The 57,671-nt window shown below is 71.8% G+C and carries 51 protein-coding genes and 1 tRNA gene (1 of these 52 running past the window's edge); 9 read left to right on the top strand and 43 right to left on the bottom strand.

Translation table 11 applies throughout. From position 1 onward, the window contains the following. Positions 1–45 precede the first annotated feature (45 nt). From gatB to gatC, 6 genes are read right to left on the bottom strand one after another with little or no spacing between them, the layout of a single operon-like run. Positions 46–1,527 carry an Asp-tRNA(Asn)/Glu-tRNA(Gln) amidotransferase subunit GatB gene (gatB, locus tag Q0444_RS04880; RefSeq protein WP_299021829.1) on the bottom strand — a complete coding sequence of 494 codons (1,482 nt, stop codon included), beginning with the start codon at positions 1,525–1,527 and terminating at the stop codon, positions 46–48. Between the two features lie 10 nt (positions 1,528–1,537). Next, complete coding sequence (locus Q0444_RS04885) at positions 1,538–2,572, bottom strand: ATP-dependent 6-phosphofructokinase (protein ID WP_299021831.1); 1,035 nt, start codon at positions 2,570–2,572, stop codon at positions 1,538–1,540. A gap of 45 nt (positions 2,573–2,617) precedes the next feature. Then, on the bottom strand, positions 2,618–3,160 hold the full coding sequence (locus Q0444_RS04890; protein ID WP_299021833.1) for an MFS transporter: 543 nt from the start codon (positions 3,158–3,160) through the stop codon (positions 2,618–2,620). Further along, positions 3,148–4,002: an MFS transporter gene (locus tag Q0444_RS04895; RefSeq protein ID WP_299021835.1), complete on the bottom strand. Its 855-nt coding sequence runs from the start codon at positions 4,000–4,002 to the stop codon at positions 3,148–3,150. Before Q0444_RS04895 ends, Q0444_RS04890 begins: the two co-directional genes overlap by 13 nt. Further along, positions 3,999–5,453: an Asp-tRNA(Asn)/Glu-tRNA(Gln) amidotransferase subunit GatA gene (gatA, locus tag Q0444_RS04900; RefSeq protein ID WP_299021837.1), complete on the bottom strand. Its 1,455-nt coding sequence runs from the start codon at positions 5,451–5,453 to the stop codon at positions 3,999–4,001. Before gatA ends, Q0444_RS04895 begins: the two co-directional genes overlap by 4 nt. Further along, complete coding sequence (gene gatC, locus Q0444_RS04905) at positions 5,450–5,749, bottom strand: Asp-tRNA(Asn)/Glu-tRNA(Gln) amidotransferase subunit GatC (protein ID WP_299021842.1); 300 nt, start codon at positions 5,747–5,749, stop codon at positions 5,450–5,452. Before gatC ends, gatA begins: the two co-directional genes overlap by 4 nt. 77 nt (positions 5,750–5,826) lie before the next feature. Here gatC and Q0444_RS04910 point away from each other — a divergent pair, with 77 nt between their 5' ends. After that, the gene (locus tag Q0444_RS04910) at positions 5,827–6,477 is read left to right on the top strand and encodes an amino acid-binding protein (RefSeq protein WP_299021845.1); all 651 of its coding nucleotides are present in this window, start codon (positions 5,827–5,829) and stop codon (positions 6,475–6,477) included. A 225-nt stretch (positions 6,478–6,702) separates the two neighbouring features. Here the strand turns inward: Q0444_RS04910 and ligA are convergent, their stop codons facing one another. Next, on the bottom strand, positions 6,703–8,883 hold the full coding sequence (ligA, locus tag Q0444_RS04915; RefSeq protein WP_299021847.1) for an NAD-dependent DNA ligase LigA: 2,181 nt from the start codon (positions 8,881–8,883) through the stop codon (positions 6,703–6,705). Between the two features lie 59 nt (positions 8,884–8,942). On the opposite strand from ligA, the gene Q0444_RS04920 reads away from it, so the two are divergent. After that, positions 8,943–9,638 carry an exonuclease domain-containing protein gene (locus tag Q0444_RS04920; RefSeq protein ID WP_291080608.1) on the top strand — a complete coding sequence of 232 codons (696 nt, stop codon included), beginning with the start codon at positions 8,943–8,945 and terminating at the stop codon, positions 9,636–9,638. A 10-nt stretch (positions 9,639–9,648) separates the two neighbouring features. On the opposite strand, the gene Q0444_RS04925 is transcribed toward Q0444_RS04920, so the two are convergent. From Q0444_RS04925 to Q0444_RS04950, 6 genes are all read right to left on the bottom strand, one after another. Further along, positions 9,649–10,692, bottom strand: coding sequence for a cobalamin-independent methionine synthase (locus tag Q0444_RS04925; protein WP_299021851.1), 1,044 nt, complete (start codon positions 10,690–10,692; stop codon positions 9,649–9,651). A 35-nt stretch (positions 10,693–10,727) separates the two neighbouring features. Continuing rightward, positions 10,728–11,858 carry a tRNA 2-thiouridine(34) synthase MnmA gene (mnmA, locus tag Q0444_RS04930; protein WP_291080604.1) on the bottom strand — a complete coding sequence of 377 codons (1,131 nt, stop codon included), beginning with the start codon at positions 11,856–11,858 and terminating at the stop codon, positions 10,728–10,730. Next, positions 11,855–13,051 (bottom strand): cysteine desulfurase family protein, encoded by a 1,197-nt coding sequence (locus Q0444_RS04935; RefSeq protein WP_291080602.1) that lies wholly within the window; start codon positions 13,049–13,051, stop codon positions 11,855–11,857. Before Q0444_RS04935 ends, mnmA begins: the two co-directional genes overlap by 4 nt. Positions 13,052–13,134: 83 nt before the next feature. Continuing rightward, entirely contained in the window at positions 13,135–14,085 is a 951-nt protein-coding gene (locus Q0444_RS04940) for an electron transfer flavoprotein subunit alpha/FixB family protein (protein WP_291080600.1), read from the bottom strand. Positions 14,086–14,136: 51 nt separating this feature from the next. Continuing rightward, positions 14,137–14,922, bottom strand: coding sequence for an electron transfer flavoprotein subunit beta/FixA family protein (locus tag Q0444_RS04945; protein ID WP_291080598.1), 786 nt, complete (start codon positions 14,920–14,922; stop codon positions 14,137–14,139). A gap of 122 nt (positions 14,923–15,044) precedes the next feature. Then, on the bottom strand, positions 15,045–16,676 hold the full coding sequence (locus tag Q0444_RS04950; RefSeq protein ID WP_299021856.1) for an AMP-binding protein: 1,632 nt from the start codon (positions 16,674–16,676) through the stop codon (positions 15,045–15,047). A 170-nt stretch (positions 16,677–16,846) separates the two neighbouring features. Here Q0444_RS04950 and Q0444_RS04955 point away from each other — a divergent pair, with 170 nt between their 5' ends. After that, positions 16,847–18,244, top strand: coding sequence for a PQQ-binding-like beta-propeller repeat protein (locus Q0444_RS04955; protein ID WP_299021859.1), 1,398 nt, complete (start codon positions 16,847–16,849; stop codon positions 18,242–18,244). On the opposite strand, the gene Q0444_RS04960 is transcribed toward Q0444_RS04955, so the two are convergent. The 3 genes from Q0444_RS04960 to Q0444_RS04970 are packed head-to-tail and all read right to left on the bottom strand — an operon-like array spanning position 18,229 to position 21,029. Continuing rightward, positions 18,229–19,449 (bottom strand): THUMP-like domain-containing protein, encoded by a 1,221-nt coding sequence (locus Q0444_RS04960; RefSeq protein WP_299021862.1) that lies wholly within the window; start codon positions 19,447–19,449, stop codon positions 18,229–18,231. The genes Q0444_RS04955 and Q0444_RS04960 overlap by 16 nt on opposite strands. A gap of 9 nt (positions 19,450–19,458) precedes the next feature. Beyond that, positions 19,459–20,208: an NUDIX hydrolase gene (locus Q0444_RS04965; protein ID WP_291080592.1), complete on the bottom strand. Its 750-nt coding sequence runs from the start codon at positions 20,206–20,208 to the stop codon at positions 19,459–19,461. Further along, the gene (locus tag Q0444_RS04970; RefSeq protein WP_291080618.1) at positions 20,205–21,029 is read right to left on the bottom strand and encodes an ABC transporter ATP-binding protein; all 825 of its coding nucleotides are present in this window, start codon (positions 21,027–21,029) and stop codon (positions 20,205–20,207) included. The genes Q0444_RS04965 and Q0444_RS04970 overlap by 4 nt, the downstream gene beginning before the upstream one ends. A 169-nt stretch (positions 21,030–21,198) precedes the next feature. On the opposite strand from Q0444_RS04970, the gene Q0444_RS04975 reads away from it, so the two are divergent. Then, positions 21,199–23,217, top strand: a complete 2,019-nt coding sequence (locus tag Q0444_RS04975; RefSeq protein ID WP_291080590.1) for a maltotransferase domain-containing protein — start codon at positions 21,199–21,201, stop codon at positions 23,215–23,217. A gap of 11 nt (positions 23,218–23,228) precedes the next feature. Further along, positions 23,229–25,562, top strand: coding sequence for a 1,4-alpha-glucan branching protein GlgB (gene glgB / locus Q0444_RS04980; RefSeq protein ID WP_291080588.1), 2,334 nt, complete (start codon positions 23,229–23,231; stop codon positions 25,560–25,562). A gap of 7 nt (positions 25,563–25,569) precedes the next feature. Here glgB and Q0444_RS04985 read toward each other — a convergent pair whose 3' ends face one another. Together Q0444_RS04985 and Q0444_RS04990 are read right to left on the bottom strand one after the other, a co-directional pair. Beyond that, positions 25,570–26,499 carry a tetratricopeptide repeat protein gene (locus Q0444_RS04985; RefSeq protein WP_291080586.1) on the bottom strand — a complete coding sequence of 310 codons (930 nt, stop codon included), beginning with the start codon at positions 26,497–26,499 and terminating at the stop codon, positions 25,570–25,572. A gap of 35 nt (positions 26,500–26,534) precedes the next feature. Next, complete coding sequence (locus tag Q0444_RS04990) at positions 26,535–27,734, bottom strand: acetyl-CoA C-acetyltransferase (protein ID WP_291080584.1); 1,200 nt, start codon at positions 27,732–27,734, stop codon at positions 26,535–26,537. A gap of 76 nt (positions 27,735–27,810) precedes the next feature. On the opposite strand from Q0444_RS04990, the gene mce reads away from it, so the two are divergent. Then, positions 27,811–28,281 carry a methylmalonyl-CoA epimerase gene (gene mce, locus Q0444_RS04995; RefSeq protein WP_291080582.1) on the top strand — a complete coding sequence of 157 codons (471 nt, stop codon included), beginning with the start codon at positions 27,811–27,813 and terminating at the stop codon, positions 28,279–28,281. A gap of 35 nt (positions 28,282–28,316) precedes the next feature. Then, on the top strand, positions 28,317–29,228 hold the full coding sequence (locus tag Q0444_RS05000; RefSeq protein ID WP_291080580.1) for a hypothetical protein: 912 nt from the start codon (positions 28,317–28,319) through the stop codon (positions 29,226–29,228). Here Q0444_RS05000 and Q0444_RS05005 read toward each other — a convergent pair. The 17 genes from Q0444_RS05005 to rho form a co-directional block, all read right to left on the bottom strand. Next, positions 29,209–29,511: an ATP/GTP-binding protein gene (locus tag Q0444_RS05005; RefSeq protein WP_291080616.1), complete on the bottom strand. Its 303-nt coding sequence runs from the start codon at positions 29,509–29,511 to the stop codon at positions 29,209–29,211. The genes Q0444_RS05000 and Q0444_RS05005 overlap by 20 nt on opposite strands. Before the next feature lie 14 nt (positions 29,512–29,525). Continuing rightward, positions 29,526–30,206 (bottom strand): endonuclease NucS, encoded by a 681-nt coding sequence (gene nucS, locus Q0444_RS05010; protein ID WP_291080578.1) that lies wholly within the window; start codon positions 30,204–30,206, stop codon positions 29,526–29,528. Positions 30,207–30,245: 39 nt separating this feature from the next. Then, entirely contained in the window at positions 30,246–30,695 is a 450-nt protein-coding gene (locus tag Q0444_RS05015; RefSeq protein WP_291080576.1) for a DUF2550 family protein, read from the bottom strand. 57 nt (positions 30,696–30,752) lie between these two features. After that, positions 30,753–31,124, bottom strand: a complete 372-nt coding sequence (locus tag Q0444_RS05020; protein ID WP_291080574.1) for a F0F1 ATP synthase subunit epsilon — start codon at positions 31,122–31,124, stop codon at positions 30,753–30,755. Positions 31,125–31,133: 9 nt separating this feature from the next. Then, positions 31,134–32,582 carry a F0F1 ATP synthase subunit beta gene (atpD, locus tag Q0444_RS05025; protein ID WP_291080572.1) on the bottom strand — a complete coding sequence of 483 codons (1,449 nt, stop codon included), beginning with the start codon at positions 32,580–32,582 and terminating at the stop codon, positions 31,134–31,136. 3 nt (positions 32,583–32,585) lie between these two features. Next, positions 32,586–33,572 (bottom strand): F0F1 ATP synthase subunit gamma, encoded by a 987-nt coding sequence (locus tag Q0444_RS05030; protein WP_291080570.1) that lies wholly within the window; start codon positions 33,570–33,572, stop codon positions 32,586–32,588. Between the two features lie 54 nt (positions 33,573–33,626). Next, complete coding sequence (gene atpA, locus Q0444_RS05035) at positions 33,627–35,267, bottom strand: F0F1 ATP synthase subunit alpha (RefSeq protein WP_291080569.1); 1,641 nt, start codon at positions 35,265–35,267, stop codon at positions 33,627–33,629. Between the two features lie 101 nt (positions 35,268–35,368). Continuing rightward, positions 35,369–36,187, bottom strand: coding sequence for a F0F1 ATP synthase subunit delta (locus Q0444_RS05040; protein ID WP_291080566.1), 819 nt, complete (start codon positions 36,185–36,187; stop codon positions 35,369–35,371). Positions 36,188–36,201: 14 nt separating this feature from the next. Continuing rightward, entirely contained in the window at positions 36,202–36,774 is a 573-nt protein-coding gene (locus tag Q0444_RS05045) for a F0F1 ATP synthase subunit B (RefSeq protein ID WP_291080564.1), read from the bottom strand. Between the two features lie 26 nt (positions 36,775–36,800). Continuing rightward, the gene (locus Q0444_RS05050) at positions 36,801–37,049 is read right to left on the bottom strand and encodes an ATP synthase F0 subunit C (RefSeq protein WP_291080562.1); all 249 of its coding nucleotides are present in this window, start codon (positions 37,047–37,049) and stop codon (positions 36,801–36,803) included. A 99-nt stretch (positions 37,050–37,148) separates the two neighbouring features. After that, on the bottom strand, positions 37,149–37,928 hold the full coding sequence (atpB, locus tag Q0444_RS05055) for a F0F1 ATP synthase subunit A (RefSeq protein ID WP_291080614.1): 780 nt from the start codon (positions 37,926–37,928) through the stop codon (positions 37,149–37,151). Between the two features lie 242 nt (positions 37,929–38,170). Continuing rightward, positions 38,171–38,611: a hypothetical protein gene (locus tag Q0444_RS05060; protein ID WP_291080560.1), complete on the bottom strand. Its 441-nt coding sequence runs from the start codon at positions 38,609–38,611 to the stop codon at positions 38,171–38,173. Positions 38,612–38,621: 10 nt separating this feature from the next. Continuing rightward, the gene (locus Q0444_RS05065; protein WP_299021875.1) at positions 38,622–39,782 is read right to left on the bottom strand and encodes a glycosyltransferase family 4 protein; all 1,161 of its coding nucleotides are present in this window, start codon (positions 39,780–39,782) and stop codon (positions 38,622–38,624) included. A 3-nt stretch (positions 39,783–39,785) separates the two neighbouring features. After that, positions 39,786–40,439, bottom strand: a complete 654-nt coding sequence (locus Q0444_RS05070; RefSeq protein ID WP_291080557.1) for an L-threonylcarbamoyladenylate synthase — start codon at positions 40,437–40,439, stop codon at positions 39,786–39,788. Continuing rightward, positions 40,436–41,377, bottom strand: coding sequence for a peptide chain release factor N(5)-glutamine methyltransferase (prmC, locus tag Q0444_RS05075; RefSeq protein WP_299021878.1), 942 nt, complete (start codon positions 41,375–41,377; stop codon positions 40,436–40,438). Before prmC ends, Q0444_RS05070 begins: the two co-directional genes overlap by 4 nt. A 3-nt stretch (positions 41,378–41,380) precedes the next feature. Beyond that, complete coding sequence (gene prfA / locus Q0444_RS05080) at positions 41,381–42,466, bottom strand: peptide chain release factor 1 (RefSeq protein WP_291080553.1); 1,086 nt, start codon at positions 42,464–42,466, stop codon at positions 41,381–41,383. After that, positions 42,463–44,340 carry a transcription termination factor Rho gene (gene rho / locus Q0444_RS05085; RefSeq protein ID WP_291080612.1) on the bottom strand — a complete coding sequence of 626 codons (1,878 nt, stop codon included), beginning with the start codon at positions 44,338–44,340 and terminating at the stop codon, positions 42,463–42,465. Before rho ends, prfA begins: the two co-directional genes overlap by 4 nt. 526 nt (positions 44,341–44,866) lie before the next feature. On the opposite strand from rho, the gene Q0444_RS05090 reads away from it, so the two are divergent. Further along, positions 44,867–46,537 carry a long-chain-fatty-acid--CoA ligase gene (locus Q0444_RS05090; protein WP_291080551.1) on the top strand — a complete coding sequence of 557 codons (1,671 nt, stop codon included), beginning with the start codon at positions 44,867–44,869 and terminating at the stop codon, positions 46,535–46,537. Between the two features lie 22 nt (positions 46,538–46,559). Here Q0444_RS05090 and thrB read toward each other — a convergent pair whose 3' ends face one another. Genes thrB through argS form a run of 5 tightly spaced genes read right to left on the bottom strand, consistent with a single transcriptional unit; the run spans position 46,560 to position 53,014 of the window. After that, complete coding sequence (gene thrB / locus Q0444_RS05095) at positions 46,560–47,522, bottom strand: homoserine kinase (protein ID WP_291080550.1); 963 nt, start codon at positions 47,520–47,522, stop codon at positions 46,560–46,562. Then, positions 47,519–48,601, bottom strand: coding sequence for a threonine synthase (thrC, locus tag Q0444_RS05100; RefSeq protein WP_291080548.1), 1,083 nt, complete (start codon positions 48,599–48,601; stop codon positions 47,519–47,521). The genes thrB and thrC overlap by 4 nt, the downstream gene beginning before the upstream one ends. Continuing rightward, positions 48,598–49,950 (bottom strand): homoserine dehydrogenase, encoded by a 1,353-nt coding sequence (locus Q0444_RS05105; RefSeq protein WP_291080547.1) that lies wholly within the window; start codon positions 49,948–49,950, stop codon positions 48,598–48,600. Before Q0444_RS05105 ends, thrC begins: the two co-directional genes overlap by 4 nt. Further along, a complete protein-coding gene (gene lysA / locus Q0444_RS05110) occupies positions 49,947–51,365 on the bottom strand; it encodes a diaminopimelate decarboxylase (RefSeq protein WP_291080545.1) in 1,419 nt (472 codons plus the stop codon). The genes Q0444_RS05105 and lysA overlap by 4 nt, the downstream gene beginning before the upstream one ends. Next, positions 51,362–53,014: an arginine--tRNA ligase gene (argS, locus tag Q0444_RS05115; RefSeq protein ID WP_291080543.1), complete on the bottom strand. Its 1,653-nt coding sequence runs from the start codon at positions 53,012–53,014 to the stop codon at positions 51,362–51,364. The genes lysA and argS overlap by 4 nt, the downstream gene beginning before the upstream one ends. A 188-nt stretch (positions 53,015–53,202) precedes the next feature. On the opposite strand from argS, the gene Q0444_RS05120 reads away from it, so the two are divergent. Further along, positions 53,203–53,278: transfer RNA gene (locus Q0444_RS05120), tRNA-Arg, on the top strand. Between the two features lie 92 nt (positions 53,279–53,370). On the opposite strand, the gene Q0444_RS05125 is transcribed toward Q0444_RS05120, so the two are convergent. The 3 genes in view from Q0444_RS05125 to Q0444_RS05135 are tightly spaced (at most 58 nt apart) and all read right to left on the bottom strand, a layout consistent with a single transcriptional unit that may run on beyond the window. Further along, positions 53,371–53,850, bottom strand: coding sequence for a MarR family winged helix-turn-helix transcriptional regulator (locus Q0444_RS05125; protein ID WP_291080541.1), 480 nt, complete (start codon positions 53,848–53,850; stop codon positions 53,371–53,373). Positions 53,851–53,908: 58 nt separating this feature from the next. Continuing rightward, positions 53,909–56,548 carry an AAA family ATPase gene (locus Q0444_RS05130; protein ID WP_299021884.1) on the bottom strand — a complete coding sequence of 880 codons (2,640 nt, stop codon included), beginning with the start codon at positions 56,546–56,548 and terminating at the stop codon, positions 53,909–53,911. Next, positions 56,545–57,671: the 3' portion of a metallophosphoesterase gene (locus Q0444_RS05135; RefSeq protein WP_291080537.1), read on the bottom strand. 61 nt of this gene lie beyond the right edge of the window; the window shows 1,127 of its 1,188 coding nt (coding positions 62–1,188); its start codon lies off the right edge, out of view; its stop codon occupies positions 56,545–56,547. The genes Q0444_RS05130 and Q0444_RS05135 overlap by 4 nt, the downstream gene beginning before the upstream one ends.

Below are 57,671 nucleotides of genomic sequence, written 5' to 3' on the forward strand. Positions count from 1 at the left end.
CCACCTCACCAACCCACCAGGCAGCACACGACGCACACGCAGACGCTAACCGCAGGCCGCGATCACGAGCTCCTTCACCCGTGCGGGGTCTGCCTGACCGCGGGTGGCCTTCATGACGGCCCCGACGATCGCACCGGCGGCCTGCACCTTGCCCGAGCGGATCTTCTCCGCGATGTCGGGCTGGGCGGCCAGTGCGTCGTCGACGGCCTTCTGGAGCGCCGAGTCGTCACGGACCACCTCGAGGCCCTTGTCCGCCACGATCTGGTCGGGCTCACCCTCGCCGTCGAGGATCGCGTCCACCACGTGGCGGCCGAGCTTGTTGGTGAGCTTGCCCTCGGCCACGAGCTCGATCACCCGCGCGACCTGGGCGGGCGTGATCTGCAGCGCCGGAAGGACCACGCCCCGCTTGTTGGCCTGCTGGGACAGGTAGGACACCCACCACGAGCGCGCCTCGGTCGGGGACGCCCCCGCGTCGACGGTCGCCAGGATCAGGTCCAGGGCGCCGGCGTTGACGAGGTCACGCATCTCCTCGTCGGAGACCCCCCAGTCCGCCTGCACGCGCGCGCGGCGGAGCCACGGCAGCTCGGGCAGCTCGGCGCGGACCTTCTCGATGAGCTCCTCGGACGGCTCGACGGGAGCCAGATCGGGTTCGGGGAAGTAGCGATAGTCCTCCGCGGACTCCTTGGGGCGGCCCCCTGTCGTGCTGCCGTCGGCCTCGTGGAAGTGCCTGGTCTCGAGGACCACCTCACCGCCGGAGGTGAGGACGTCGGCCTGGCGGCACATCTCGAAGCGGACGGCGGTCTCCACGCTGCGCAGGGAGTTGACGTTCTTCGTCTCGGTGCGGGTACCGAACTCGGTGGCCCCCTTGGCCATCAGCGAGACGTTGGCGTCGCACCGCATGGACCCCTGGTCCATGCGCACGTCGGAGACGTCGAGGCTCCTGAGGAGGTCGCGGAGGGCGGACACGTAGGCCTTGGCGATCTCCGGCGCGCGCTCCCCCGCCCCGACGATCGGCTTGGAGACGATCTCGATGAGCGGGACGCCGGCCCTGTTGAAGTCGAGCAGCGAATGGGTGGCACCGTGGATCCGGCCCGTCGCGGAGCCGACGTGCGTCGATTTGCCGGTGTCCTCCCCCATGTGCGCGCGCTCGATCTCGACCCGCCACGTGGTGCCGTCCTCGAGTTGGACGTCGAGGAATCCGTCGTGTGCGATCGGCTCGTCGTACTGCGAGATCTGGTAGTTCTTCGGCTGGTCCGGATAGAAGTAGTTCTTCCGCGCGAACCGGCTGTACGGCGCGATCGAACACCCCAGGGCGAGCCCGATCTTGATGGCCCACTCGACCGCCTGCCGGTTGACCACCGGCAGCGCACCCGGCAGCCCGATGCACACCGGGCAGACCTGGGTGTTGGGCTCGGCCCCGAACGCGGTCGGGCACCCGCAGAACATCTTGGTGGCAGTGTGCAGCTCGACGTGCACCTCCATGCCCATGACGGGATCGAAACGTGACACGACCTCGGAGAACTCCATGCGGAACAATCTAGCCGAAGAGGCAGGCGGCCTCGCGGTAGCGGTCCACCGGGACGGTCTTGAGCACCGCGACGGCCTCGGCGACCGGAACCATCTCGATGGACTCCCCGCGCAGGGCGACGATGTGCCCGAAGTCCCCGCGGTGGACCGCGTGGGCGGCGTGGACACCGAAGCGGGTGGCCAGGACGCGGTCGTACGCGGTGGGCGTGCCGCCGCGCTGGATGTGCCCGAGGACCGTGGTGCGGACGTCGCGGTTCATCCGCTTCTTGATGGCCGCGGCCATCTGGTCGGCCACGCCGGTGAACACCTCGTGCCCGAACTGATCGATGCCGCCCTCGCGCAGGGTCATACCGGAGCCCGCGGCGGGCGTGGCGCCCTCCGCCACCACGCAGATCCCGTAGGCCTCACCCATCTGGAACCGACGCTTCATCAGCTTGCACACGTAGTCGATGTCGAACGGGACCTCGGGGATCACGATCATGTGCGCGCCCGACGCGAGACCCGCGTGGAGGGCGATCCAGCCGGCGTGTCGCCCCATGACCTCGACCAGCATCACCCGCTCGTGTGACTCCGCCGTGGTGTGCAGCCGGTCGATCGCGTCCGAGGCGATCGAGACGGCGGTGTCGAAGCCGAAGGTGTAGTCGGTGCCGCCCACGTCGTTGTCGATGGTCTTGGGCACCCCCACCACGGGGATCCCGTTCTCCGTCAGCCACCGCGCCGCCTTGAGCGTTCCGTCGCCACCGATCGCCACCAGCGCATCCAGCGAATGGCGTTCGATGGTCCTGCGGATCTCCGGCAGGCTCGACGTGAGGATGTCCGGGTTGAGCCTGCCCGTCCCGAGGATCGTGCCGCCGCGGAGCAGGATGCGATCGATCCCCTCGTCGTCGAACAGGGGGACCGCACGGTCGTGGACCAACCCCGACCACCCGTCCTGGAACCCCAGGACCGGTGAGTCGTACTCGGAATGGGCCGTCCGGACCAGCGCGCGGATGACCGCGTTGAGTCCGGGGCAGTCGCCGCCGGCGGTGAGCACGCCTATACGCACGTGGAGCTCCTCTCGGTTCCACAGCAGTCTAGGGGTCGGCGGGGGTCACCGCGCCGCGCTCACCGACTGTTCACCGGTACGGAACGCCATCGTGGCGAGGCCGCCGAGCAGGACCACCACCGCGGGCAGGACCATGGCGTCCGCCACCGCCTGTCCGACGTCGCCGTGCACGGCCAGCCGGGCTTGCATGACCGCGCCGATCGCGGCGGAGCCCAGCACGGCCCCCACCTGCCGGGTCGTGTTGTAGACCCCGGAACCGGCGCCGGCGGACGCAAGGTCGAGCCGGCGCATCGCCGTGGACGAGGTCGGCGCCCACACACACCCGTTGGCCACCCCCATGAGCGCGATCGGGCCGAGGAGCACCGGAACGGAAGTCGAGGAGTCCATGACCAACGCCAGCCAGAACAGCGAGGCGGCGTAGGAGAAGTAGCCGATCCCGGTGAACAGGCGCGGGTCGACCCTGTCGGCCCATCGCCCGACCACCGGCGCCAGGACGCCCGCGATCAGCGCCATCGGCAGCAACATGAGCCCCGCGCGCGTCGGGCTGAGATCGGTGACGCCCTGGAGGTAGAACATCAGCGGAACCATGGTGCCGGCGGTGACGAAGCCGATCGTGGAGACGCCGAACGTGCCGATCGAGAAGTGCGATCCCGGAACAGCCGTAGAGGCACCAGTGGCTCAGTGCGCACGCGGGTCTGCCACCACACGAACGCCGCGAGGCCCACGGCTCCGGCGACGATGAGCGCGGTGGTCGTGCCGCCCCACCCGTGCGACTCGCCCTGCTGGATTCCGAACACCAGCAGGAACATGCCGAGCGCGGACAGCAGGATCCCGGTGCCGTCGTAGGTGTGCGGCCGGGTCTCGAGCCTCGGGACCCAGAGCCACACCAGGACCACGGCGAGGACGCCGAACGGGATGTTGACGAAGAAGATCGCGCGCCAGTCGAACGCGTCGATGAGCACGCCGCCGAAGACGGGTCCCACCACCGAGGCGATCCCCGCGACCGCGCCCCAGGTCCCCATGGCCGCCCCGCGACGGTCCGGCGCGAACACCCGGGTGATCACGCTGAGCGACTGGGGGGTCAGCAACGCCGCGCCGAACCCCTGGAACACGCGCGCGACGATCAGCGTCTCGACGCTCCCGGCGAGCCCGCACCACAGGGAGGCCGCGGTGAAGAGCACCAGGCCGGCGATCGAGACCGCCCGGGGTCCGACCTGGTCGCCCAGGCGCCCGGTGAACAGCAGCGGGACGACGTAGGCCAACAGGTAGGCGCTCGTCACCCAGATGACCTGGTTGGTGGTGGCGCCCAGCTGGGTGACAAAGGCCTCGGTGGCCACGGCGACGATCGTTTGGTCCACCAGGATCATGAAGAACCCGATGACGAGCGCGATCAGCGCCTTCCACGCGTCCCTCTCGGGGACGGCGGTCACGCGATCGAGCCCCTCGCGGCCTCGAAGGCGGCGCCGACCCGGTACAGGCGGTCATCCGCCAGCGCCGGCGCCATGATCTGCAGACCCGCGGGCAGCCCGTCGACCAGACCGGAGGGCACCGACATCCCGCAGTGGCCCGCGAGGTTCAACGGCAGGGTGCACAGGTCGAACTGGTACATCGCGACCGGGTCCTCGACCTTCTCCCCCAGGGGGAACGCCGTGGTCGGGGTGGTCGGCGAGACCAGGACGTCGACCTGCGAGTACGCGGCGTCGAAGTCGCGCGCGATCAGCGTGCGCACCTTCTGCGCCTGGCCGTAGAAGGCGTCGTAGTAGCCGGCCGAGAGGGCGTAGGTGCCGAGCATGATGCGGCGCTTGACCTCGTCACCGAAGCCCGCCTCGCGACTGGCCGCCATCACCTGATCGGCCGAGCCGTCGCCGGTCCGCAGTCCGTAGCGCATGGCGTCGAAGCGGGCCAGGTTGCTCGAGACCTCGGACGGGAGGATGAGGTAGTACGCGGGCAGGGCGTAGCGGAAGTTCGGGCACGAGACCTCGACGACCTCGGCACCCAGGCCGCGCAGGGTGTCGACGGCGGCCCGGAACGACGCCTCGACCCCCGGCTGGTACCCCTCGCCCGAGAGCTCGGAGACTACCCCCACGCGCACGCCCGTCAGGTCGCCCCGGGCGCCCACGCGGGCCGCCGCGACGACGTCGGGGACGGCCACGTCGAGACTGGTGGAGTCCCGCGGGTCGTGCCCGGCGATCACCTGGTGCAGCAGCGCCGTGTCCTCGACGGTGCGGCCGCACGGGCCGCCCTGATCCAGGGACGACGCGCAGGCGACCAGTCCGTACCGCGAGACGGTCCCGTAGGTGGGCTTCACGCCGACGGTCGCGGTGAGCGCGGCGGGCTGCCGGATCGACCCGCCGGTGTCCGTGCCGATGGCGAGCGGGGCCTGGTGGGAGGCCAACGCCGCCGCCGAACCGCCGCCCGAACCACCGGGGGTGCGGCTCGGGTCCCACGGGTTGCGGGTCGGACCGTACGCCGAGTTCTCGGTCGAGGACCCCATGGCGAACTCGTCCATGTTGGTCTTGCCGAGGATCGGGATGCCGGCCTCGCGCAGCCTCGTGGTGACCGTGGCGTCGTAGGGCGAGCGGTAGCCCTCGAGCATGCGGGACCCGCAGGTGGTGGGGGCGTCCGTCGTGGTGAAGACGTCCTTGAGGGCGATCGGGACCCCCGCCAGCGGGCCGAGCTCCTCGCCGGCCGCCAATCGGGCGTCGACGGCTCGGGCCGCCGCGAGGGCCTCGTCGGCGCCCACGTGGAGGAAGGCGTTGATCTCGCCGTCGACCTCCGCGATCCGCTCGAGGTGGGCCCGGGTCACCTCCTCCGAGGAGACCTCGCGGGCGGCGATCCGCGCCGCGAGGTCGGCGGCGGTGGCGGTGGTGAGCTCGGTCATGAGTCCTCCCCGAGGATCTGCGGGACCTCGAAGCGCTGGCCGTCCGCGGCCGGGGCCTGGTCGAGCGCCTGCTCCGGGGTGAGGCCGGGGGTGACCACGTCGTCCCGGTAGACGTTCGAGATGGCGGTGGGGTGGCTCATCGCCGGGACGTCGTCCGCGGCGACCTCGGACACGGCCTGCACGTGGTCGAGGATGTCGGTGAGCTGTCGTGCGAACGAATCCAGCTCGGCGTCACTCAGTTCCAGGCGGGAGAGCCTGGCCAGATGAGCGACATCCCCGCGTGAGATCGAGGTCACGTGTCTGCCCCTTTCCGTGGCGTGGTCGGTACCGGCCCAGCCTAGTCAGCCCCGGTGAGTGCGGCACAATGGGCGCCATGTCTTATCTGCTCCGCGTCATGCTGCCCGACCTACCGGGCAGTCTCGGTTCGCTCGCGGTGGCGCTGGGAACCGCCGGGGCGGACATCATCAGCCTCGACGTGGTGGACCGGTTCGACGGCGTGGCGGTGGACGACATCGTGGTGGAGGTCCCCAACGGGACCTTCCCCGACACGCTGATCACGGCGGCCGAGCGACTCGACGGGGTCGTGGTGGACTCCCTGCGGCCGTTCGGCGGGATCCTCGACGCGCACCGCGAGCTCGAGCTCATCGACGCCGTCGCCGGTGCGGGCGCGGGCGCCTCGCAGTTGCTCGCGGACGAGCTCCCGGGCGCCCTCCGCGTGGGGTGGGCTCTCGTGGTGCGGGCGGACGGCGACGCCTGGCGTCTCGTCGCCCGTGGATCCGCCGCGCCCATGTGGGAGGGCGGCGAGGTCCCCGCGCTCCGGGACCTCGAGCGGGTCACCCCACTGGATGACGACGACGAGGTGCCCCCGGAATGGACGGCGTTGGACACCGCTCTCGCGGCGGCGCCGCTCTCGTCCGGGCACGTGCTCGTGGTGGGCCGTCCCGGGGGGCCGTCGTTCCGGCCGTCGGAGATCGCCCGGCTCGGCTACCTCACCGGGATCCTGCGCACCCTCCACGCCGGCTGAGCCGCCACCCCACCCCGCGGCCCCCACCGCCCAGCCCCCACCGCCCAGCCCCCGCGGCCCAGCCCCCGCGGCTTGCGCTGCGTGTCTGCCCGCATTTCGCCGGTTCGCGCTGCGGGAACGGTCCCAAGACGCAGCGCACCCGTCGTTCGGCATTCGGCATTCGGCACCCGGCATCCGGCATCCGGCATCCGGCATTCGGCACAGGGATCGCCGGGACCGCACCCCTCAGCCCTCGTCGGGAGCGTCCTCGGACCCGTCCTCGTCCGAGGGTGACGGACCGTGTTCCAGCAGGGACACGAACCCGGCCTCGTCGAGGATCGTCAGCCCCAGCTCCTCTGCCTTGGCGGCCTTGGACCCCGGGTTCTCCCCCACCACCACGTAGTCGGTCTTCCTGGACACCGAGCCGGAGGCCTTGCCCCCGCGGGCGATGATGGCCTCCTTGATGCCGTCTCGGGTGAATCCCTCGAGGGAGCCCGTCGCCACGATGGTCAGGCCCTCCAGGGTCCGCGGGATCGACTCGTCGCGCTCGTCGGCCATCGCGACGCCGGCGGCCGCCCAGCGGTCGACGATCTCGCGGTGCCAGTCCACGCCGAACCACTCGACCACCGACGCGGCGATGATCGCCCCCACGCCGTCGGTCTCCGCGAGGTCGTCCTCGGTCGCCGCGCGGATCGCCGCCATCGTCCCGAACCGCGTTGCCAACGCCCGCGCAGCGGTGGGCCCGACGTGGCGGATCGACAGCGCGACGAGGACGCGCCACAGCGGGCGGTCCTTGGCGGTGGCCAGGTTGGCCAGGAGCTTGCGGCCGTTCTCGGTGAGCACCGTGCGCTCGGCGTCGGCACCCTCCTCGATCTGCCTGCGGGTCGCCTTGTCCACCCGGGTGTAGAGGGTGGTGCGCAGCAACTCCGCCTCGCCGAGGTCGAACAGCCCGGCCTCGTTGTCCAGTACCCCGCTCGTCAGCAGGTCGCTGGCGCCCTCGTACCCGAGCGCCTCGATGTCGAGCGCGTTGCGTGAGGCGAGGTAGAACAACCGCTCGCGGAGCTGTGCCGGGCACGAGCGTTGATTGGGGCAGCGCCAGTCCGCGTCGCCCTCCTTGGCCGGGGCCAGGACCGTGTCGCACTCGGGGCACCGTTCGGGAAAGACGAACTCGCGCTCGGTGCCGTCGCGGCGCTCCACCACCGGGCCGAGGACCTCGGGAATGACGTCGCCGGCCTTCCGGATCACCACCGTGTCACCGATGAGCACGCCCTTGCGCTTGACCTCGGTCTGGTTGTGCAGCGTCGCCAGCGAGACCGTCGACCCGGCCACCGTCACCGGCTCCATGTGCGCGAACGGGGTGACCCGCCCGGTGCGGCCCACCGAGACCCTGATGTCGAGCAGTTCGGTCATGACCTCCTCCGGTGGGTACTTGTAGGCGATCGCCCACCGGGGGGCGCGCGAGGTCTGCCCGAGCCGACGCTGGACCGAGCGGTCGTCGATCTTGACCACCAGCCCGTCGATCTCGTGTTCCGGGTCGTTGCGGTGCTCGCCCCAGTAGCGCATCCGCTCCAGGACCTCGTCGACACCGATGGCGGGTTCGGTGTAGGGCGAGACCGGAAGGCCCCACTCCGCCAGCGCGAGATAGACGTCGTGGAGACTGTCGAACCCCGTTCCCTCCACCGCGCCGAGCCCGTGGCAGTACATCCCGAGACGCCGCTGGGCGGTGATCGCCGGATTCTTCTGCCGCAGTGATCCGGCCGCGCTGTTGCGCGGGTTGGCGAACGGCGCCTTGCCCTCGGCCACCAGGCGGGCGTTGAGCTCCGCGAAGTCCTCGAGCCGGAAGAACACCTCGCCCCTCACCTCGAGGAGGTCGGGCACGGGCCGGCCTGCCGAGGGGGTGAGGGTGACGGGGATGTCCTCGATCGTCCTCGCGTTGAGCGTGACGTCCTCGCCGGTGCGGCCGTCGCCGCGGGTCGCGGCGCTGACCAGCTTCCCGCCGCGGTAGACCAGATCGAGGGCCACCCCGTCGATCTTGACCTCGCACAGGAACCGCAGTTCGCTCTCCGACGCGTGGGCCCGCTCGACCGCGGAGGCCACCCAGGAACGCAACTCCTCCTCGGAGAACACGTTGTCCAGGCTGGTCATCCGCTGGAGATGCTCCACCGGGGCGAAGTCCGTGGAGAAGCCGCCCCCCACGAGCTGGGTCGGCGAATCCGCGGTCCGCAGGCCCGGGTGCGCCTCCTCCAGCGCCTCGAGCTCGCCGAACAGTCGGTCGAACTCGGCGTCCGAGACCACCGGTGCGTCCTTGACGTAGTAGCGGAACTGGTGATCGCGGACCGTCTCCGCGAGCGCGGTCCACGCCTGACGCGCGTCAGGCGGGATGTCCCCGGTGCCGATGGGCTCGTTGCTCTGGCTGGCTTGGCTCACGAGGACAGGGTAGTGCGACGCGCACCCGGGGTGTCGGAGCGCTGGCCTACGGTGAGCCCATGAACCAGGAGAATCAGAACCCCGTCACCATCGACCGGAACCGACTGCTCGCGTTCGACCTCGAGACCACCGGTCCGGACCCGCGGACCGCCCACGTCGTCACCTCGGCCCTCGTCGCCATCGACGGCCCCACCAAGGTCGAGCACACCTGGATGGCCGATCCGGGGGTGGAGATACCGGAGGGGGCCACCGCGGTGCACGGGATCACCACCGCCCAGGCCAGGGAACACGGGCGGCCGCACGCCGAGGTGGTGACGGAGACCATCGCGGGCATCCGGACGGGGTGGCGGGAGGGCCGGGCACTGGTGGTGTTCAACGCGGCCTACGACCTCACCATCCTCCGCCGGTGGGACCCCTCCTTCGAGGTGCTCGGGCCCGTGGTGGACCCCTATGTGGTGGACAGGGCGGCGGACCCGTACCGGAAGGGCAAGCGCACCCTCGCCGCCCTGTGTTCGCACCACGGGGTGAGGCTGGACGCCGCGCACGACGCCTCGGCGGATGCCGTTGCCGCCGCCCGCCTGGCCTGGAAGCTCCTCGGGGAGGTTCCCGACCTGGTGGGGGCGGACTGGCGACGGGTGAACGCGCAGCAAGCCCGGTGGCACGAGGAGCGGCAACGCGATTTCGCCGCCTACCTCGAACGGACGGGCAAGGACCCCTCCGGCGTCAACACGATGTGGCCCGTGGCCACCGTCTAGGTGATCACCGCTACTCGGCCAAGCGGGGCGCGCCCTCCGCCACGCGCCGCACCGCGGCCAGAGCCTGGGCCGGGGTGAGCCGCCCGGAGGTCATGTCGTCCACGGTCGGGGTGAGGACCAACTGGGACAGACCCGCGTACCGGTGCGCGCTGAGCCGCTCGAGCAGGGAGAGGACCGCGGACACGGACCGTTCGACGTCCCCGCTCGTCCGAGGGGGACGGGGCGTCCCGGGGAGTCCCTCGAGGTGGAGCGTCCTGCCGTCGCTCAGGACGGTGCCCGCGGCGTCGAGCGCGGAGTGGGACAGGCCCGAATGGAGCAGGCCGGCGGGCACGCAGAGCCCGTCGAGCGGGGTCTCGTCCCTCGGGGTCTCCGCGACCACGGCCCACCTCGCGGGCGCCTCCCCCTCGACCCCGGCCGGTACCCGGATCACCACGTCCGCCACCCCCGCGCGGCGGAGAGCGTCACCGAAGCGGCACAGGGTCAAGGAGAGCTGGTCCTCCGGCACGGCCGCGATCGGATCGAAACGGCTCGGTCCGGCCACTGTTCCGGCTGCGACGTGCCAGAGCATCGGCTCGTCGAGCAGGATCCGGGCCCCCGCACCCAGGCGGCCGGCCAGGCGGACGACTCCCTCGGCGACCCCCTCCGCCAGCGACCCGGCCAGGTCCCGTCGGGCGCCGCGGTCGGTGAGAACCGGCAGGCCGCCGGGGAGCTCGAGCCGAGCGGCGAGGGACCACGGGCCGAGCACCCGGACCTGCAGTCGGCGATCCGCGGGGGCGGGGTCGCCCTCGGGATCCCTCGCCACCTCGTCGGCCTCCTCGAGCGCGTCCAGGTCCCGGTCGAGCAGGTCGGACGCCGTCCGGGCGAGCCTCCCCGGCGACGTCGCGAGACGCCAGCCGCGGGTGGAGATGTCGACGGGAAGGTCGGCGAGCAGCGCGAGGGTCCGCCCGGTCTGGTCGGCGGCCGGGCCGCGGTCGGGGAGCTCGGCGAGGAACGGCATCGCGTGGCACTCCCCCACCACGACGCGCGCGGCCTCACGGGGATCCGTGCCGGGCATGGGACCGGGGCCGGTGTGGGCGGTGGACACCGGGGTCACGGCGTGTGCGCGATCGGGACAGCGGCGGTGATGGTCCCGCTGCCGAGCACGCGATCGCCCTCGGGCTCCGGCCGGTAGAGGACGGCCGCCTGCCCCGGGGCCACGCCGCGCACCGGCTGGTCGAGGGCGATCTCGAGCCGCGCGTCCGGCCCGTCCCCGATGCGCCTGACGAGGCCCGGGGTCGCCTCGCCGTGGGCGCGGATCTGTACCTGGCATCGGGTCTCGCGGATGTCGTCGTCGACCAACCAGTAGGGCGAGGACGCGGTCATGCTCGCGGAGAGCAGGTGATCCGACCCTCCGACCGTCACGGTGCCCGTGTCGGCGTCGATCGCGGTGACGTAGCGGGGGCGGCCGTCGGCGGCGGGCCCCTCGAGTCCGAGCCCCTTGCGCTGACCGATGGTGAACCCGTACACGCCCTCGTGCCGCCCGAGTTCGTCACCGGTGTCGGCGTCGACCACGGCTCCGGGGCGCAGGCCGATCCGGGCGCCGAGGAAGGCCCGGGTGTCACCGGAGGGGATGAAGCAGATGTCGTGACTGTCGGGCTTGGACGCCACGGGGAGACCCGCCGCCTCGGCCTCCGCCCGGACCTCGGACTTGAGCGAGTCCCCCAGGGGGAACATCGAATGGGCGAGCTGCTCGGGGGTGAGCACCCCGAGCACGTAGGACTGGTCCTTGCCGGGATCGACCGCACGTCGGAGGACGGGACGCCGGGAGCCGTCGGGCAGCTCCTCTGTCGAGAGCCGCGCGTAGTGCCCGGTGGCCACCGCGTCGAACCCCAGAGCCGTCCCGCGGTCGAGGAGCGCCTCGAACTTGATGCGCTCGTTGCACCGCAGGCACGGGTTGGGGGTCTCTCCGCGGGCGTAGGACTCCACGAAGTCGTCGATGACGTCGGCCCGGAACCGCTCGGCGAAGTCCCACACGTAGAAGGGGATGCCCAGGAGATCCGCGACCCGGCGGGCGTCGCCGGCGTCCTCGCGTGAGCAACAGCCCCGTGAGCCCGTCCGGAGGGTGGCCGGATCCGCGCTCAGCGCGAGGTGCACGCCCACCACCTCGTGGCCCGCCGCCACGGCCCGGGCCGCGGCCACCGCCGAGTCCACCCCCCCGCTCATCGCCGCGAGGACCCTCACGACGCCGCCGCCCCGGTCCGCGGCATCCCGAGCCCCGCGATCCGCGCGCGGTCGACGGCGGGGACCAGCGCGGCGATCGCGGCATCCACGTCGGCCTCGGTGCTGGTGTATCCCAGGCTCAGTCGGAGGCTGCTCCGCGCGGCGGAGTCGTCCGCACCGAGCGCCAGCAACACGTGACTCGGCTCGGCGACCCCCGCCGTGCACGCGGATCCGGTGGAGCACTCGACGCCGGCCGCGTCGAGCAGGAGGATGAGGGACTCGCCGGAGCAGCCCGGGAACGTGAGGTTGGCGATCCCCGGCAGCCGGTCCCCGCCCCCGTTGGCGATCACACCGGGAACCGAGGCCCGCACACCCTCGACGAGGCGCTCGCGCAGCCCCGTCAGTCGACGAGCCTCGGTCTCCATCTCCCGCACCGCCTCGTCGAGGGCCACGGCCATCGCCACGACGCCCGGGACGTCGACCGAACCCGATCGCAGATCCCGCTCCTGCCCACCGCCGAAGCTGACCGGCAGGCAGTCGGCACCCCGGTCGATGAGCAGTGCCCCCACGCCCAGAGGCCCGCCGAACTTGTGGGCGGACAGGCTCAGCGAGGTGGCGCCGAGCGTCTGGAAGTCCACCGGCACGTGGCCGACGGCCTGGACGGCGTCGGTGTGGACGGCCGCCCCGGCGGCCCGGGCCACCGCGGCGACCCCCGCCACGTCGGTGATGGTGCCGATCTCGTTGTTCCCGAGCATCACCGCGACCAGCGCCAGACGCGCACCGACCTCGTCGACCAGCTCGCGGACCGCGCCCGGGGTGACGGCGCCACGTCCGTCCACCGGCAGCACCCGGACGTCCATCCGGCCGCCGCGGTCGGTGGCCAGATGGGCCGCCGAGTCGAGCACGGAGTGGTGCTCCGTCGCGCCGACGGCCACCACGCCACCGCCGGCGGCGGCCGCCTGACCCAGCACGGCGAGATTGTCGGATTCGGTCCCGCCGGAGGTGAACACGACCTCCGAGGGCCTGCACCCCAGGTGCGCGGCGAGGGACTCGCGGGCCTCCTCCACCCGGCGGCGGGCGCGGCGCCCCGCCCCGTGGAGCGAGGAGGCGTTGCCGACGGTGGAGGCCGCCTCGGCGTAGGCCGCGATGGCCGACGGACGCATCGGGGTGGTCGCGGCGTGGTCCAGGTAGTGCGCGGTGCGGGTCGTGAGCATGTCGTCGGCAAGGATACGCCCGAATGCGCCGGACCCCGGCACCGCAGGGGTACCGGGGTCCGGGCGACACTGGCGTGTCGGACTCACTTACGGGCGTTGATGGCCTCGGTGAGCTGCGGGGCGACGTTGAACAGGTCGCCGACGATCCCGTAGTCCGCGATCTCGAAGATCGGGGCCTCCTCGTCCTTGTTCACGGCGACGATCGTCTTGGAGGTCTGCATTCCGGCGCGGTGCTGGATCGCGCCCGAGATGCCGAGGGCGATGTACAGCTGGGGCGACACGGTCTTGCCGGTCTGGCCGACCTGGAACTGCCCCGGGTAGTAGCCCGAGTCGACGGCCGCGCGGGACGCGCCGACGGCGGCCTTGAGCGAGTCGGCGAGCGGCTCGACGACCTCCTCGAACTTCTCCGCCGAACCGACGCCACGCCCGCCGGAGACGACGACGGAAGCCTCGGTCAGCTCGGGGCGGTCGCCACCGACGATCGGGTTGCGCGAGATCACCCTGGCGGCGTTCTCGGGCTCGGGGACCTGGACCTCGACGACCTCGCCCGCGCCGGCGGACGGAGCGGCCTCGACCGCGCCCGGACGCAGGGTGTAGACGGGGGTGTCACCGGAGACGGTCGCGTCGACGGTGAACGCCCCACCGAAGATCGAGTGGACGGCCGAGCCGTCCTCCCTGATCTCCACGACGTCCCCGAGGATCCCGGAGCCGGTGCGGGCGGCGAGGCGACCCGCCACCTCCTTGCCCTCGAACGTGGCGGCCAGGACGACCGCGGCCGCACCCTGCTCGGCCAGCCCGGCCAGGACGTCGACCTTCGGGGTGACGAGGTAGTTCTGGACCGCGTCACCCTCGGCGACGTAGATCTTCTCCGCGCCGGCCTCCTTGAGCGCGTCGGTGAGCGCGGCGGCGGTGCCGGTCTCGCCGAACACGACGGCGGACGGCTCACCGAGCGCGCGGGCCGCGGTGATGAGCTCGAGGGTGACCTTCTTCAGTTCGCCGTCGACGTGCTCGACCGCGACGAGGACTTCAGCCATGGTGGGTTCTCCTTGAAAGAAACTGGTGTGAGTCGGTCGGGTGAGCCCGGGTCAGATGAGCTTCTGCGCCACGAGGTACTTGGCGACGTCGTTGCCGCCCTCGCCCTCGTCGGCCACCTTCTCGCCGGCGCTGCGCGGCGGCTTGGGGGTGGACGCGGTGACCGTGGAGGCGGCGTTGTCCTTGCCGACCTGGCCGGCCTCGACGTTGGTGTCGGCCAGCGTCAGGGTCTCGACCGGCTTCTTCTTGGCGGCCATGATCCCCTTGAAGGACGGGAAGCGCGGCTCGTTGATCTTCTCGCCCACGGAGACGACGCAGGGCAGGGTGGCCTCGACCTCGAACAGCCCCTCGTCGGTCTCCCGCTCGCCCTTGACGGTGTCGCCGGAGATCTCGAGGGTGCGCATGTGGGTGAGCTGCGGCAGGCCGAGGTACTCGGCGATGATGGCGGGGACGGCGCCCATCCGACCGTCGGTGGCCTCGTTGCCGCAGACGACCAGCTCGGTGCCCTCGATGGTGCCGAGGACGTTCGCGATGGCCCACGCGGTCTGGACGACGTCGGAGCCGTGGAGCGCCTCGTCGTTGAGGTGGACCGCCTTGTCCGCGCCCATGGACAGGGCCTTGCGGATGGCCTCGGTCGCGCGGTCGGGACCGGCGCACAGGACGGTCACCTCGCCGCCGTTGGCCTCCTTGATCTGGAGAGCCTGCTCAACGGCCTTCTCGTTGATCTCGTCCAGGACCGCGTCCGCGGCCTCACGGTCCAGGGTGTAGTCACCGTCGGAGAGCTTGCGCTCCGAGTAGGTGTCCGGAACCTGCTTGATCAGTACGACGATGTTCGTCATGGGCCTGCGTCGACCTCCTGCGAGTCGGGGCTGGGTGCGGTCCGAACTGGCCGGGCGCACCGGATTGTGGTCCTGCGAGACACAATAACGTCACTCGGCCCGACGCCGCAGGGTCGGGGCTGTCAGTTGATGCGCTTCTCCCACCCAGACCACGCCGCGTCGCGGAGCTCGTTCTTGCGCACCTTCCCGGTGGAGGTGCGCGGCAGCGCCTCGGTGAGCTCCACCGCGCCCGGCACCTTGTAGCGCGCGATCCTGGTGCGGCAGTGCGCGATCACACCGTCGGAGTCGAGGTCGGAGCCCGGCCTGACCACCACGTAGGCCTTCGGCCGCTCTCCCCACTTCTCGTCCGGCATCGAGACCACCGCGCAGTCCACCACGTCGGGATGCGACACGATCGCCTGCTCGACCTCGATCGTCGAGATGTTCTCGCCGCCGGAGACCACGACGTCCTTGGCCCGGTCGAGCAGCTGGACGTAGCCGTCCGGGTGCATGACCCCGAGGTCGCCCGAGTGGAACCAGCCGCCGGCGAACGCCGTCGCGGTGGCGTCGGGGTCGGCGAAGTAGCCCTTCATCACGCCGTTGCCGGTCATGACGACCTCGCCCATCGTCACGCCGTCGGCGGGGACGTCGACCAGGTGCGTCTCGCCGGGCGTGGTGCGCTCCACCACGCGGACGGTGTCCGCGTGGATCATGGCCACCCCCTGCCGGGACTTGAGCCCCGCGCGCTCGTCCGGGTCCAGGTCCGCCCAGCCCGGCTGCGGCGCGCAGACCGTGAACGGCCCGTACGTCTCGGTGAGCCCGTAGACCTGGGTGACGTCGATCCCGAGCTCCTCGAAGCGCCGCAGGATCGTGGGCGAGGGCGGGGCGCCGGCGGTGATCATCCGGATCCCCTCGGTCGGCCGGGCCGCCGGGTCGTCCGCGATCGTGGACAACACGGCCGGGGCGCCGGCCAGGCGGTTGACGCCCTCGTCGTCGAACAGTCTCCAGATCTCGTCCCCCCGCACGGCGCGCAGGCACACGTGGGTTCCCATCGCGCCGGTCAGGGCCCACGTCGTGCACCAGCCGTTGCAGTGGAACATCGGGAGCGTCCACAGGTAGCGCGAGCGGTGGTCGAGGCCCTGGGTGATGATCTCGCCGAGCGCGTTGAGGTAGGCGCCGCGGTGGGTGTACATCACGCCCTTGGGGCGACCCGTGGTGCCCGAGGTGTAGTTGACGGCGATGACGGCGTCCTCGTCCGAGACCGCCCAGGACACCGGCTGCGGCGAGGCGAGCGCCAGCTCGTCCTCGAGCGCCTCCGCGCGGGGGCCGAAGCGCGCCGGGTCCGGTTGCGTCCCGTCCGCGTCGGGCGCCACCAGGATCAGCCTGATCGACTCCGGCACCTCGTCACCGAGGCCGGCCAGGAGCTCGGCATCCGCAATCAGCACCCCGATCCCCGAATGGTCGACGATGTAGGCGATCTCCGCCGGGGCGAGACGGGTGTTGAGGGCGACCACCGCCGCGCCGGCGAGCGGCACGGCGAACTGCGCCAGGAGGGCCTCCGCGGAGTTCGGTGCGAGCACCCCCACCCGGTCGCCGCGGGCCACACCCCGCACCCGCAGGAGCGCGGCGAGCCGCGTGGCGCGGTCGGCGAACTCGGCGTAGGTCTGCCGGCGGGGTCCGTCCACCACCGCGGTCGCGTCGGGCGCCACCCGAGCCGCCCTCTCGAGGAAGCCAAGCGGGGTGAGGGCGGTGTCGAGTCCGGAATCGGCTGTCATCGCGGTGTGGACCGCCTCTCGTGGTCGGGGGGTGATACCGGTCACCGTAACCGCGCCGGCCGGCGGTCGCCCGGCGATCCCCGGACATCCCCCTGGCGACGCCCTCCGGGGTCGGGGCGCGGCCGCCGACTACGCTCTCCCCTGACGACCGCGTAGCGAAGGGGACTCGAGTGGCACCGGCACCGACACCGCCGCCGGCGGCGGGGGCGACTCCCCCGCGCCGCGCGGCTCGGCCCGTCCGCGCGCTCCTGCTCGGCTCGGTCGTCCTCGCCCTCGCCGCCGGGTGCGCCTCGAGCACCGAGAGCGGCGGCGCCCGCCTCGGCCAGGCGGACAGTTGGTCGTCCGTCACCGGCGGTGCCCCCAACCCCCGGCGCGCACACTCCTCCGTCGCCGACTCCCCCGAGCTCGTGTGGTCACGCCCGCTGGGCGCACCGGCGACGGGGGTGGCGAGCTCCGACGGGATCGGCACGTTCTTCCAGGCCACCGTCTCCGAGCGCGGGTGCAACCTCTGGGCCCTGACCGCCGAGGACGGGCGGAAGCGCTGGTGCCTGCGGATGCCCACCGACGGGCCACGCATCACCGCCACCGTCGACGGCCGGGGCTCGGTGTTCGTCCCGATGTACGGCGGGGTCGGGGCGGTGTCGGCGGAGGGGGAGAACCGCTGGTTCGCCGAGACGCGCGGCATCCCCACCACCGTGACGCTCCTGGACAACCGGAACCTGCTGCTCGTCTCCCACCTGGGGATCGCCCGGGTGGTCAACACCCAGACCGGCCTGGACGCCTCCCCCAGGCTCCCGGTCGCCGGCGAGCTCGCCCCGTCCGCCCCCGGATTCGGCCTGCCGTGGTGCGACTCCGGCGAGCGCGGCTGCCCCGCCCCCGGTCCGGCGGCCGTCGACACCGCGAGCGGCACCGCCTACCTCACGGGCAGACCGCGCACCCGCCCCGCCCCGGAACTCGTCGCCGTGCGGCTGACCACCGGCGACACCGGTCTACTGGAGGTGCTGTGGCGGACCGGGCTCCCGGCGGGCCGGCTCGGCGTGCCGGTGGTCCTGTCGGACGACCGCGGTGAGGTCTACGTGCACGCCGAGGACGGCACGCTGACCTCGTACTCCACCGCCGACGGCGCCGCGCGCTGGTCCGCGCCGATCGGGTACCGCCCCGACACCCCGCCGGCGCTGCTGCCCGACGGGACCCTGGTCACCGGTGGCCGGACCTCCACCGTCTGGAGGGGGGTCGACGACGACCACGCCGCGGACGCTGGCCCGGCGCCCGTGGTGGCCGTGCGCGGGGCGGACGGAACCGGCCGCGAGGTCTGGCGCCGGGACGACCTGCGCCAGCTCACGAACCCCGCCGCCACCGCGGACGGCAGGGTGGTGGTCGCCGTCAGGACGGCGGGGGCCGGTGACGCGCCGGGCATCGCCCTCCAGCTCCTCGACGGCGGCGACGGCCGGACGCTCCACGAGATCCCGGTCCCCGCCGCCACGGGCCCGGTGTCCGGTGTGAGCGTGGATGACGACGGCCGGATCGCGCTCACCACGGCGGTGGGTGCGGTCTACGTCTTCGCCTGACCGTCCGTGCGGGGCCCGCATACAAAGACCACGGCCGACCTGTCGATCCTCGTCACCACCAGGGCCAGCGGCCGTGAGCCCTTCAGGGCCAGCGACCGGCGGAGCACGTCCGGGTCCGAGTCGACGCCCCGCACCAGGATCTCCAGCGAGCCGCAGTCCCGGTCACGCAGCACCCGGCGCAGCTCCTTGCGGTCGAGCCTGCACCGCTGCAGGACCTCGAAGCCGGTGTATCCCCGCGGCACCCGCGGGCCGGTGAGGTGGGCGATCCGGGGGTCGAGCTGACGGAGCCCGTGGCGGCGGGCCCAGTGCCTCACCAGCCCCGCCCGGACGACCGCCCCGTCGGGGTCGACGATGTACCTGTCCGCCTCCCCGTGGGCGTCCACCTCGTCGTCGTCGCCGTCCGTCACCTCCTCCACGTGGACCGCCACGCCGTCCGCGACGAGTCGCGGGGGCCCCCAGGGACCGGGGTCGCCGGCCGGGACGGTGCGGATCACCGTCGCGCGGCGCGCCACCCCGGCGGACAGGCCCGGCGACCACAGGCACGCCTCGCGCACGGACCCGTCGAGCGAGACCAGCTCGACCTCCCCGGCGTGGTCCAGCACGGAGGTGTCCAGCCCGGGCGCGCACTTGATCACGTGGTCGCGGCCCCGCGCCGCGGCCAGCAAGGCGGGCAACGGCGGGCTCAGCTGCTCGGGGTCGTGGATCCGCCGGCCGCCCGACCGGCGGGCGGGATCGGCGACGAGCACCGCGTCCACGGTGGGCGGGGCGAGTGCGTCCGCCACGCACCCCAGCGCACCGGGCACGTTGCGGGCGGCCATGCGGGCGCGGACCGGGTCGAGATCCGAGCCGACCACCCGGTCCGCGGTCCGGACGAGCTCGCCCAGCTCCGCACCCACCGAGCAGGTGACGTCGTGGACGTCCCGGCCCGCCAGCCGCCGCGCGCGCAGGGCGGCGACGGGCCACGCGGTGGCCTGCTGGACCGCCTCGTCGGTGAGCAGCATCCGCTCGGCCCCCCGGATGCGGCCGCGGGCCCGGAGGCGGGCGGTCACCAGGTCGATCGCCGCGGCCGCGTGCGCGGGGTCGGCCCCGCGGACGACCGCGGTCGACGCCACCAGCCGTGCGCGCGACCAGTCGAGCCCCGCGGCGAGCGCGAGCAGGTCGCCCCCGGCGTCGGTGGTGAGGAAGTCCAGGTCGTCCGGCGTCACCGGCGTCCCCTATCTGCCGCCCGGGGCGATGCTCCGGGGCGCGTCGAGGAGTTCGGCCACGTCGACGGCCGTGGCGAGGCCGGCGAGCACGTCCAGGGTCGGACGGAGCATCCCGAGGTGTCCGAGGATCCCCGCCTGGGCGGCGTCGTCGGCGCGGATCCACTCCGCCGCGCGGGCCTCGCTCGTGCCGCCGTCCGGCTCGGCGCCCTCCGGCAGCGCGGCCACGAAGAACAGCGTGTCGTAGCGCCGTGGCGGCCCCGGCGGGGTGGTCCAGCGGTCCCACGGCCGCAGCCGGTGCGCGGACAGGATCAACCCGTGCGCGGAGAGCAGCGTGTCGAGGTCCCCCTCCCCGGCGTCCAGGGCCCGCCGCTCCTCCGGGCCCGGGAGATCGACCGGACGCCCGTCCCCCGCGGCCGCGGGATCGGGCTCGGCCAGCAGGACTCCGGTCTCCTCGAACAGCTCCCGGGCGACCCCCCGAACGGCGGCGGCCGCCCGGTCGGCGGGGATGCCGAACCGCTCCGCCCACCAGGTCGCGTCCGGGCCGCGCCAGGGCCGGGTCCCGCGGTAGTCGCGGGGGTCCACCCCGCCACCCGGGAACACCGACATGCCGGCCGCGAACTGCATGGTGGACACGCGGTGCTGGAGGAAGACCTCGACGCCTCCGCCCACCCGGGCGTCCCGGATGAGCGCGACCGTGGCGGCCTCGCGGACGGGCACGGACGCCGCCGGCACGACCGTGACGGGATCGGGGCGGCTCACGGCCGTCGGTGGCGGCCGAGCCGGCGCGCGCGCCGGGCGAAGTACCGCCCGTCGATCGCGTCCACGACGATCGACTGGGAGAACGCGCGGCTGAGGTTCTCCGAGGTGATCACGTCGTCGATCAGACCGAGCGCGGTCACCCCGCCCTCCGCGAGCAGCATGGCGTGGGTGAACCCCGGCGGGATCTCCTCCACGTGGTGGGTCACCAGGACCGTCGCGGGCGCGTCCGGATCGAGCGCCATGTCCCCGAGTCTGGCCACCAGGTCCTCGCGGCCGCCCAGGTCCAGGCCCGCGCCGGGCTCGTCCAGGAGGAGCAGTTCGGGGTCGGTCATCATCGCCCGGGCGATGAGGACGCGCTTGCGTTCCCCCTCCGACAGGGTCCCCCAGGTCCGCTCGGCCAGATGCTCCCCGCCGATCATCTCTAAGGTGTCCGCGGCGCGGTCGAAGTCCGCCTGGTCGTAGCGCTCCCGCCACCGACCGAGGACCGCGTACCCGGCGGAGACCACCAGGTCCTGCACCACCTCGTCGCCGGGGATCCTGCCCGCCACCGCGGCCGAGGACAGCCCCACCCTGCTGCGGAGCTCGGTGACCTCGGTCCGGCCGAGCTGCTCGCCCAGGATCACGGCCGTCCCCGTGCTCGGGTACTCGAGCGCCGAGGCGATCCGGAGCAGCGAGGTCTTGCCCGCCCCGTTGGGCCCCAGCACCACCCACCGCTCGTCCAGCTCGACCTGCCAGGTCACGGGCCCGACCAGCGTGCGCCCGTCCCGCCGGAGCGAAACGTCGCGCAGGTCCAGGACGAGGTCGGGGTCGGTCTCGATCAGGGTGGTCACGGCCCCCATCTAACCCCGTATCGGGGACCCGGGTGGCCGGGACCACCTCCCGTGCAGGTGGACCGTCGGTGACCTCGCTCCCCGATCGCCCCCGCTTCGCTAGCGTCGTGGGGGTGGAGGCATCCGCGCCGCGGAATCCCCAGCCGAGAGGAGCACCGACGTGAACGACCGTCTGGCCATCGACGAGGTCCGCCCACTGGTCTCCTGCGGGAGGTTCCCGTCCAAGTCCGTGGTGGGTGAGGTCCTGCCGATCTCCGCGACCGTGTGGAGGGAGGGTCACGACGCCGTGGCCGCGAGCCTGGTGGTCCGCCGCCCCGGCGGGTCGTCGTCCCGCTCGACGATGGTGCACGGGGCGGAGGCGGACACCGTCCACGCCCTCCTGCACACCGATGTCCCCGGCATGTGGTCGTTCCGCGTCGAGGCCTGGTCCGACCCCTACGCCACCTGGCGCAGCGGCCTGGTGAAGAAGATGGACGCCGGCCAGGGCGCCGAGGTGCTGGGGAACGAGTTCGAGGTGGGGGCCCGCGTGCTCGACGCGGGCGCCGCCCAGGCGGGTGCCGCCGGGGCCCCCGACCGCGCGGCCCTCCTCACGGAGGCCGCCGCGGCCCTCCGGGGTCCCGGCGACGCGCACGCCCGGAGCGGGCGGGCGCTGTCCCCCGAGGTCGCCGCGGCGATGGCCGCCGGCCCGGTCCGGGAGCTCGTCACCGTGGGGCAGACCCACCGGGTGTGGGTGGACCGCCGCGAGGCGCAGTTCAGCTCCTGGTACGAGTTCTTCCCCCGCTCGACCGGCGGGTGGAACGACCGCGGCGAGCCCGTCCACGGCACCTTCGCGACCTCCCGCGGCTACATCGACCACGCCGCCGACCTCGGGTTCGACGTGGCCTACCTCCCGCCGATCCACCCCATCGGCGAGGTGAACAGGAAGGGCCGCAACAACACGCTCACCCCGGACCCCGGCGACGTCGGCTCCCCCTGGGCGATCGGCTCCGCGGAGGGCGGCCACGACGCCGTGCACCCCGCCCTCGGCACGATCGAGGACTTCCGTGACCTCGTGGCGTACTCGGCCACGCGCGGCGTCGAGATCGCCCTCGACCTGGCGTTGCAGTGCGCACCCGACCACCCGTGGGCCGCGGCCCACCCCGAGTGGTTCACGGTGCTGCCCGACGGCCACATCGCCTACGCCGAGAACCCGCCCAAGAAGTACCAGGACATCTACCCGGTCAACTTCGACCTGGACCCCGAGGGCATCTACGCCGAGGTCCTCCGGGTGGTCCGCCTGTGGACCTCGCTCGGGGTGCGGATCTTCCGCGTGGACAACCCGCACACCAAGCCGGCGGACTTCTGGGCCCGCCTCATCGCCGAGGTCAAGCGCACGGAGCCCGACGTCCTGTTCCTGGCGGAGGCGTTCACCCGCCCGGCCCGCCTGTTCGGGCTGGCCAGGCGCGGATTCTCGCAGTCCTACACCTACTTCACGTGGAAGACCACCAAGGCCGACCTGGTGGAGTTCTGCGAGCAGCTCCTCGGGCACGTCGACGAGGCCCGGCCCAACATGTTCACCAACACCCCGGACATCCTCCACGAGTCGCTGCAGCGCGGCGGCCCGGCGATGTTCGCGATCCGGTCGGTGCTCGCGGCCACCCTCTCCCCGGCGTGGGGCGTGTACTCCGGCTTCGAGCTCTACGAGTGGCAGCCGGTCGCCGACGGCAGCGAGGAGTACCTGGACTCCGAGAAGTACGAACTCCGGCCGCGGGACTTCGCCGGGGCCGAGGCCGCCGGCCAGTCGCTGGCCCCCTGGCTGCGGACGCTCAACCGGATCCGCCGGGAGCACCCCGCCCTGCAGCAGTTGCGCACCCTGCGCTTCCACGAGGTGGACAACGACCGGATCATCGCCTACTCCAAGGTCGACCCCGCTAGCGGCGACTGCGTCCTGGCCGTGGTCTCGCTCGACCCCCACGGGGCACAGGAGGGCACGCTGACGCTGGACATGGCCGCCCTCGGATACGACGACGACGCCCGGTTCAGCGTCCACGACGAGGTCTCCGGCCGCGAGTTCCACTGGGGGCCGAGCAACTACGTCCGGCTCGAACCGTGGACGGCGGTCGCCCACGTCGTGGTGGTCCCACCGTGCGACGAAGCACGTAGGGTCGAACTGACCTACCGCACGCACATCGTGGATTGAGGCACAACGGCATGGGAAAGCACCACAGCGAGAAGGGCCGGTCCGCTCCCGACGGCCCCGCCACGCCGGCCGGGGCATCGGCAGCACCGCCCGTCGATCCGGATGCGGTCTGGCTGACACCGGAGCAGGTAGCGGACGGACCGACGGGGCCGGCCTCGTCGTCGTCGACCCCGGTCGCCCTCCCCGGGCACGTCCTGGACGCGCTGCGCTCGGGCACCCATCACGACCCCCACTCGGTCTACGGCGCCCACCGGGCCGGTGACGGCTCGGTGGTGCGCACCATGCAGCCCGGCGCCACGACGGTTCAGATCCGGTCGGGGGACCGCGTCGTGACCATGGAACCCCTCGGCGAGGGCATGTTCCACGCGACGCTGCCCGAGGCCGACGTCCCCGACTACCGCCTCCACGTCACGTACCCGGACGGGCACGAGCGCACCGTCGCCGACGGCTACCGCTTCCTGCCCACGCTCGGCGAGGTGGACCTCCACCTGATCGGCGAGGGCCGGCACGAGCGACTGTGGACCGTCCTCGGCGCCCACGTGCGTACCTACGACACCGCCGGCGGACCCGTCACGGGGACGTCCTTCGCGGTGTGGGCGCCCAACGCCCGCGGCATCAGCGTGGTGGGCGACTTCTGCGGGTGGAACCCGCTCGCGCTCCCCATGCGCTCGATCGGGTCCTCCGGCGTGTGGGAGCTCTTCGTCCCGGACGTCACCGACGGGGCGACCTACAAGTACTGCGTGCGCGGTGCCGACGGCCGGACCGTCGACCACGCCGACCCGCTCGCGGTGGCCGCCGAGGTGCCCCCCGCCACCGGGTCGAAGGTGTTCACGTCGCGCTACGAGTGGGACGACGACGAGTGGATCGCCGCCCGCGCGACCCGCGATCACTCGCGCCTGCCCATGACCACCCTCGAGGTCCACGTGGGCTCCTGGAGACCCGGACTCGGGTACCGCGAGTTCGCGCACCAGCTCGCCGACCACGTGGCCGAGACCGGGTTCACCCACGTGGAACTCATGCCCGTCGCCGAGCATCCCTTCGGCGGCTCGTGGGGCTACCAGGTGTCCTCCTATTTCGCCCCCACCAGCAGGTTCGGGTCCCCCGACGACCTGCGTTACGTGGTGGACCACCTGCACTCCCGCGGCATCGGCGTCCTTGTCGACTGGGTCCCGGCGCATTTCCCCAAGGACGAGTGGTCGCTCGGCCGGTTCGACGGCACCGCGCTGTACGAGCACGCCGACCCGCGCCGCGGCGAGCAGCCCGACTGGGGCACCTACGTCTTCGACTTCGGCCGTCACGAGGTGCGCAACTTCCTCGTGGCCAACGCCCTCTACTGGGCCGAGGAGTTCCACATCGACGGGCTGCGGGTGGACGCCGTCGCCTCGATGCTCTACCTGGACTACTCGCGCGAGGAGGGCGAGTGGACGCCCAACCGCTACGGCGGCCGGGAGAATCTCGAGGCCATCTCGTTCCTCCAGGAGGTCAACGCCACCGTCCACCGCGAGCATCCCGGGTTCCTCACCGTGGCCGAGGAGTCCACCTCGTGGGGCGGGGTCACCGCCGGCACCGACACCGGCGGGCTCGGGTTCTCGATGAAATGGAACATGGGGTGGATGAACGACACCCTGAGGTACGTGGGGCTCGACCCCGTCTACCGCAGCCACCACCACGGCGAGGTCACGTTCTCCATGATGTACGCGTGGAGCGAGCGGTTCGTCCTGCCGCTGAGCCACGACGAGGTGGTCCACGGCAAGGGCTCCATGTGGCAGCGCATGCCGGGGACGTCGTGGGACCGGGCCGCCGGCCTGCGCGGCCTCTACGCCTACATGTGGGCGCATCCGGGCAAGAAGCTCCTCTTCCAGGGACTGGAGTTCGGCCAGACCGGGGAGTGGAACGACGAGCAGGGCGTGACCTGGGAGAACCTCGAGGGCTGGGAGGGCGAGTACCACCGCGGCATCCTCGCCTCGGTGCGCGACATGAACGCGCGCTACGCCGAGAACCCGGCGCTGTGGGCCCTGGACGACGACCCCTCGGGCTTCTCGTGGATCGACGCGAACGACGCGGCGCACAACGCGTTGTCGTTCCTGCGGACCGACCACGCGGGCAACACGATCGCCTGCGTGGTGAACTTCTCCGGCGCCACCCTGGGCGGCTACCGGATCGGGCTGCCCGAGGGCGGGTTCTGGGAGGAGATCCTCAACACCGACGCGACCGGGTACGAGGGCTCGGGGACGGGCAACCTCGGCGGGCTCCACGCCGAGGACGTCCCCCACCACGGTCGTCCGCACTCGGCCGCCATCACCGTCGGTCCGCGTGCCGCGGTGTGGCTGCGGCACTCGCGGTGACCCCCGGTCAGTAGAGGGCGCTCGCGAGGTTCCGGCGGGCGGCCAACACCCGCGGATCGTCCCCCGGCAACGCCTCGAGGAGCTCTATCAGCCGGGCGCGCAGCGTCGCCCTGTGGTCGCCGGCGCTCACGCGGATCGCGTCGACCAGTACCCCGAACGCGGACTCGTACTCCCCGCCCACGAGCGCCCGGTCGGCGGCGCGCAGCGCCGCCTGGACCGTGCCCTCGCCCGCGTCGGACTCCTCCGTGGCGCGCCGCGCGGCCTGCACGTACCGCAGGGCCTCGAGGATGCCGTGGTCCCCGGGGCGGGACTCCACCAGGGCCGTGAACCGCTCCTCGGCGGTGACGAGGTCGCCGTCCGCCAGCGCGTCCTCCGCCGCATCACGTTCCTCGTCCGCCGGCTCCTCCCCGTCGCCGTCCCCGGGGGCCGGCGCGGGGCCGCCGAGCTTGCCCTCGGTCGCCTGCAGCACGGCCGCGAGCCACTGGCGGAGGGCGTCCTCGGGCTGGTCGCCCTCGAAGTCCGCCAGCGGGCGTCCCGCCGCCACGGCCACCACCGTCGGCACCGCGCGCGCCTGGAACGCCTGGGCGATCCCCGGCGCGGCGTCCACGTCCACCACCGCGTGCACCCACTGACCGGCGGCCTCCTCGGCCAACGAGGCGAGCAGGGCGGTCAGCGCGGACGGGGCCCGGCGGGACATGAGCTCGACCACCACGGGAACCTGGGTCGACCGGACCAGGACGTCCTGCTCGAACGACGCCTCGTCCACCACGATGCTGCCGACGTCCCCGCCGTCTGCGCCCGGGACGCGGCCCGGGACGGCCGCGTCCCGTTTTGCTTCGACACGCTTCTTCAACCCCGTCAGGTCCACTGCGCCGGCGAGCGACGCCGCCAGGTGCTTCTCGGAGGCGGACGGGGGTCGGTTACCTGGTCTCGTCACGGCGTCGATCCTGCCATGACGAGACCGGTCCGGTGTCAGCTGGTCGCGGGAACCCGGATGATCAGGGCGTCGCCCTGGCCACCGCCGCCGCAGAGGGCGGCCGCGCCGAGGCCGCCGCCGCGGCGGGCGAGCTCCAGGGCCAGGGTGAGGACCACCCGGTTGCCGGACGCACCGATCGGGTGCCCGAGCGCGATCGCGCCGCCGTTCGGGTTGACCGCCGCCTCGTCGGCCCCGAGCTCGCGGGTCGAGTGGATGCCCACCGAGGCGAACGCCTCGTTGAGCTCGAAGAGGTCGATGTCGGACACCGGGATCCCCGCCTTGGAGCAGGCGTCCTCGATCGCGCGGACCGGCTGGTGCTGGAGGGTGGAGTCCGGTCCACCGACGGCGCCGTACTGGACGATCTCGGCCAGGATGGGCCAGCCCTCCTTCTCCGCACGCGCGGCGCTCGTGACGACCGTCGCGGAGGCGCCGTCGGAGATCTGCGAGGACGAACCGGCGGTGATCGTGCCGCCCTTGGCGAACGCGGGTCGGAGGGCGGACAGCGACTCGGCGGTGGTCTCGCCGCGCATGCCCTCGTCGGTGTCGACGACGGTGTCGCCCCGGCGGCCCTTGACGGTCACCGGCACCACCTCGTCGGCGAACAGCCCGTCGGCCCACGCCCTGGCCGCGCGCTGGTGGGAGGTCGCGGAGAACTCGTCCTGCTGCTCGCGGGTGATCTCCAGCTCGGCGTTGCGCTGCTCGGTGAGCGCGCCCATCGGCTGGTCGGTCGGCACGTCGTGCAGGCCGTCGTACGCCATGTGGTCCAGGACCTCGATGGAGCCGTACTTGTACCCGTCCCGGCTGTTCGGGAGGAGGTGCGGGGCGCGGCTCATCGACTCCTGGCCGCCGGCCACCACCACCTCGGCCTCGCCGGCACGGATCATCTGGTCGGCCAGCGCGATGGCCGTCAGGCCCGAGAGGCACATCTTGTTGATGCTCAGCGCGTGGACCGAGGTGGGCAGGCCCGCGGCGAGCGCCGCCTGACGGGCCGGCATCTGGCCGACGCCCGCGCCCAGGACCTGCCCCATGATCACGGCGTCGACCGACTCCGCCGGCACCCCGCCCTTCTCGAGGGCGCCACGGATGGCGACGCCACCCAGTTCCGGCGCGCTCACGGTCTTGAGGCCGCCCTGGAGGCGGCCGAACGGCGTGCGGGCGCCGGAGACGATGACGGTGCGGGTGGGGTCGGCGGACATGGAGAACCTTCCGGTCGAGGGGTGTGACGTATCACGCCCAAACTACCGCCTGGGGACACGGGCTACCGTGGAGGGCATGACCACTACCCCAGCCAGCCAGCCCCTGTTGCCCTCGGAACTCGTCGTGGCGATCGACCACGTCGGCGTGGCCGTCCCCGACTTCGATGCCGCGGTCGCCTGGTACCGCGACAACCTCGGGATGGAGAACCTCCACGAGGAGGTCAACCAGGAGCAGGGGGTGCGCGAGGCCATGCTCGGCTCCCCCGGCCGCCCCGAGGGCAGCGCCCTCCTGCAGGTCCTCGCCCCGCTGGACGAGTCCTCGACCATCGCGAAGTACCTCGACCGCAACGGCCCAGGCATCCAACAGATGGCGGTCCGCGTGACCGACATCGACGCGATCACCGCCCACCTCACCGGTCGCGGCGTCCGGGTGCTGTACCCGGCCCCGAAGAAGGGCACCGCGGGGTCGCGGATCAACTTCGTCCACCCCAAGGACGCCGGCGGAGTGCTGCTGGAGTTGGTCGAACCCGCGGCCGAATCGCACTAGGCCCCCGCCCCCGCTCCCCCGCTAGGGTGGGATCCATGTCCAGCATGTACACGCCCACCAGCACCGGGGAACCCTTCGCGGTGGTCCGCAGGGGCTTCGACCGCGAGCAGGTGACGGCCACGCTCGCGCGCCTCGAGGCCGAGACGGGACTGCTCCGCGCGGACCGCGACGCGGCCGTGGAGCGAGCCGAGCGCGCCGCCGCCGAGGCGGCCCGGGAACGGGCGCGGGTCTCCGCCCTCGAGGCCCGGGTCGCGGAGCTGGGACGCGCACCCGTCACGGGCGAGCAGATGGCCGACCGTCTCTCGACCATGCTCGCGCTCGCGAGCACGGAAGCCGAGTCGATCCGGGACTCCGCCCACGCGGCGGCGGACCGGATCCTCGCGGACGCGGAGCAGGAGGCGTGGACCCTCCGGGACTCGGCTCGACGCGCGGCCGCCGCGGATCGCCGGGAGGCGGAGTCCGAGCTCACCGCCGCCCGCGACCGGGCGTCGGCCGTCCGCGACGGGCAGGAGGCGGTCCTCGCGGCCGCCCGGTCCAGGGCCGGGCAGATCGTCGCCGAGGCCGAGCACGAGGCGGAGCGGCTGGATCTGGAGGCCGCCCTGCGGCGGGATCGGATCGACGAGGACCATCGCCTGGCCGCCGACGCCCGCCGGAGCCGGTCCCTGCGTGAGGACCAGGCCAGGGAGGCCGCGTCGGTCAGCGCCGCGGCGGCCACCGGGCGCGCCGCCGAGGAGTCCGCGCGGAGCATCGTGGACGGCGCCCGGGCCGAGGCGGAGAGGCTGATGGCGCTGGCGCGCCGACACACCGAGGAGCTGCGGGGGCTGCGCGCGGACGTCATCGCGGAACTCGCGGGGATCCGCGCCCGCCTCGAGCCGATCCCCGGCCGCCCGGCCGACCACGAGGCGGGGCTACCGCACGAGCCGGATCTCAGCTCCACCGGCGGGTGACACCGCGACTCCCGCGCCCCGACCAGCACCCGTTGTGCCAGTGCCGCCGCTCGTCCTCTCCCCCGGGCCTGTCCGGCCAGGCCGCCACGTGCCCGGTCCCCGCCGGCACCACATGGTCGCAGCCCGGGCAGCGGTAGTCCTTGGCGGAGCGCGACGCCGGGATCCGTCGGACGTGATACCTGTCCGGATCGCCGGACGGGCCGGCCTCGAGGTCGCTCGACCCCAGCCCGTCTCGCCGGGGGACGGGCCGGTCCCCGCCCGCCCGCCTGTGGCGCCTCGGCATCCCGGTCACCGACCTCAGAAGAGCCGCAGGTCCGTCGACTCGATTCCCCGCAGTGAGTCGTAGTCGAGGGTCACACAGCGGATGCCGCGGTCCTCGGCCAGGGTCCGGGCCTGGGGTTTGATCACCTGGGCGGCAAAGACCCCGCTCACCGGTGCGAGCAGCGGGTCGCGGTTGAGCAGTTCCAGGTAGCGCGTGAGCTGCTCGACCCCGTCGATCTCGCCCCGCCGCTTGATCTCGACCGCCACGGTGACGCCGTCGGCGTCCCGGCCGAGGATGTCCACCGGGCCGATCGCTGTCATGTACTCGCGACGGACCAGGCGGTACCCCTGCCCGAGCGTCTCCATGTGCTCGGCCAACAACTCCTGGAGGTGCGCCTCGACGCCGTCCTTGACCAGCCCCGGGTCGATCCCCAACTCGTGCGCCGAGTCGTGGTGCACCTCGGCGACGGTGATCCGGAGTTGTTCCCCGGTCTTGTTCTCCACCACCCAGAGGCGATGATCGGGGTTCTCCGGGTGGTCCTGCTCGACGAGCGAGCACGGAGGTGTCATCCAGTTGAGCGGCTTGTACGCCCGGTCGTCCGCGTGGACGCTCACCGAGCCGTCCGCCTTGACCAGCAACAACCGAGGCGCCATGGGCAGGTGGGCCGTCAGGCGGCCCACGTAGTCGACCTGGCACGTGGCCACGACCAGACGCACGTCATCCCTCCTCGATCTGCGGGTATCCGTTCCGGCACATCAGCCCGGGCGACGGTCCGAGCGGCGGATCTGGTCGGTGGAGCACGCCTCCACCCACGCGAGCAGCCCGGTCAGCGTGGCGGGGCCCGCGCAGAGTTCGCCTTCTCGCACCCTGCCCCTGCGGTCGTGGCCGGAGAAGGAGACGATCATCTCCCCGACCTCCGCGACGTCGAACTCGTGGCCGGTGGGCTGCCGCCTCGACCCCAGGGTCAGCGACCGACGGTCGAGCCGTACGTCCGCGCCGAACCGGACGCTCAGCAGGCGGTAGAACGCCACGTCCGTGTCGGAGTACCGGATGGCGCCGTGCCTCCACGCGTCCTCCCCGGCGCGTCTGACGAGCACCGATGTGGAGTCCCCCAGGTTGACCACCAGCCGATACACCACGGCCGCGGCCACCGGGAGCAGCACGAGCAGCACGACGCCACCGAGAACGATCCCGGTAGTCGCCACTCTGCTCAACCCCTTCCGGTGGCCGCGGCCGTGGTCGACGGGCGTGGCCCAGACGTGTCAGGCGCCGGCCTTCTCCACCGCGCGCAGGCGACCCTGTGCCGCGGCGATCGCCGCGGCGTCGTCGCCGGCCTCGGACAATGCCCTCTCGGCCGCCGAGCGGTCGATGTCCTGTGACCACTCGGCGGACTCGCCGAGGATACTGACCTTGGTCGCCGTGACGGACAGGAATCCACCCTGGACGGCGGCGACCTTCTTGCCCTCGTCCGTGTAGACGGTCACGGTTCCACCGGCGTCCAGCTCGCCGAGCACAGGCTCGTGCCCGGACTGGATGCCGATCTCGCCCTCGGTGGTCTTGGCGACCACCATGGACGCGCTACCGGACCAGAAACGGCGCTCGACCGTGACGAACTCGACTTCGATGTCAGCCATGCTCTGTGGTCACTTCCCCGCGAGCTTCTTGGCGGCCGCCTCGACGTCGTCCAGACCGCCGATGCCGTTGAAGGCCTGCTCCGGGAGGTGGTCGAGCTCGCCCTTGCAGAGCTTGTCGAACGCCTCGATGGTGTCCGCGAGCGGAACGACCGAGCCGACCTGACCGGTGAACTTCTCCGCGACGAGGAAGTTCTGGCCGAGGAAGCGCTCGAGACGACGAGCACGCTGGACGGTGACCTTGTCCTCCTCCGACAGTTCGTCCATACCGAGGATGGCGATGATGTCCTGCAGTTCCTTGTACTTCTGGAGGATCTGGATGACCTGCTGCGCCACGCGGTAGTGATCCTCGCCGACGATGCCCGGCTCGAGGATCCGGGAGGTCGAGGTGAGCGGGTCGACGGCCGGGTAGATGCCCTTCGACGCGATGGAGCGGGAGAGCTCCGTGGTGGCGTCGAGGTGGGCGAAGGTCGTCGCCGGGGCCGGGTCCGTGTAGTCGTCCGCGGGGACGTAGATCGCCTGCAGCGAGGTGATCGACCGACCGCGCGTCGAGGTGATGCGCTCCTGGAGCTCACCCATCTCGTCCGCCAGGGTCGGCTGGTAGCCGACGGCGGACGGCATGCGGCCGAGCAGGGTCGACACCTCGGAACCGGCCTGCGTGAACCGGAAGATGTTGTCGATGAACAGGAGGACGTCCTGTCCCTGCACGTCACGGAAGTACTCGGCCATCGTCAGGGCCGAGAGGGCGACGCGCATACGCGTCCCCGGCGGCTCGTCCATCTGACCGAACACCAGGGCGGTGTCCTGGAGGACCCCCATCTCCTCCATCTCGAGGAAGAGGTCGGTTCCCTCACGGGTGCGCTCGCCGACGCCGGCGAACACCGAGGTGCCGGAGAACTCACGCGCGATGCGGGTGATCATCTCCTGGATGAGCACGGTCTTGCCGACACCGGCACCGCCGAAGAGGCCGATCTTGCCGCCCTTGACGTACGGGGTCAGCAGGTCGATGACCTTGACGCCGGTCTCGAGGATCTCCGTCTTGCCCTCGAGCTGGTCGAAGGCCGGCGGGTCGCGGTGGATGCCCCACTGCTCGCCGTCCCGGCCGGTGCCGGGCGCGTCGAGGCAGTCGCCCAGGGCGTTGAACACGTGGCCCTTGACGACGTCGCCCACCGGCACCGAGATCGGCTTGCCGGAGTCGACGACCTCGGCCCCGCGGACGAGACCGTCGGTGGACTGCATGGAGATGCAGCGCACCATGTTGTCGCCCAGGTGCTGGGCGACCTCGAAGGTCACCGTCTTGGCGACCGACGAGAGGGTGATCTCGGCGGTGAGGGCGTTGAAGAGGGCCGGGAGGGCGCCGCGCGGGAACTCCACGTCGACGACCGCACCCAGGACGCGGGCAACGCGACCGGTGAGACCGGCCGTGCCCGTCGTGCTCTGATCGGTAACAGCTGTGGTCATTGCTTAGTCACTTCCTGCGCTAGCGGCGAGCGCGCCAGCGCCACCGACAATCTCGCTGATTTCCTGGGTGATCTGTGCCTGGCGGGCCTGGTTGGCCTCGCGGCTCAGGCCTTCCACCAGTTCGGTCGCGTTGTCCGTCGCCGACTTCATCGCCGTCCGTCGCGCCGCCGACTCGGACGCCGCCGACTCGAGGAGGGAGGCGAAGGCGCGGGTCGACATGTACCTCGGGAGGAGGTTGTCGAGCAGGGTGTCCGCGTCCGGCTCGAACGTCACCTCGGGCTTGAAGTCCGACTTGGACGTGTCGAGCATGTCCTCGCCCAGATCCAGCTCCTCGATCTCGACACGGGTCTCGATCGGGGCCAGGCGCCGCGCCCGCGGGGTCTGGGTGAGCATGGACTTGAACTGGGTGTAGACGATGTGGACCTCGTCGACGCCCTGACGGGTGGTGTCGCCCTCGTAGCCGTCGCCGAGGAACTCGGCGGCGTCGAACGTGGACTCCCCGCCGGCCGCGAACGCCGCCGAGAGCAACTGGAACGCCGGGCGGGCCTCCTGGTACACGGGCTTCTGGGAGTGTCCGTGCCACGATCCGGCGAGTTCGACCTCGCGGAAGGTGTAGTAGACGATCCCCTTGTTCCCCAGCACGTAGATGTCGACCTCGCGGCCGGCCTCCTCGAGGAAGGCGATCAGCTCGGCCGCCTCCTTGAGCACGTTGTGGTTGTAGCCACCACACATGCCGCGGTCCGAGGTCACCACGAGCACCGCGGAACGCGTGGCGTCCTCGGGCTCGTTGAGCATCCTGTGCTTGACCGACGACGCCGTGGCGAGGTCGGTGAGGATCGCCGTGATCTGGTCCGCGAACGGCTGGGCCTCCGCGACCCTCGCCTGGGCCTTGGAGATCTGCGAGGTCGCGATCAACTCCTGGGCCTTGGTGATCTTCTTGGTCGAGTTGACCGACTTGATCCGGTCGCGTAGTTCGCGCAAGTTCGCCATGGCGTCAGATCACACTCCTCTCGGCCTTGACTCGGATGGCTGTCATCGCAGGCCTCAGGCCTTCTTCTTCTTGGTCACCGTGAGGGTCTCGCGATCGATCTCGTCCTCCGAGAGCGCCTCGGCCTCGGGCTCGTTGACCACCCGCGAGCCGTCGGAGGCCACGAAGCCCTCCTTGAACTCGTTGGTCTTGGCCTCAAGGGTGGCCTTGGACTCGTCCGAGAGCGCCCCGCCGCCGTCGATCTGGCCGTACACGTCCGACGCGCTGTGATGCAGGGTCTCGAGGAGTTCGTTCTCGAAGCGCCGCACGTCCTCGACCGGCACGGAGTCGTAGAAGCCCTCGCCCGCGAGGTAGATCGAGACGATCTGGTCCTCCACGGCGACCGGCGAACTCTGATCCTGCTTGAGGATCTCGACCAGACGCTGGCCCCGCTCGAGCTGCGCCTTGGAGGCCGCGTCGAGGTCCGAGGCGAACGTGGCGAACGACTCGAGGTCGCGGAACGCCGCCAGGTCGAGGCGCAGCGAGCCGGAGACCTTCTTCATGCCCTTGGTCTGCGCGGCGCCACCGACTCGGGAGACGGAGATACCCACGTTGACGGCGGGCCGCACACCGCGGTTGAACAGGTCAGACTCGAGGAAGACCTGGCCGTCGGTGATGGAGATGACGTTGGTCGGGATGAACGCCGAGACGTCGTTGGCCTTGGTCTCGATGATCGGCAGCCCGGTCATCGAACCACCACCCATCGCGTCGGACAGCTTGGCGCACCGCTCCAGCAGGCGGGAGTGCAGGTAGAAGACGTCACCCGGGTAGGCCTCACGACCCGGCGGGCGGCGGAGCAGCAGGGAGATCGCGCGGTAGGCGTCGGCCTGCTTGGACAGGTCGTCGAACACGACGAGGACGTGGGCGCCCTCGTACATCCAGTGCTGGCCGATCGCCGAGCCGGTGAACGGCGCGAGCCACTTGAAGCCGGCGGAGTCGGAGGCGGGGGCGGCGACGATGGTGGTGTACTCCATCGCGCCGTGCTCCTCGAGGGTCGCCTTGACGCCCGCGATGGTGGAGCCCTTCTGACCGATCGCGACGTAGATGCACCGCAGCTGCTTGGTCTTGTCGCCCGACTCCCAGTTCGCCTTCTGGTTGAGGATCGCGTCGATGCAGACGGCGGTCTTGCCCGTCTTGCGGTCACCGATGATGAGCTGCCGCTGGCCGCGACCGATCGGCGTCATGGCGTCGATCGCCTTGATGCCGGTCTGCATGGGTTCCTCGACGGGCTGGCGCTCCAGCACGGACGGGGCCTGGAGCTCGAGCGCGCGGGTGCCGGCCGCCTCGATCTCGCCCAGGCCGTCGATCGCCTGACCGAGCGGGTTGACGACGCGTCCGAGGAAGCCGTCGCCGACGGGCACGGAGAGGACCTCTCCGGTGCGGCGCACTTCCTGGCCCTGGGCGATCTGGTCGTAGTTACCCAGGATCACCGCGCCGATCTCTCGATCCTCGAGGTTCAGCGCGACGCCGAGGACGCCACCCGGGAACTCCAGGAGCTCGTTGGCCATCGCGGACGGCAGCCCGCTGATGTGGGCGATGCCGTCGCCCGTGTCGGTGACGATACCGACCTCCTCGCGGGACGCCTCGGTCGAGACGCTGGAGGTGTAGTTCGCAATCGCGCTACGAATCTCGTCGGAGGAGATAGTCAGCTCCGCCATGTCATTCCTGCTCTCACTAAAGTGGTCTGGACTTGTCTTTTTCAGGTGAGCATCGACCGTGTGCGACCGCTGCTCGTCGGTTCGTCGGCCCCGACTACCGGTTACGGGAGTGCCCGCCTCACGGCGGACAGCCGCCCGGCGAGCGATCCGTCGATGACCTCGTCACCGACATGGATCACCATTCCGCCGAGCACGGCCGGGTCGACCTCGACGTGCACCGCCATCTCACGCCCGTAGATCCCGGCGAGTGTGCGCGACAGCGTCTCCTGCTGACCCTCCGAGAGCTCCGTGGCGGAGGTGACGACCGCCACGGACCGGCCCTGGAGCTCCGCGGCGAGCCGCGAGAGCGCGTCGATGTCATCCGCCGGCATCCCCTGTGGGCGGGTCACGGCCTGCGAGGCGAGAGCCTCGGTGACGGCGGTGACCTTGCCGTACAAGACCTGACCGAGGAGCGCACGCTTGTCGTCCGCCGTGGTGGACCGGTCGGACAACGCCTGCTCGAACTGCGGGTCGCCGGCCACGATCCGTCCGAGCCGGAAGAGCTCGTCCTCGACCACACCGAGCTGGCCCTGCTCGCGAGCCGAGAGCAACAGCGCCTCCCGGCCGAGCACCACGAGGCTTTCCCGCAGGTCACGCGGGGTGGACCACGACGATGCGACCGCAGCAAGCACGACCGAGAGGGTCGCCTCGTCGATCTTCCAGCCCAGGACCGACCGGGCGAGGTCCTGTCGGGCCTCGACCGGAGCGGAGGAGTCCGCGACCGCGACGCGGAGCGCGCGCTCCCCCTCGAAGAGGTCGACCACCCGGAACAGCTCGGCGCCGACGGTGGCTCCGGTTGCTCCGCCGGCGGGATTGGCGGACAGCGTGGACTGCAGGACCGACCGGGACTGCTCGAGGGCGTCGCGGCTTGCTGCGTGCATAGTCAGCTACTTCCTTACTTCTGGCCCGCGCCGGCGACCCGGTCGAGGTCGGCGAGGAAACGGTCGATGGTGCCCGAACGGTGGACCGAGTCGGACAGCTGCTCACCCATGAGACGCTCAGCGAGATCGATCGACTGACGTCCGAGGTCGCCGCGGAGTTCCGAGACGATCTGCTGACGCTGCGCGTTGAGCTGCTGCTCGCCCGCCGCGACGATGCGGTCCTTCTCGAGGTTCGCCTCGGCCTTCATGTCCGCGATGATCTGCTGCCCCTGGGCGCGCGCGTCGTCACGGATCTTGGCGGCCTCGACGCGGGCTTCCGCGAGCTGGGCGTTGTACTTGTCCAGGGCGGCCTTCGCCTCGGACTGAGCCGCCTCCGCCCGCTCGATGCCGCCTTCGATGCGCTCGCTCCGCTCGTCCAGGACCCGCTTGAACATCGGGAGGACGAACTTCCAGAACACGAAGAGGACGACAGCGAAGGGAATCAGCGACCAGACGATGTCGTACAGCGCCGGGGTCAGGACGTTGGGCGTCTCCTCGAGGGGGAGCCCTTCGCCCTCGCCGGCGGCGAGGATGTGGATCGGATTCATGTCGTTGACCTTGCGCCAGTCGGCGATCAGAAGATGAAGCCGGTGACGATACCGATGAGCGCGAGGGCCTCGGTGAACGCGATGCCCAGGAACATCGTGGTGCGGAGCTGGCCGGCCATCTCGGGCTGACGTGCCATGCCTTCGATGGTCTTACCGACGACGATGCCGATGCCGATGCCGGGGCCGATGGCGGCGAGGCCGTAACCGATGGCGCCGTAGCCCTTGGCCGTGGTCTCGATTGTCTCGGCAGCCTGGGCGAGAGTGACGATATCCATGTGGGTTTTCCGTTCCCTTTCAGATGGCCGGTACGGGATGTCCGCACTCGGTCGTCGGAGTGGTCTGTGTGTCCCGGCGCTCAGTGGCGCCGGAAGTCTCTAGTGACTGTCGGCGTGGAGCGACAGGTCGATGTACACCGCGGCGAGCAGGGCGAAGATGTACGCCTGCAGGAAGATCACCAGCAGCTCGAAGAAGGTGAACGCCACGGCCACGATGATGGTCACGAGGCTGACGGCGGTCCAGCCGTTGAACTGCCAGAAGAAGAAGTTCGTGGCGGAGAACAGCAGCACGATCATGATGTGGCCGGCGAGCATGTTGGCCATGAGACGGATCGTGAGCGTGGCCGGGCGCAGGACGAAGGTCGAGATGAACTCGATCGGCACCACCAGCAGGTGGAGGGCCGGGGGGAGGTTCGGGACGACGATCGACTTGCCCACGAAGGAGAAGAAGCCGTACTTCTTGGCGCCCGCGTAGATGAACACCACGTAGACCACCAGCGCCATGACCAGGGGCATACCGATCCTGGCGTTGGGCGAGATGTTGAGGCCGGGGATCACGGCCGGGATGTTCATGAACAACGTGAGGAAGAAGATGGTGGCGATGATCGGGAGGAACCGGTCGCCGTCCTTCTTGCCGATGATGTCGTCCGAGATGTAGGTCTTGACAAAGTCGAGGGCGATCTCGACCACGTTCTGGAAGCCCTTCGGGACGATCTTCGCGCCGCGCATACCCACGTAGAACAGCAGGGCGACGAGCACGCCCACGAGGACGCGGATGATCATCAGCCGGTCCAACTCGAACGGGGTGCCCTCGAACAGCACCGCCGGCGGGAAGAAGTCGTTGAGTGAAGGCGGGTGGAACTCGCCCTTGAATGCCAGCAGTGACGTGCTCAGCGTTCTCTCCCCTGTTCGGGCCGCCTTCTTCAGACGGTGGTCTGTGTCATTCGCTTCGGTTCACGTGCAGGGAACCCGGCGGGCCCGAGGGGATCTCGGCCGCTCTCGCGACGCGCCCTCATCCCGGTTTCCCGCCACGGAGCATCGTAACAAAGACCCGGGTGTCTGACCTCACCGGGGCGCACCCCCGGAGGGGCGTGCCGGGCCGCCCCGCGGCGTGACTGCGCTCAGTCCCCGGTGACGGGTTCCACGGCCGGCGCCTTGTGACGAATGATCGCGACCGTCTCGGTGGCCAGGACGACGATCATCGCCACGACGAGCGTGAGCGCGAACGCTCGCCTGGAGTAGAAGTCCAGGGGTTTCAACGCCGCCACCACGCCGATCGCCACGATGAGTTTGAGCAGCCACGTCCCGAGGAGTACGGCCCCGGTGACGTTGGGCGAGGTCTGCGCCGTCGCGACCACCACCACCGCGGTGAGGAGGACGAACACCCCACCGATCGCGGCCCCCAACAGGGCGCCCCACAGTCCGGGGGTGCCGTCGAGCGCCCCCCACAGGCCCGCACTGAGCAGCATCAACACGGCCAGGGCGGCCGTGCCGAGCGTGAGCGCCTTGCGTAGTCCGGCGGTGTGGGCGCTCTCGGCGGGCTGCGGGGGTGTCTCCGTCATGTGGCCCAGCCTAGCGGGAGCCGGAGGGACTCCCGGAGTGGTCCTCCCCGCGGATGCTCCGCAGTCGCGGGACCAGGGTGGCGGCCAGGACGGCGATGAGCCCCGCGGCGGCGAGCGGGACCATCACCTCGGACGGGAGCATGGTCGCCCCGACCGCTCCGAAGGCGATGAGCGAGACCCAGGCGTAGATGACGAGGGCGACGCGCCGATGGGAATGACCGAGGTCGAGCAGCCGGTGATGCAGGTGCATCTTGTCCGGGGCGAACGGGCTCCGCCCGGCCCCGACCCGCCGGACCACGGCCATGACCAGATCGAGCATGGGGACGAACATCGCCGCGGCCACCACGATCACCGGCGAGAGCAGGACGATCATCTCCTGCGGCCCGTACAGGCTCTGCGAGATCTTGCCGGACGCGCTGGTGGAGGCGGCCGCCAGCACCAGGCCGATGAGCATCGATCCCGAGTCGCCCATGAAGATCCGGGCGGGCTGGAAGTTGTGGGGCAGGACCCCCAGGAGCGCGCCGGCGAGGACCGCCGTGACCAGCGCCGGCGGATACGCGCCCACCGTGCCGCCCTGATCGAGCATGATCCCCACCGAGAAGACGCAGATCGCGATCGCCGCGATGGCCCCGAGCCCGGCCGCGAGTCCGTCCAGCCCGTCGACGAAGTTCATCGCGTTGACGATGGTCAGGGTGAACACCACCGTGAGCAACCCGGCCTGGAGCTGGTCCAGGACGAGGATGTTGCCGTCGCCGAACGGGAGGTACACGAGGGTCCACGACACCCCCATGGCCACCAGGACGCCCGCGGCGGCGGCCTGACCGGCGAGTTTGGTCACCGCGCCGATGCCGAGGATGTCGTCGACGATCCCCACCAGCACGATCAGGCCGCCGGCGACGATCGTGGCCTCGACGTCGGGGGCGAAGGGCGGGAACCCGCGGTTGAGGGCCGGCAGCTGCGCCGCGAGGAACACCGCGACCAGCATCCCGGTGAAGATCCCCACCCCGCCCAGTCGCGGCGTGGGGACAACGTGGACGTCGCGGTCGCGGGGGTAGGCGAGGCCGCCGATAGCGGGGGCGACTCCCCTGACCAGGCCGGTGACGATGAAGGTGACCAGGGCAGCGGTGACCCCGATGAGCAGGAGCTCGCGGAACGGGACCCCGATTCCCACGGGTCAGCCGCGCAGGGCCGCGGGGTCGGTGCCGAGGACCTCCCCGATCCGGTCGGCGGACACCGCCCCCTCGCGGACGATGCGTGGCGCGGATCCCGTGAGATCGACGATCGTCGAGGGTTGGCCCACCGCGCAGGGGCCGCCGTCGAGGTAGACGGCGACCGAGTCGCCGAGCTGTTCCCGCGCCTGGCCCACCGTGGTGGCCGGCGGCTGTCCGGAGACGTTGGCGCTCGAGACCGCGAGCGGGCCGACCTCGCGGAGGAGCTCGATCGCGACCGGGTGCAGCGGCATGCGGAGCATGACGGTGCCGCTGGTGTGCCCGAGGTTCCAGTTCAACGACGGCGCCTGGTGCACGATCAGACTCAGACCACCGGGCCAGAAGGCGCGGATGAGGTCGCGGGCGGGGGCGGGGGTGCCCACGACCAGCCCGTCGATCGTCTCCCACGAGCCCACCAGGACCGGGACCGGCATGTCGTGGCCGCGGCGCTTGGCCGAGAGCAGGAGGGTGACGGCGTCCGGATCGAAGGCGTCGGCGGCGATGCCGTACAGCGTGTCGGTCGGGGTCACGACCAGGCGACCCGCGCGGAGGGCGCCCGCCGCCGCGCTGAGCCCGACCTCCCGGCCGGTGTCCTCGGTGCAGTCGTAGGTGATGGTCACCGGGTGATCCCCTTCCGGACTGTCTGGTCGACCTCGTCGTCGTCGGTCTCGGCGCGTCTCGTCGCGGTGACGAACCGCGGACGTCCCGCGAGGTCGGTGTGCTGGTCCACGTTACCGAAGCCCCCCTGCGCGCAGACGACCGCCGCGACCGCGGCGCCGGTCGCGTCGTCGTGCTCGACGGCCAGATGGCCGCCCGGGGCGAGGAGCCCGGCCGCGACGTGGACCAGCGGCGTGATGACGACCAGACCGTCGGCACCCCCGAAGAGCGCGGTCGCCGGCTCGTGCCCGAGGACGTCGGCCGGGAGGTCGTCGGTCTGCGGGATGTAGGGCGGGTTGGCCACGACCGCGGCGACCCTGCCCCGCAGGTCCGGCAGCAGAGCGGGATCGGTGGCGTCCGCCGCGTGGACCTCGACCGGGGTGTCCCCGGCGGCGGCCCGCTCGCCGGCGTTGCGCCGGAGCCACTCGAGCGCCGGTCCGTGCAGCTCGACCGCGTGGACGTACGCGTCGGGGCGGGCGTGGGCGATCTCGAGCGCGAGGGTCCCGCTCCCCGCGCAGAGGTCCACGACGATCGGTCCCGGCCCCTCGCCCGGCGCCGGCAGCGCGGCGAGGGCGTTCTCCACCAGGAGCTCGGTCTCCGGCCGCGGGATGAAGACGCCCGGGCCCACCGCGAGGTCGAGCCGACCCGAGGTCGCACGCCCCAGGAGGTACTGGAGCGGGGTGCGGTCGCGGGCGCGGGCGGCGACGATCCGGCCGACCTCCGCCACCTCGGCGGGGTCCAGACCGTCCGCCAGCGGCAGCGCGGAGCGGTCGACGCCGAGGACGTGGGCGCAGATCAGCTGCGCCTCGGCGAGCGCGGAGTCGACGCCGGCGGACCGCAGAGCCCGGGCCGCCGACCTGACGACCCCGGTCACCGCGGCCGGGGCCGGCTGGGCGTCCACGGCCTACGCGCTTTCCATGCGCCGGCGCCGGTCCTCGTCGGCGAGCGCATCGAGCACCGCGTCGAGATCGCCGTCGAGGACCGAGTCCAGGTTGTGTGCCTTGAATCCGACACGGTGATCCGCGATGCGGTTCTCGGGGAAGTTGTAGGTGCGGATCCGCTCGGAGCGGTCGACGGTCCGCACCTGGGTGGCCCGTCCTTCGGAGGCCTCGGCGCTCGCCGCCTCCTCCGCCGCGGACTGGAGCCGGGCGGCGAGGACCTGCATCGCGCGCGCCTTGTTCTGCAGCTGGCTGCGCTCGTTCTGACACGTGACGACGGTGCCGGTCGGCAGGTGCGTGATCCGCACCGCCGAATCGGTGGTGTTGACGCCCTGGCCGCCCTTGCCCGATGACCGGTAGACGTCGATCCGCAGGTCCGACTCGTCGATCTCGACCGGGCCCACGTCCTCCGGCTCGGGGAACACCAGCACCCCGGCCGCGGACGTGTGGACCCGCCCCTGGGACTCGGTCACCGGGACGCGCTGGACGCGGTGCACGCCTCCCTCGAACTTCAGTCGCGCCCACACGCCGTCGCGTGAGGGCTGCCGGGACCGGATGGAGAAGGAGGCGTCCTTGTACCCCCCCAGGTCGGACTCGGTCACCCCGAGGACCTCCACCACCCAGCCGTGCTTCTCCGCGTACCGCGTGTACATGCGGGCCAGGTCGGCGGCGAACAGCGCGGACTCCTCGCCGCCCTCGCCGGACTTGATCTCCATGAGCACGTCGTCCGCGTCGTGGGGATCGCGTGGTGCCAGCAGGTCCGCGAGCTTCGACTCGAGCGCGGCCGCCTCCGCGCCCAGGCGCTCGGCCTCCGCGTGGAAGGAGGAATCCTCGTGGGCGAGCTCCCGCGCCGCCTCGAGGTCGTCCCGGGTCGACACCAGCGCCCGGTGGCACTGGACCACGGGCGTGAGCTCGGCGAATCGCTTGCCCACCCTCCGCGCCGCGGCCGCGTCCTCGTGCAGGGCAGGGTCCGACAACTGCGCCTCGAGCCCCCCGTACTCGGAGAGGACGTCGTCGATCGAGGACGGGGACCGCCCCGGGGGCTGCGTCACTCCTCGTCCTGCGGCAGGCTCGGCGTGGTCTTGGCCACCTGCAGCAGGAACTCGTAGTTGGTGTTGGTCTTGCGGAGCTGGGACATGAGCAGGTCGATCGCCTGGTGCGAGTCGAGCCCCGAGAGGACCCGGCGGAGTTTGTGCATGATGCCGGCCTCCTCGGGCGTCATCAGCAACTCCTCCTTGCGGGTGCCCGACGGTCCCACGTCGACCGCGGGGAACACGCGCCGCTCCGCGATGCGCCGGTCCAGCTTGAGCTCGGCGTTACCCGTGCCCTTGAACTCCTCGAAGATCACCGTGTCGCCCGCCGACCCGGTCTCGACCATCGCCGTGGCGATGATCGTCAGGGAGCCGCCGTTCTCGATGTTGCGCGCCGCGCCGAGGAAGCGCTTGGGCGGGTACAGCGCGGTGGAGTCGACGCCACCGGAGAGGATGCGGCCCGAGGCGGGCGAGGAGTTGTTGTAGGCGCGGCCGAGGCGGGTGATGGAGTCGAGGAGGACGACGACGTCCTGGCCCATCTCCACCAGGCGCTTCGCCCGCTCGATCGCCAGCTCCGCCACCTGCGTGTGATCCGACGGCGGCCGGTCGAAGGTCGAGGCGATGACCTCGCCCTTCACCGATCGCTGCATGTCGGTGACCTCCTCGGGCCGCTCGTCCACGAGGACCACCATGAGGTGACATTCCGGGTTGTTGATCGCGATGGCGTTGGCGATGTTCTGCAGGATCGTGGTCTTACCCGCCTTGGGCGGGGAGACGATCAGCGCACGCTGACCCTTGCCGATCGGCATGATCAGGTCGATCACGCGCGTGGAGATGATGTTCTTCTCGGTCTCCAGCCGCAGTCGCTGGTTGGGGTAGAGCGGGGTGAGCTTGCTGAAATCCGGACGGTTCCGGGCCTGATCGACCGGTCCCCCGTTGACCGAGTCGATCCGGACCAGCGGGTTGAACTTCGCGCGGTTCTTCGCGCCCTGGCCGCCCTGGCCTCCCTGACCGCCGCCCTGCCCCTCGGGCTGGCCCTCGCGGGGCGTCTTGACCGCGCCGGTGACCGCGTCGCCGCGGCGGAGGCCGTGCTTGCGGATCATGTTCATGGAGACGTAGACGTCGTTCGAGCCCGCGAGGTAGCCGGAGGTGCGGACGAACGCGTAGTTGTCGAGCACGTCGAGGATGCCGGCGACGGGCTGGAGGACGTCGTCCTCCCGCACCTCGGTCTCGCCCTCCACCGGGCGGCCGCCGCCGCCACCACGGTTGCGCTCGCGCCGACGACGGCTCCGGCGACCCCGGCCGCTGCCGTCGTCGTCCCGGTTCTGGCCGTCCCCGCGCGGACCGTTGTCGCCGCCCTGGTTGCCCTGGTTCGAGTCGTCGGCCTGCTGATCGCGGTTGCGGGCGCCCTGCTGGTCGCGGTTCTGCTGATCGCGGTTGCGCCCGTTCTGCTGTCCGGATCCCTGGTCGTCCCGGTTCTGGCCGCCGCGACGCTGACGGTTGCCCTGGTTCTGATCCTGCCCCTGGTTCCGGCGTTGGTTCTGGGCCTGGTTCTGACCGTCTCCCCCGCCACCGTCGGCGCGACGCGGCCGGTCCCCCTGGGACTGCTTGCCGTCGCGATCCTGGGCGTCGTCGCTCGACCGCGCATCCTCGCCCCGCTGACCCTCGTCGCGCTGCCCCTCGTCGCGCTGACCCTCGTCGCGGGACTGGGACTGCTGGCGCCGGGGCTGCTCCTCGCGCCGGGGTTCCTGCGCGGCGGGCGCCGACTGGGCTGCGGCGGGGGCCTTCCCGCCGCGGGCGCCGTCGATCATCGCGACGAGATCGCCCTTGCGCTTGCCGGAGAGGCCCTTGAGGCCCATCTGCTGCGCCAGCGACTTGAGGTCCGCCAGGCGCATCGCTGCCAGTGCGGCACCCTGCGGCGGGGTGGAGGTGGTGTCCGTCGAGGTCACGGGGGTCCTTTCTGGGCTCGTACCGGGGCGGCGAGCGCCGCCTGGCATCGAGCGTCTGTCCGGGACGCGGACTGGGCGTCCCGGGTGGCCGCTGGGGCCGTCCACGGCGGCGGGTGAGCCGGACGTGGAGTCGTCTGAGGGGGATCCACTCGAGGTGACGCCTTCCGGGGCGACGGGATGGTGACCGTCCACTCCGGTGGGGAACCACTCACGGGCACGGGATCCCTGGTGGCCACTCGCCGATCGGCCGCTCCCGCCGGGACCCACCCACACGCCGCCTGCGGCGACGAAGGTGTTCTGGAGCAGTCTCGGGCTACGGGGACGACCGGGCGTCCGTGGCTTAGAGAAGCATACTACCCGCACGCCGCGTCCACGCGTGTCCCCCTGGCGAGTCGGCTCCGCCGTGGAGGTCCCCGCACCGATCACCGGTACCCTTCCAGCCATCGTCACGCGCCACTTCCGGGGAGGTCCGATGTTGGGAACGATGCTGGACACGCCCCTGCTCGTGTCGCGGATCCTCACGCACGCCGCCGAGCGCCACGGGCAGTCGACCCTCACCGGGTTCGTGGGCGACCTCCAACCCCGGACCTCGCGGTATGACGTGATCGCCGCGCGCGCGGCCGCCACCGCCCACGCCCTCTCCGAGCTCGGGGTCACCAGGGGCGGCGTGGTGGCGGTGCTGGCGGGTAGCCGGAACGAGGTCGTCGAGGCGATGTTCGCGGTCCCGTCGATGGGGGCGGTCATCCTGCCGCTCAACATCCTCCAACCGCGTGACGTCCTCGCCTCGGCCCTGCGGGACAACCGGGTGTCCGTCCTGCTCGTCGACCCGGAGTTGATCCCGCTCGCGCTCGAGGTCACCGCCCACCTCGAGCACGTGCGCCACCTCGTCGTCGTCGACTCCGACCTGCCCCCCGCTGGCGGTGACGCGACCGGGGGCGCCTCGTCCGCGCGGATCCACGCCCTCGAGACCCTCCTCGACGGGCACCCCACCACCTACCCCTGGCCGGATCTCGACGAGCGCACCGCCGCGGCGATCGCGTACACCTCGGGCACCACCGGGACCTCCAAGGCCGTGGCCTACACCCACCGCTCCATCTGGCTGCACTCCATGCAGATGTGCATGGCCGAGAGCGCAGCCCTGACCAGCGGCGACTCCGTTCTCACGACCGTGCCGATGTTCCACGTCATGTCCTGGGGACTCCCGTACGCCGCGTTCATGGCCGGAGCGAGCCTCATCACCGCACGCCCCCGCCCCGGACAGGCGTTGGTCACGGGCCGGGACCTGGCCGGCCTCCTGGCCACCCACCGCCCCAACAAGATGGCCACCACCCCCGCGTCGCTCCAACGGCTGCTGCGGTGGTTGGAGAACCACCCGCAGCCGGTCGGCCACCTGGGAGAAGTGCTCGTGGGCGGTTCCGCTCTCCCCGAGGCCCTCCTCGACGCCTGGGTGGAACGCCACGGGGTGACCGTCCTGCAGGCCTACGGCCTCACCGAGTCCAGCCCGATCGCCACGTTCGCCCGGGCCGACCCGCACTCGTCCGCGACCGAGCGGCGGGCCCAGATCCTCGGACAGGGGAGGTTCCCCGCCGGCGTCCAGGCGCGCGTGGTGGACGAGGGCAGGGTGCTGCCGGATGACGGGTGGTCGGTCGGGGAACTCCAGATCCGGGGGCCGTGGGTGACGGCGCGATATCTCGGCGACGCGGCCACCGACCGCTTTGTCGACGGCTGGCTGCGCACCGGCGACATGGCCACCATCTCGCCGAAGGGGTATCTCGACGTGGTGGACCGGGTGGATGACATCATCGCCTCCGGCGGGGAGCTCATCTCCTCCGTCGAGCTCGAACACGCCGTGCTGACGGACGACCGGGTCGCCGACGCCGCGGTGGTCGGCGTGCCCGACGAGCGGTGGGGCAACCGGCCGCTCGTGCTGATCCAGCTCAAGTCCGGGGCCAACGCCACCGCCCGCTCCCTGTGGGAGGGCTTGCACGGGACGCTGGACCTGTGGAAACGACCGGACCACTGGGCGTTCGTCGAGGACATCCCGCGCACGTCGGTGGGCAAGTTCGACAAGCGCGAGATCCGCTCCCTCCACGCCTCCGGCGCCTACGCGGTCACCACGATCTCGCCCGGTACCACGCGCTGACCGGACCGACGCGGCCCGGCCCTCAGGCGTCCGGGACCACCCGCGCGCCGTCGGCGATCCTCAGATCCAGGACCCTCCACCCCTGGGCTTCGGCCTCCCGACGCAGGTCGACCGGGAGCGACGCGGTGTCCAGGACCAGGACCGTGGGCCCCGCCCCGGAGACCGTCGCCGCCAGGCCCCGCTCGCGGAGCCGTCGGATCCACTCGGTGGTGCCCACGAGCGCCGGGGCCCGGTAGCCCTGGTGCAGCCGGTCCTCGGTGGCGGCCAGCAGGAACTCGGGGTGCGACGCGAGGGCCACCGACATCAGGGCGGCCCGGCTGGCGTTGAAGGCCGCGTCCTCGTGCGGGACGGTCTCGGGGAGCAGACCCCGGGTCTGGGCCGTCGAGGACGTCTCCTCCGGCACGAGCACGGTGGCGACGATCGACGGGTCCACGTCCATCCGCACCGCGCGATACGTCACGGTCCTCGCCGAGCGCTCGGTCCACGAGACCACCACGCCCCCGAGCACGCTCGCCGCCGCGTTGTCCGGGTGTCCCTCGAACTCGCTCGCGAGCTGGACCAGGCGATCGTCGGTCAACACGCGGCCCATGAGTCCGTCCGCCGCGACCAGTCCCCCGACCGCCGCGGACGCGGACGACCCGAGTCCCCGCGAATGCGGGATCGCGTTGACACAGCTGATCCGCACACCGGGGGCACCCATCCCGCCGGCCCGCAGACCCGCCTCCACCGCCTTGGCCACCAGGTGCGACGCGTCGGTCGGCACCTCCCCGGCGCCCTCACCCGACACCTCGAGCTCGAGCCCGGACTCGATGACCGTCACCGTGATGGTGTCGTACAGGCCGAGCGCCACGCCGAGGGCGTCGAATCCCGGACCGAGGTTGGCGCTCGACGCGGGGACCTCCACCGTGACCGCACGACCGACCGGGAGGATGCGCCCGCCGGAACTGCCGAAGACCTCGGGACCGGATCCGTGCACCTCGCTCACTCCAGGCCGAGCGCGCCGGCGACGGCCGACGGGTCGACGGGGATGGGCTCGACCTCGGGCATCCCCAGGAGCGCGGTGTCCGGGTCCTTGAGGCCGTTTCCGGTGACGGTGCAGACGATGGTCTGCCCCGCCTCGAGCTCCCCGTTCGAGTGGGCGTCGAGCAGCCCCGCGACCGACGCCGCCGAGGCCGGCTCCACGTACACGCCGTCCCTGCCGGCGACCATGCGGTACGCCTCGAGGATCTGCTCGTCGGTCCGCTTGCGGAAGCTCCCCCCCGACTCGTCGCGGGCGGTCACGGCGCCGTCCCACGACGCCGGGGATCCGATCCGGATGGCCGTCGCGATGGTCTCCGGGTTCTTGACCGGGGCGCCGTCGACGAGGGGTGCCGCGCCGGCCGCCTGGACTCCCATCATCCGCGGCCGCGCCGCGATGATCCCGTCCGCGTGGTACTCGCTGTACCCCTTCCAGTACGCGGTGATGTTGCCCGCGTTGCCGACCGGGAGGAAATGGAGGTCGGGGGCCCGTCCCAGCACGTCGACGATCTCGAACGCGGCGGTCTTCTGGCCCTCGATCCGCACCGGGTTGACCGAGTTGACCAGCCCGATCTCCGCATAGGTCGCGGTGGTCTTGCGCGCCAGTTCCAGGCAGTCGTCGAAGTTGCCGTCGACCTGGATGATCGTGGCACCGTGCATGACCGCCTGCGCCAGCTTCCCGGCGGCGATCTTGCCCTGCGGGATCAGCACCGCGCAGCCCATCCGGGCACGCGTGGCGTATGCCGCCGCGGACGCCGACGTGTTGCCCGTCGAGGCACACAGCACGGCCCTCTGGCCCCGCGCCTTGGCGTCGGTCACGGCCATGGTCATCCCGCGGTCCTTGAAGGACCCGGTCGGGTTCAGCCCCTCGACCTTCAGGTACACCTCGCACCCGGTCAGCTCGGAGAGGTACGTCGCCGGGAGGAGAGGCGTCGCGCCCTCGAAGAGGGTGACGGGCTCCCAGTCCGGGCCGATCGGGAGCCGGTCGCGGTACGCCTCGATGAGGCCCGGCCAGCGGGTGTGTACGGGCTTGTGGGTGGTGTTCATTCGGTGTCCACTCCCTCGAGTCGGATGACGCTGGTGATGACCGTGACCGCGTCCTGGTCGGAGAGCGCGGCGACGGTGTCGGCGAGCGCGCGCTCGGAGGCCCTGTGGGTCAGGACGGTGAGTTCGGCGGTGGGCTCGGAATCGTCGACCTCGGCCTCGGGCACCTCGACCTCGGTCTGGCGGACCTGCGCGATCGATACGCCGTGGCGCGAGAACTCGGCCGCCACCAGTGCCAGGACACCGGGCTTGTCGGCCACGCGCATCCGCACGTGGTAGCGGGTGGAGACCTCGTCCATCGAGGCCACGGGCAGGGCCGCGTAGGTGGATTCGCCGGGGGCTCGACCCGAGTCCACCTTGTTGCGTGCGGCGGCGACCATGTCACCGAGGACGGCCGACGCGGTCGGGGCCCCGCCGGCACCCTGTCCGTAGAACATCAGCCGGCCGGCCGCCTGGGCCTCGACCACCACCGCGTTGAAGGCTCCGTTGACCGTGGCGAGCGGATGGTCGTCGGGCAGCAGCGCCGGGTACACGCGCGCGGACACCGCCTCGGTCCCGTCCGCCCGGCGCAGCTTCTCGCAGATCGCGAGGAGCTTGATCGTGCAGTCCATGTCCCGGGCCGAGGCGAAGTCGTCGGGGGAGATCCGGGAGATCCCCTCCCGGTAGACGTCCCCGGCGGTGACCCGGCTGTGGAAGGCGATCGAGGCGAGGATCGCGGCCTTGGCCGCCGCGTCGTAACCCTCCACGTCCGCGGTCGGGTCGGCCTCGGCGTACCCCAGCCGGGACGCCTCCGCGAGGGTCTCCGAGTAGTCGGCGCCCGTGGATCCCATCTCCGAGAGGATGTAGTTGGTGGTGCCGTTGACGATGCCCAGGACCCGCTCGACCTGGTCACCCGCCATGGATCGCCGCAGGGGTCCGATCACGGGGATAGCGCCGGCCACGGCCGCCTCGAAGTACAGGTCGGTCCGGGTGGAGTCCGCCGCCTCGGCGAGCTCGTCCGTGTACTCCGCCAGCAGCGCCTTGTTGGCCGTGACCACGGCCTTGCCGTGGCGCAGCGCCTCCAACAGGAGTGGGCGGGGCACGTCGATGCCGCCCATGAGTTCGACGACCACGTCGACGTCCTCACGGGACACGAGCGAGGCCGGGTCGGCCGTGAGGAGATCCGGATCCACGCCCCTGTCCCGTGTCAGATCGCGGACCGCGACGCCGCGCAGGGCCAGCGGGGCGCCGATGCGGGAGGCGAGCGCCTCCGCGTTCTCCGTCATGTAGCGGATGACCTCGGTGCCGACGGTGCCCATCCCGAGCACCGCCACCCCCACGGGTCGCACGCCAGACGCCGTTGCGTCGCTCACTGTCCCACCTCCAGGCTCGTCAGATCGTCCAGGGTTTCACGGCGGAGCACCAGGCGTGCCCGTCCGTCGCGGACCGCCACCACCGCGGGGCGCCCGATGAGGTTGTAGCGGCTCGACATGGAGTAGCAGTACGCCCCCGTGGCCGCCACGGCGACCAGGTCACCCGTGCCCACGTCCGCGGGCATCCAGAGGTCACGCACCACCACGTCCCCGCTCTCGCAGTGCTTGCCCACGAGCCTCGCGACGACGGCCTCCGCGTCGGAGATACGGCCCACCAGTCGGGCGTCGTAGACGGCGTCGTAGAGCGCGGTCCTGATGTTGTCGCTCATCCCGCCGTCGACGCTGATGTAGCGGCGGCTCTCACCGCCCGCGAGCTCGACGTCCTTGACCACGCCGACCTCGTAGAGGGTGACCGTGCCGGGTCCCGCGATCGCGCGACCCGGTTCCACCACCAGGGTCGGAGGGGCGAGCCCGACGTCGCGGGCGAACCCGTCGACGATGTCCGTCAGCGCCGCGGCCAGCTGCGCGACCGGCGGCGGGTCGTCGGACGGGACGTAGCTGATGCCCAGACCGCCGCCGAGGTCCAGGTGGTCCAGCTGGGCGGTGCGTTCGACACCGAACTCGTCGACGATGTCGCGGAGGAGGCCGATCACCCGGCGGGCCGCGAGTTCGAACCCGTCGACGTCGAAGATCTGCGAACCGATGTGGCTGTGCAGGCCGGTGAGTCGGATGTGCGAGGCCTCGAACACCGCGCCGACGGCGTCCATCGCCGCGCCGCCCGCCAGCGAGAACCCGAACTTCTGATCCTCGTGAGCCGTGGCGATGAACTCGTGGGTGTGCGCCTCCACGCCCACGGTCACCCGGATGAAGACGTCCTGGACCACACCCTCGTCGGCGGCGATGCCGTCGAGGAGCGCGATCTCCGACATCGAGTCGAGCACCACGTGGCCGACACCGCTACGCACCGCGAGCCTGAGCTCCTCGGCCGACTTGTTGTTGCCGTGCATGGTGATCCGCTCGGCGGGAAAGTCCGCGCGCAGCGCCACCGCGAGCTCGCCGCCCGAGGCGACGTCCAGGCTCAGTCCCTCCTGCGCGACCCAGCGTGCGACCTCGGTGCACAGGAACGCCTTGGAGGCGTAGTGGACCCTGTCGGCGCCCCCGAAGGCCCGGGCCATCTCGCGGCAGCGGGAGCGGAAGTCGTCCTCGTCGATCACGAACAGCGGGGTTCCGAACTCGGCGGCCAGGTCATCCGCAGCGACCCCCGCGAACTCCACCACCCCGTCCACGCGCCTGCCCGCTCCTCGCGGCCACACGGCGGGGTCCAGGGCCATCACGTCCGCCGCGGTACCGGGCCGCTCGCCGATCCCCGGGGCGTGGGGGAACTCGTGCCGGGACCCGGCCGGATGCGCGCTCACATCTTCTCCGGTGCGCTGACGCCGATCAGGCGCAGGCCGTTGGCGAGCGTCTGCCTGGTCGCCGAGCTCAGCGCCAGCCGGGCGGCGTGCAGCGGCCCCGCCTCCTCGTCACCCATGGGCAGAACTCGACAGGTGTCGTAGAAGCGGTGGTAGGCGGCGGCGAGCTCCTCGAGATACCGTGCGACACGGTGCGGCTCGCGGAGATCGGCGGCGCTGGCCACGATCTGGGGGAACTCGCCGATCGTCCTGATGAGCGCACCCTCGCGGTCCTCGACCAGCAGGGAGAGGTCGGCGGCCTCCGTGGTGACGCCCAGGTCCGCGGCGTTGCGCGCGAGCGAACACAGCCGCGCATGGGCGTACTGGACGTAGAAGACCGGGTTGTCGTTGGTCGCCGAGGTCCACAGCTGGAGGTCGATGTCCATGGTCTGGTCCACCGAGGAGCGGATGAGCGCATACCGCGCTGCGTCGACACCGATCGCGTCCACCAGGTCGTCCAACGTGATGACGGTGCCGGCGCGCTTGCTCATCTTGACCGGGACACCGTCGCGCACGAGGCTGACCATCTGCCCGATCAGCACCTCGATCGTCGCCGGATCGTCGCCCAGGGCCGCCGCGGCCGCCTTGAGCCGGGCGATGTACCCGTGATGGTCCGCCCCGAGCATGTAGATGCACAGGTCGAATCCGCGTTCCCGCTTGTCCAGGAAGTACGCGATGTCCCCCGCGATGTACGCGGCGTTGCCGTCGGACTTGAGGACAACCCGGTCCTTGTCGTCACCGAAGGCGGTCGAGCGCAGCCACCACGCACCCTCGGACTCGTACAGGTTGCCGTTGTCCTTGAGCGTCTGGACCGCGCGGTCCACCGCCCCGGAGGTGAACATCGAGTTCTCGTGGGTGTAGACGTCGAAGACCGTCCCGAACTCCGCGAGCGAGGCCTTGATGTGGGAGAACATCATGTCGACGCCCGCCGCGCGGAAGGTCTCGAGCCCGTCCTCCCGCGTCTCCTCGAGGACACCGGGGTGCGCGGCCACCACTCGGGCCGCGATCTCCTCGATGTACGCCCCCGCGTACCCGTCCTCCGGGGTCGCCTCACCGCGGGCGGCGGCGGCGAGCGACCGGCTGAACCGGTCGATCTGGGCGCCGTGGTCGTTGAAGTAGTACTCGCGGGTCACCTCCGCGCCCGAGGCCTCGAGGACGCGACCGAGCGCGTCACCGACCGCCGCCCAACGGGTGCCGCCGAGGTGGATCGGACCCGTGGGGTTGGCCGACACGAACTCCAGGTTCACCCGCCGGCCGGCCATGGCGCCGCCGTTGCCGAACGCATTTCCCTGCTCGATGACGGTGGCGACGAGCGATCCCTGCGCACCCGACTCGAGTCGGATGTTGAGGAAGCCGGGGCCGGCGATCTCCGCCGAGGCCACGCCGGGATCCGACACGAGCGCGGTGGCCAGGTCCTGCGCGAGGTCCCGGGGTGCCACCCCGATCTTCTTGGCCAACTGGAGCGCGATGTTGGTCGCGTAGTCGCCGTGCTCGGGGTTGCGGGGCCGTTCCACCGTCACCGTCTCCGGCACGACCGAGGTGTCGGCTCCGCGTTCGGCGAGAACGTCGATGAGTGCGGCACGGATGACGGCGGCGAGGTCAGCGGGAGTCACGTCTTCCTATCCTAGGTGTCCGCACGTCGACAGGGGAATCGGCGGCCGCCGGGACCCGGCCTGTCGGGACCGCGCGGGGCCGATGCGGTTCCGCCTCCCGGCCGGTGCTACGATCGGTCTCGCCGTTGGGCAGGGTGATCCCACGATCGCCACGCCCGGACGGCCTCCGGTCTTCGGACCGGTATCCCGCCCTCGTAGCTCAGGGGATAGAGCGTTGGTTTCCGGTACCAAAGGTCAGGGGTTCGATTCCCTTCGGGGGCACCACACGGGAAGGGCCCGGGCTCACCAGCCCGGGCCCTTCCCGTTTCCCGTTTCCCGCTGAGAGCGCGAGCCCGGGACTCGCCGAGCCCCGGTGATCAGCTGGGCAGGGTGATCTTGTCGACTTCCCCGATCCGGGAGACCACCCGGTCGTAGATGTCGGTGAGCTGGCGGATCTCCTCCTCCGTCACGACGTCGACGAAGAGCTCACGGACCTTCTCAACGTGCTTCGGGGCCACCCGGGCGATCGCGTCGGCACCCTCCGCGGTGAGGGTGACGATCGTGCCACGCCCGTCTTCCGCGCACTCGCCCTTCGAGACCAGACCCCGGCCCTCCATACGCCGGACCTGATGGGACACGCGGCTTCGATCCCAGCCGAGGACCGCGCCTAGATCGCGGGCACGCAGGCCCCGCCCGTCGGTCTCGCTGAGGCTGACCAGAACCGAGTAGTCGGATTGCGACATCGACGCGTCCCGCTGGAGCTGCCTCTCGATCGCGAGCTCGAGGAGCTGATTGACATCCCTGTACCGGCGCCACATGCGCTGCTCTTCTTCGCTCAACCAGCGTGTATCGCTCATGGGCCTATTACAGCACGGAATGTGAACCGCTCTTTCATCAGGCGACCTCCGCGCATTCTCAGTCCCCGGTCGCACCCGTTCTGCTCATGACGTGGGTACGCGCGCCACCGATCCCCGCGAACCGCGCGCGATCGCAGGTGAGAACGATCACCTGGGACGTCGCCGCGGCGGCCGCGATGACCGCCCCCATCGTCAGGCGGCGAGTCGGATCCGTGTAGCCCATCGTGTCGTCGAGGAATACCGGGACGCCGTCGTCCCCGACGATCCTCGCGCAGGCGATCCGCACTATCACCGCGAGTTGCTCGCGCGCGCCACCCGACAGCGCGTCGTAGTCCACGGTCACCTCTCCGATCCTGCGGCTCAGTATGGTGAGATCCTCCCCCAGGCGCACATCGAACTCGCGCCCGTAGACCAGGGACCCCAGCTCGAGAACGGCACGGTGGAAGGGCTCCTGGTAGGCCAACAACGCCTCGGCACGACGCTGGACCAAGGTGCGGTGGAGGAGGTCCGCTGCGCGGGCACGCCGCCACAGCGCGTCGTTCTCACGCCCCGCCGCGTCGGTCTCACGCTCGGCCACCGCGACGTCCTCCAGCCTGCCCTGGTCACCGATCGCGTTGACCCGACCGAGAGCCGTCGCCACCGCCGCCGCGGCCTCCCGTTCCTCGGCGACCAGCACGTCCAGGGACGCCCGCGCATTGTCCAGCAATCCCGGTGGCGCCTCGGCCAGCGCCTCGTCCAACCCCGCCCTGGCGACGGTCGCCGCCGTCCTGGTGGAATCCGCAACGACCCTCGTCTGCTCCACCGCCACCGCGAGGTCGTGGTCGGGTACCGCGTCCCGCGCCGCGGCGAGGGCGTCCTCGCACTCCCGAAGTCGCTCATCCGCCTCCCTGAGCAACGCGGTGCGGGTGGCCGCGTCCGTCCTCAGGGTCTCCGCCTCCGCCGAGGCCGCCCGGTCCTCCGCGCGGCACCGGGCCAGGTGCTCCTCGGCGGACGCGGACTCCGCGGCGAGATCCCCGATCGAGCCTACGACGGGCCCGGCGGAATCCCCACAGTCAGCGCCCTCCGCGGCGGTGGGCGGCTCGGCGTCCGCGCCAGAGGCGAGCATCGCCCGCCTGCCGACCAGATCCTCTGGGGTGTCCCCGGCGAGGAGGTCCGATCTCCGCCGCCGGAGCGCGGCGATGTCGGCGCGGAGTTCCGCCGAACGCCCGGCCCGCCGCTCAGCGTCGGCGGGCGAGTCGAGCTCGTGCTCCTCGAGGAGACGGTCCAGCACGGTGCGCGCGCGGGCCTCCGCGCGGCGGACGGAGTCCGTGTCGCCGGCGGGCACGACAGTGAGGGAGATCGAGCCCATCTCGAACACGGTGTCCTCGACGATCTCCCGCGCCCACCCGTCCGCCACATCGATCGGATCACCTCCGACGCGGATCTCGCCGACACCCGCGACCTCGACCCGGGGTGCACTGGCCGCACTGCGCACCACCGCCTCGCGCAGGGCGGCGTCCGCATCGCGGATCCCGTCGAGGACGTCCGCCGGAAGATCGATCTCCGCGAGCTCTGCCTCCCGCTCCGCGAGCGTCTCCCCCACGTCCCGCAGGGTCGCCAGGAGCGCGTCGAGGGCCGCCAGGTCCGAGCGTCGGCGGTCCCGCTCGCGGGCCACCCGCTGCGCATCGAGCAGGGCCCTCGCGGTGGTGACGCGCGTCTCGGCGGCCTCCAACGCGGACCGTGCCTCTCCGGCCCGCGCCTGAGCCGGTTCCAGCCTCCGCCCCGCGGCCTCGGCCGCATCCCGGAGCGCGGTCCGCCTGACCTGCTCGCGGTCGCGTCGGGCGAGGAGCTCCGCGCGCTCGCGCCGAGCACGGCTCGATGCCTCGTGTGCGATCGCCGCGCGGTCGGCCTCCGCCTCCGCGGTGCTGCAGCGGTCACGGTGATCGGCCACCACCCGATCCGCCTCCTCCAGCCTCGTCACCTCCGCCTGGACCGTGTCGAGCGCTGCCTGCCTCCCCTCATGGGACGCCTTCCTCTCGGCGTGTTCGGCCACCGCCGTGGCGAGGTCCGCGAACCGCGCGGGGGCCTCGGCCAGTGCCGGCCGGGCGTCGGCCAGGCGCGTGTCCGAGCCCGCCAGATCCCCGGTGGGTTCGCCTCTGCGGGCCGTCAGGTAGCGGTTCCGCTCCTCCTCGACGCGCGTGACCAGGGTGTCGTCTCCCGTCGGGTCGTTTCCGCCCGCAGCGGCGTCCAGCGCTCGGCGCAGCGAGCTCAGGCCGCCGCCCGCATCAACCTGACCGATCGGGTCGTCCTGAGCCACGCGCAGCGCCTTCCAGAGCGAGCGGTCCACCCGACGATCGAGGAGGTCCCGCACGTAGTCGTGCGCGTCATCGCCGGTCAGCGCCGCCTTCGCCGAACCCGTGAACTCGAGCGAAGTGCGCTTTCCCCTGACGAACTCCTTGCGGTAGCGCATCCGCTCACCGTCGACGGTGAACTCGGCCTCGACCACCACGGGGACGTCCCTGCCGACGGGGCTCGCGGCCTTGATCTCCGCGCGCGACGAGGACGCCTTGTGCTCGAGGAGCATCTCGAGGGCGTCCATGAGGCTCGTCTTCCCCGATTCGTTGGGCCCCTCGATCAGGAAGACGCCACGGGACGGGAGGGTCACCTCTTCCCGTCCGACGCCCCGGAAGTCCTCGATGCGCAATCGGTGCAGGATCATCGGACACCCCCGTCCACGAGCCGGTACAGCAGACTGAGCGCGTTCCCGGCGTCCTCGGAGTCGGGTCCGGCCCCGGCCGCCTTGGCCACGAGATCCTCGACGGCCCGCCCCGCGTACCCGTCGACGAGGCCCGTGAAGTCGGAGTCCTCGGCTCGCACGACCAGGTGGGTGAGTCTCTCCCTCAGGTAGGCGGAGGCGAACAACGCCGACCACGTCTCCAGGAGGTCGTCGATCCTCGCGCGCAGAGCCACCCCGACGGTTCCCGTGAGACCCAGCTTGAGAACGGTGCGGGGTTTGTCGTCGATCGAGTCGACGAGCTCGGCGAGCGCGTCGAGGTCCGCCTCGGTCTCGATCTCCGCGGTGAGCGCCCTGAAGGACCACCTCCCGGTCCTCAGCCTGGTCACCTCGCAGTGCCGCGGCTCGCCGGGCGGTGCCGTTCGCGCGAGTTCGACGAGCAGTGCGTATCCGGAGTCCCGCTCCTTGTCGTCGAACGCCGTCGTCTCCGGGCTGCCGGAGAACCAGATCCGGTGCCCCGACCCGACCCTGGTGACCGAATGTCGGTCCCCCAGTGCCACGTAGTCCACGAGCCCGGCGTCGACCGCATCCTCCACCGCCTCGACGCGGATCGCTTCCACCGACGGCGAATCGCCACCGTAGACCGCGTCGGTCCCGCCGTGGGCGACGAGCACCCGGAGTCGGTCGGTCGGTTCCAGGTCCGCCAACAGCGCCGGCAGCCGGCCCGGGTCGGGGCGTTTCGAGGTCCACGGGACCCCGACCACCTCGACACCGGGGACCACCTCGACCGGACCGGTGCCGTCGAGCACGATCACGGATCCGTCCGCGATCACCGACGCGAAGTCCCGACAGCGGAAGACGGACGACACATCGAGGGGGTCGTGGTTACCGGGGAGGATGACCACGGGGACGGGGAACGACGCGAGAGCCTCCGCGGTGCGTAGCACGACCGATCTGGGGACCGCGTTGTCCTCGAAGGCGTCACCGGCCACCACCACGAACTCGGCTCCGTGCACGGTGGCGAGGTCCCCCAACGCCGCCACCGCCGCCAGCCTGTCCGCCGTGTACACCGCCTGCGACTCCGCCCCGAGGAATCGCCGGGTCATGC

It is taken from the genome of uncultured Dietzia sp., assembly GCF_937873725.1.
In the GTDB taxonomy this organism is placed as follows: Bacteria; Actinomycetota; Actinomycetes; order Mycobacteriales; family Mycobacteriaceae; genus Dietzia.

Excerpts from the sequence above, each read along its gene's own strand:
- gatB (WP_299021829.1), bottom strand. The coding sequence starts at position 1,527 with ATGGAGTTCTCCGAGGTCGTGTCACGTTTCGATCCCGTCATGGGCATG.
- Q0444_RS04890 (WP_299021833.1), bottom strand. The coding sequence starts at position 3,160 with ATGGTTCCGCTGATGTTCTACCTCCAGGGCGTCACCGATCTCAGCCCG.
- gatA (WP_299021837.1), bottom strand. The coding sequence starts at position 5,453 with ATGACCGAGCTCACCACCGCCACCGCCGCCGACCTCGCGGCGCGGATC.
- Q0444_RS04910 (WP_299021845.1), top strand. The coding sequence starts at position 5,827 with ATGTCTTATCTGCTCCGCGTCATGCTGCCCGACCTACCGGGCAGTCTC.
- Q0444_RS04920 (WP_291080608.1), top strand. The coding sequence starts at position 8,943 with ATGAACCAGGAGAATCAGAACCCCGTCACCATCGACCGGAACCGACTG.
- Q0444_RS04925 (WP_299021851.1), bottom strand. The coding sequence starts at position 10,692 with ATGCCCGGCACGGATCCCCGTGAGGCCGCGCGCGTCGTGGTGGGGGAG.
- Q0444_RS04935 (WP_291080602.1), bottom strand. The coding sequence starts at position 13,051 with ATGCTCACGACCCGCACCGCGCACTACCTGGACCACGCCGCGACCACC.
- Q0444_RS04940 (WP_291080600.1), bottom strand. The coding sequence starts at position 14,085 with ATGGCTGAAGTCCTCGTCGCGGTCGAGCACGTCGACGGCGAACTGAAG.
- Q0444_RS04945 (WP_291080598.1), bottom strand. The coding sequence starts at position 14,922 with ATGACGAACATCGTCGTACTGATCAAGCAGGTTCCGGACACCTACTCG.
- Q0444_RS04950 (WP_299021856.1), bottom strand. The coding sequence starts at position 16,676 with ATGACAGCCGATTCCGGACTCGACACCGCCCTCACCCCGCTTGGCTTC.
- glgB (WP_291080588.1), top strand. The coding sequence starts at position 23,229 with ATGGGAAAGCACCACAGCGAGAAGGGCCGGTCCGCTCCCGACGGCCCC.
- Q0444_RS04990 (WP_291080584.1), bottom strand. The coding sequence starts at position 27,734 with ATGTCCGCCGACCCCACCCGCACCGTCATCGTCTCCGGCGCCCGCACG.
- mce (WP_291080582.1), top strand. The coding sequence starts at position 27,811 with ATGACCACTACCCCAGCCAGCCAGCCCCTGTTGCCCTCGGAACTCGTC.
- Q0444_RS05000 (WP_291080580.1), top strand. The coding sequence starts at position 28,317 with ATGTCCAGCATGTACACGCCCACCAGCACCGGGGAACCCTTCGCGGTG.
- Q0444_RS05005 (WP_291080616.1), bottom strand. The coding sequence starts at position 29,511 with ATGCCGAGGCGCCACAGGCGGGCGGGCGGGGACCGGCCCGTCCCCCGG.
- Q0444_RS05020 (WP_291080574.1), bottom strand. The coding sequence starts at position 31,124 with ATGGCTGACATCGAAGTCGAGTTCGTCACGGTCGAGCGCCGTTTCTGG.
- atpD (WP_291080572.1), bottom strand. The coding sequence starts at position 32,582 with ATGACCACAGCTGTTACCGATCAGAGCACGACGGGCACGGCCGGTCTC.
- Q0444_RS05030 (WP_291080570.1), bottom strand. The coding sequence starts at position 33,572 with ATGGCGAACTTGCGCGAACTACGCGACCGGATCAAGTCGGTCAACTCG.
- atpA (WP_291080569.1), bottom strand. The coding sequence starts at position 35,267 with ATGGCGGAGCTGACTATCTCCTCCGACGAGATTCGTAGCGCGATTGCG.
- Q0444_RS05040 (WP_291080566.1), bottom strand. The coding sequence starts at position 36,187 with ATGCACGCAGCAAGCCGCGACGCCCTCGAGCAGTCCCGGTCGGTCCTG.
- Q0444_RS05045 (WP_291080564.1), bottom strand. The coding sequence starts at position 36,774 with ATGAATCCGATCCACATCCTCGCCGCCGGCGAGGGCGAAGGGCTCCCC.
- Q0444_RS05050 (WP_291080562.1), bottom strand. The coding sequence starts at position 37,049 with ATGGATATCGTCACTCTCGCCCAGGCTGCCGAGACAATCGAGACCACG.
- Q0444_RS05060 (WP_291080560.1), bottom strand. The coding sequence starts at position 38,611 with ATGACGGAGACACCCCCGCAGCCCGCCGAGAGCGCCCACACCGCCGGA.
- rho (WP_291080612.1), bottom strand. The coding sequence starts at position 44,340 with ATGCGCCTGGCGGACCTCAAGTCGCTGGCGCAGCAGATGGGCCTCAAG.
- Q0444_RS05090 (WP_291080551.1), top strand. The coding sequence starts at position 44,867 with ATGTTGGGAACGATGCTGGACACGCCCCTGCTCGTGTCGCGGATCCTC.
- thrC (WP_291080548.1), bottom strand. The coding sequence starts at position 48,601 with ATGAACACCACCCACAAGCCCGTACACACCCGCTGGCCGGGCCTCATC.
- Q0444_RS05125 (WP_291080541.1), bottom strand. The coding sequence starts at position 53,850 with ATGAGCGATACACGCTGGTTGAGCGAAGAAGAGCAGCGCATGTGGCGC.
- Q0444_RS05130 (WP_299021884.1), bottom strand. The coding sequence starts at position 56,548 with ATGATCCTGCACCGATTGCGCATCGAGGACTTCCGGGGCGTCGGACGG.